The sequence below is a fragment of the Type-A symbiont of Plautia stali genome, assembly GCF_059731155.1.
In genome coordinates this window covers 2,406,509-2,464,179 of record NZ_AP035891.1, presented here as the reverse complement: position 1 = coordinate 2,464,179, position 57,671 = coordinate 2,406,509, and the positions used below count along the sequence as shown (strand labels likewise).

Genomic DNA, 57,671 nt, shown 5'->3' with positions numbered 1-57,671 from the left:
ACTCCTGACTGACCGATAGTGAACAAGTACCGTGAGGGAAAGGCGAAAAGAACCCCGGCGAGGGGAGTGAAACAGAACCTGAAACCGTGTACGTACAAGCAGTGGAAGCCTACTTGTTAGGTGACTGCGTACCTTTTGTATAATGGGTCAGCGACTTATATTCTGTAGCAAGGTTAACCGCATAGGGGAGCCGAAGGGAAACCGAGTCTTAATTGGGCGTTAAGTTGCAGGGTATAGACCCGAAACCCGGTGATCTAGCCATGGGCAGGTTGAAGGTTGGGTAACACTAACTGGAGGACCGAACCGACTAATGTTGAAAAATTAGCGGATGACTTGTGGCTGGGGGTGAAAGGCCAATCAAACCGGGAGATAGCTGGTTCTCCCCGAAAGCTATTTAGGTAGCGCCTCGTGAACTCATCTCCGGGGGTAGAGCACTGTTTCGGCTAGGGGGCCATCCCGGCTTACCAAGCCGATGCAAACTGCGAATACCGGAGAATGTTATCACGGGAGACACACGGCGGGTGCTAACGTCCGTCGTGAAGAGGGAAACAACCCAGACCGCCAGCTAAGGTCCCAAAGTCATGGTTAAGTGGGAAACGATGTGGGAAGGCAAAGACAGCCAGGATGTTGGCTTAGAAGCAGCCATCATTTAAAGAAAGCGTAATAGCTCACTGGTCGAGTCGGCCTGCGCGGAAGATGTAACGGGGCTAAACCATGCACCGAAGCTGCGGCAGCGACGCTTATGCGTTGTTGGGTAGGGGAGCGTTCTGTAAGCCGCTGAAGGTGTGCTGTGAGGCACGCTGGAGGTATCAGAAGTGCGAATGCTGACATAAGTAACGATAAAGCGGGTGAAAAGCCCGCTCGCCGGAAGACCAAGGGTTCCTGTCCAACGTTAATCGGGGCAGGGTGAGTCGACCCCTAAGGCGAGGCTGAAAAGCGTAGTTGATGGGAAACAGGTTAATATTCCTGTACTTGGTGTTACTGCGAAGGGGGGACGGAGAAGGCTAGGTTATCCGGGCGACGGTTGTCCCGGTTTAAGCGGGCAGGTGTGAAGACCAGGCAAATCCGGTCTTCTTTAACACTGAGGCGTGACGACAAGCCGCTACGGCGGTGAAGTAACTGATGCCCTGCTTCCAGGAAAAGCCTCTAAGCTCCAGGTAACACGAAATCGTACCCCAAACCGACACAGGTGGTCAGGTAGAGAATACCAAGGCGCTTGAGAGAACTCGGGTGAAGGAACTAGGCAAAATGGTGCCGTAACTTCGGGAGAAGGCACGCTGGCGCGTAGGTGAAGGGACTTGCTCCCGGAGCCGAGGCCAGTCGAAGATACCAGCTGGCTGCAACTGTTTATTAAAAACACAGCACTGTGCAAACACGAAAGTGGACGTATACGGTGTGACGCCTGCCCGGTGCCGGAAGGTTAATTGATGGGGTTATCCGCAAGGAGAAGCTCTTGATCGAAGCCCCGGTAAACGGCGGCCGTAACTATAACGGTCCTAAGGTAGCGAAATTCCTTGTCGGGTAAGTTCCGACCTGCACGAATGGCGTAATGATGGCCAGGCTGTCTCCACCCGAGACTCAGTGAAATTGAAATCGCTGTGAAGATGCAGTGTACCCGCGGCAAGACGGAAAGACCCCGTGAACCTTTACTATAGCTTGACACTGAACATTGAGCCTTGATGTGTAGGATAGGTGGGAGGCTTTGAAGCGCGGACGCCAGTCTGCGTGGAGCCAACCTTGAAATACCACCCTTTAATGTTTGATGTTCTAACGTAGGCCCGTAATCCGGGCTGCGGACAGTGTCTGGTGGGTAGTTTGACTGGGGCGGTCTCCTCCCAAAGCGTAACGGAGGAGCACGAAGGTTGGCTAATCCTGGTCGGACATCAGGAGGTTAGTGCAATGGCATAAGCCAGCTTGACTGCGAGAGTGACGGCTCGAGCAGGTGCGAAAGCAGGTCATAGTGATCCGGTGGTTCTGAATGGAAGGGCCATCGCTCAACGGATAAAAGGTACTCCGGGGATAACAGGCTGATACCGCCCAAGAGTTCATATCGACGGCGGTGTTTGGCACCTCGATGTCGGCTCATCACATCCTGGGGCTGAAGTAGGTCCCAAGGGTACGGCTGTTCGCCGTTTAAAGTGGTACGCGAGCTGGGTTTAGAACGTCGTGAGACAGTTCGGTCCCTATCTGCCGTGGGCGCTGGAGAATTGAGGGGGGTTGCTCCTAGTACGAGAGGACCGGAGTGAACGCACCGCTGGTGTTCGGGTTGTCATGCCAATGGCACTGCCCGGTAGCTAAGTGCGGAAGAGATAAGTGCTGAAAGCATCTAAGCACGAAACTTGCCCCGAGATGAGTTCTCCCTGACCCCTTGAGGGTCCTGAAGGGACGTTGAAGACGACGACGTTGATAGGCCGGGTGTGTAAGCGCAGCGATGCGTTGAGCTAACCGGTACTAATGACCCGTGAGGCTTAACCTTACAACGCCAGAGGCGTTTTAAGCTGAGAGACAGAAAGAATTTTCAGTTTGTGACGGATAAAATTAGCGGAAACGAAAGATTTTGCGCTGAGGCAACGCAGCATCAGTGAAAAATATTCGTTTCGAGCACCAGAATTTGCCTGGCGGCAACAGCGCGGTGGTCCCACCTGACCCCATGCCGAACTCAGAAGTGAAACGCCGTAGCGCCGATGGTAGTGTGGGGCCTCCCCATGCGAGAGTAGGGAACTGCCAGGCATCAAACAAGTAAAGAAGCCCCGAACCTTCGTTCGGGGCTTTTTTACGTCTGTACTTCAGCAAATTTCCCGCTAAAAACGCGAAAACTCCCCACTGTAAAACCGTGTAATCGGGTAAACTACGGCCAGATTAATCAGTAAAGGCCGTAACATGTCCAGCCCTCAGACTTCCCTGAAAGCGTTCAACACACTGGGTCTTGCAATCGCGGCTGAAAAGCTTGTTGTTGCGGATAGCGCAGAAGCCATTTCCTCAGCCTGGCACGCCAGCCAGCAAAATAATCAGCCGTTTATGGTGCTTGGCGAGGGCAGTAACGTCCTGTTCCTCGGGGATTTTGCCGGCTGCGTGGTGATTAACGCGATTACTTCATCCGTCGCAACGGCAATCACCCAGTCGTCCAGCAATTCATCAATTTCCCCCTTAACGCCGCGCCGCCATAGCACCATCTTGGGTACGGGTTCCTGTTTAAACCCCTCAACCAGCACCAGATGCAGCGTTGCAGCGTCCATACGACCTGCCAGCTCCGCTAAACTAAGCGGCTGTTGCGGTGTTTCGCACATTAACGCCCAGCGTTGCTCGCTGGCGACGACCACCTGATCGGCTCCCGCTTTGCGCAGCAGATAACTGTCTTTTCCCGGCGTATCGATATCCATCTGATGATGGGTATGCTTGATCAGCCCGGGGCGAATGCCCTGCGCTCTCAGTAGCGGAATCACCTGTTGTAACAGGGTGGTTTTGCCGGTGCCACTCCAGCCCACCACCGCCAGTAACGGCACACTCATCACGCACTTTCCTCGTTAACCAAATCGTCAGGCGTATTGATATTGCGGAAGGCGACTTCATCATCATCAAACAGTACGCCGTGTCCGCCATGCTCACGCATAAACTGCATCAGACGGCGTTCTCCGCGCAGCAGCCACGCTTCCAGATCATCTGCCAGCGCACGATGCACCAGTGCCAGCGCCGGATGATCACTCTGACCCGATGTCACCCACACGGCGGCGGCTGCACCACGCTGCTGCCACAGTCGTGCAACAAAATCCTGTGGTAGCCATGGCGTATCGCAGGCGCAAAACGCCACCCATTCGGTCTGGCTGTGCCGCAGACCACTGAGCATTCCTGCCAGCGGACCGGGATAATCAGGCAACGAATCACGAATCACCTGACAACCACTTGCCTGATAACGATCAATGTTACGGTTGGCGCTAATCAACACAATATTGACCTGCGGCTGTAATCGCTGCAGAACGTGCTGATAAAGCGGTTTGCCCTGTAATGGCAGCAAGCCCTTATCCTGACCTCCCATACGGCTGCCTTGCCCGCCTGCGAGGATCACACCGGTAAATGCGGTCATCTTCGTCTCCCTGTTTATTCTGGACGATACTTAACTCGCAGTAGCGAACCACCTGCGCAAAGGAATCAATGATGAAATATCACCGACTCAATGAACTGCTCGAATTGCTGCAGCCTGCCTGGCAGCAAGAACCCGATCTCAACCTGCTGGCATTTTTACAAAAACTAGCGCAGGAATCAGGTTTCAGTGGCCCATTAAGTGAATTAAGCGATGACGTATTGATTTAACATCTCAAAATGCGTGATGCCGGTAGCTAGGCTGTAATCCCGGGTCTGAAGAAAGATTATGAAGTGGACTTCAAAAGCGCGCTATTACGTGCGCGCGGTGTGATCAAGGATGATGAGTAGTGTTATCCTTGCGCGTTCAACGCACAGGTAACACACAGGCACAATGATGAGCGAAGCCGCTTTTAATTTTCAGACGCTGAATCCCGGCGTCATCCTCGATGCGCTCTGGGATGTCGGTCTGCGGGGCGAGTCCGGCTTAACCGCCCTGAACAGCTACGAAAACCGCGTCTATCAGTTCAGCGATGAGGATAAGCGACGCTATGTCGCTAAGTTCTATCGTCCGCAACGCTGGAGCGCCGCGCAGATCGCTGAAGAGCATCGGTTTGCTCAGGATCTGCTGGACGATGAAGTGCCGGTTGCCGCGCCGCTGGCGCTGCAGGGCAATACGCTCAATCAGCACGCTGGCTTTATGTTCGCGGTGTTCCCCAGCCTCGGTGGCCGGCAGTATGAAACCGACAATGAAGAGCAGATGGAGTGGGTGGGTCGTTTCCTTGGCCGTATTCATCAAACCGGACGCCACAGCCCGTTCCGCCAGCGGCCCACCTTGGGCCTGCAGGAGTATGTGGTTGAGCCACGTCTGCAGCTGGAACAGAGCGCGCTGGTGCCCGCTTCGCTGAAGGATGCGCTACTGAATGCGTTAGATAAACTCAGCGCCACGCTGCAGCAGAGCTGGCATAGCCAGTGGCAACCGCTTCGGCTGCACGGTGACTGCCATCCCGGCAATATTCTATGGCGCGATGGGCCGATGTTTGTCGATCTCGATGACGCGCGCACCGGTCCGGCAATGCAGGATTTGTGGATGCTGGTGAACGGCAGCCGTCAGGAGCAATTGATCCAGTGGGATATTTTGCTGGAAGCGTATAACGAATTTGGTGATTTCGATTTACACGAATTGACACTGATTGAGTCTTTACGCGCCATGCGCATGGTTTATTATCTGGCCTGGGTGGTACGCCGCTGGCAGGATCCCGCTTTTCCGCGCGCCTTCCCCTGGATGACCGATGAGGACTTCTGGCGCCGGCAGATTGCACTATTTATCGAGCAGGAAAGGCTGTTACACGAAACGCCGTTACAGCTTAGCACGCAATTTTAATGGAGTACTCAGGAGATGTTCTCACGATGAAAAAGATTTGGTTTGCGCTGGTAGGTTTGATGCTGGCATTTAGCGCCTCAGCGGCACAGTTCAACCACGGCAAACAGTACGTTACGCTGCCAAAAACGGTCGCCAGTGAGCCGCAGGTCATGGAGTTCTTCTCCTTCTTCTGCCCGCACTGCTACCAGTTTGAACGCATTTACCACGTCAGCGATGCGGTGAGAAAGAATCTGCCAGCGGATACCAAAGTGACCAAATATCACGTTGATTTCCTCGGCGGCGACTTCGGTCCGGTGGTCACGCATGCGTGGGCAGTGGCAATGGCGCTGGGTGTGGAAGATAAAGTGACTGCACCCATTTTCGACGGCATCCAGAAGACCCAGACCATTACCGACGCAGCCAACCTGAAAGAAACCTTCATTAAAGCAGTGGATATCACCTCTGAAGATTACGATGCAGCGTGGAACAGCTTCGCCGTGAAGGCGCTGGTTGCACAGCAGCAGAAAGCGGCTTCGGATGTTAATCTGCAGGGCGTACCGGCGATTTTCGTTAACGGCAAATACATGGTTAACAACGGCGGCCTGGACACCAGCTCAACGGATAACTTCGTGGCGGATTATGCCAACGTCGTGAAATTCCTGGTTGAGAAAAAGTAATTAAGCGCTGAGAACGCGATAGCTTATGCTGTAGCGGCGCGGTTATCACCCGCCGCTACAGTGAAACCAACCCACACCACATCCTTAATTCACTGAGCCGTTCATCCCTCACCGGCAGCGTTTTTTGATTACCCTTTCGCTTCATATCCACATAGACGATCGCCTTTTTAAAAAGGTGTTTCGTATTACGGCAAGATTATAAGTTACTGATTATAAGGGTATTTTAATCGTAAAATGATTGCAATTAACGTAAAAAACAATACGTTATGAATTTTACGCACAAAGTTATCCACAAGATGCTCCTTGCGATCCCCGCCGCGTAACCGCGAAAAAGATCCTCACTTTCTGCTGTTACTTCAACATTGTTCGCTGGTTGTGGCATCCTTATAACCCTGATTATCGCAACGAAGAAAATACAAACCTATGGCGCAAATTGCAGAAAATCCCCTGATTCTGGTAGATGGCTCTTCCTACCTCTACCGTGCATATCATGCCTTTCCGCCGCTGACCAACAGTGCGGGTGAGCCAACCGGCGCCATGTATGGTGTGCTCAACATGCTGAAAAGCCTGCTGATGCAGTATCAACCCAGCCATGTGGCTGTGGTCTTCGATGCCAAAGGCAAAACGTTCCGCGATGAGCTGTTTGAAAATTATAAATCGCATCGTCCACCGATGCCGGACGATTTACGCGCGCAAATCGCGCCGCTGCACGAGATGGTAAAAGCCATGGGGCTGCCGCTGCTGGCGGTGTCCGGCGTGGAAGCCGATGACGTGATTGGCACGCTGGCGCTGGAAGCGGAAAAGCAGGGGCGTGCGGTGCTGATCAGCACCGGCGATAAAGACATGGCGCAGCTGGTGACGCCGGGCATTACCCTGATCAATACCATGACCAACACCGTGCTCGGGCCGGAAGAAGTCGAACAGAAATACGGAGTGCCGCCTTCGCTGATTATCGATTTCCTCGCCATGATGGGCGACAGCTCGGACAACATCCCGGGCGTACCGGGCGTGGGCGAGAAAACCACACAGGCGCTGCTGCAGGGACTGGGCGGCATGCGATCCATCTACGACAACCTTGATAAAGTGGCCGATCTCTCCTTCCGTGGGGCAAAAACCATGGCGGCGAAGCTGGAGCAGAATCGCGATGTGGCGTTTCTCTCCTACCAGCTGGCGACCATCAAAACCGATGTGGAACTGGAGCTGGCCTGCGAGCAGCTGACGGTTAACGAGCCTGATGTTGAAGCATTGCAGACGCTGTTCAGCCGCTATGAATTCAAACGCTGGCTTGCCGATCTGCAGGAAGGAAAATGGCTGCAGGGTAAAAAGAGCAATAGCCAGGCGCAGAAATCGCTGCTTGATGAACCCGCCGTGGCCGCAGCGGAAACGGTCAGCGTGCTGTCATCCGACGGCTATGTCACCATCCTCGACGAGGCGACCTTTGCCGACTGGCTGAAAAAACTGCAAAGCGCCGACGTGTTTGCTTTTGATCTGGAAACCGATTCGCTGGATACCCTGAGCGCCAATATTGTCGGCATTGCCTTCGCCGTGGCACCGGGCAAGGCCGCTTACCTGCCGGTGGCGCATGACTATCTTGACGCACCACCGCAGCTGGATCGCGCCGCGGTGCTGAAGCAGCTGAAACCGCTGCTGGAGGACAGTAAAGCAGCGAAGGTCGGGCAGAATCTGAAGTACGATCGTGGCGTACTGAAAAATTACGATATTGAGCTGAACGGCATCAAATTCGACACGATGCTGGAGTCTTACTGCCTGAACAGCGTTGGCGGCAAGCATGATATGGACAGCCTAGCGGCTCGCTGGCTTAACCACAAAACCGTCACTTTCGAAGAAATCGCCGGTAAAGGTAAATATCAGCTCACCTTCAATCAGATCGCTCTTGAGCAGGCGGCGCACTATGCGGCAGAAGACGCTGACGTCACGCTGCAGCTGCATCTGCAGATGTGGCCAAAGCTGGAGCAGGAAGCCGGTCCGAAGCAGGTATTCGAGGCGATTGAGATGCCGCTGGTGACGGTCATTTCCCGCGTAGAGCGCAACGGTGTGCTGATCGATCAGAACATCCTCGCGAAACATTCGCAGGAGCTGACCACGCGTCTGGCCGAGCTGGAGCAGAAGGCGCACGAGCTGGCCGGCGAGCCTTTCAACCTCTCCTCCACCAAACAGCTGCAAACCATTCTGTTTGAGAAGCAGGAGATTAAGCCGACAAAGAAAACGCCGGGCGGCGCGCCATCGACCAGTGAAAAAGTGCTGGCTGAGCTGGCGCTCGACTATCCGCTGCCGAAAGTGATTCTTGCGCATCGCGGCCTGTCGAAGCTGAAATCCACTTACACCGATAAGCTGCCGCAGATGATCAATCCGATCACCGGCCGGGTACACACCTCTTATCACCAGGCGGTGACGGCCACCGGACGACTCTCCTCGAACGACCCGAACCTGCAAAACATTCCGGTGCGCAACGAAGAGGGACGGCGCATTCGTCAGGCGTTTATCGCGGGCGCGGATAAGCGCATCGTGGCCGCCGACTATTCGCAGATTGAGCTGCGAATCATGGCGCACCTGTCGCAGGACAAAGGCCTGCTGGATGCGTTTGCGCAGGGAGAGGATATCCACCGCGCCACGGCGTCTGAAGTGTTTGGTGTGGCGCTAAGCAAGGTTTCCGGTGAGCAGCGCCGCAGTGCGAAAGCAATCAACTTCGGACTGATTTATGGCATGAGCGCATTTGGTTTGTCGCGTCAGCTGAATATTGGTGCCGGCGAAGCGAAGAAGTACATGGATCTCTACTTTGAGCGCTATCCGGGCGTGCTGCGTTATATGGAAGCGACGCGCGCGCAAGCCGCGGATAAGGGGTACGTCGAGACGCTTGATGGTCGTCGTCTGTGGCTGCCGGACATCAACTCCAGCAATGCCATTCGCCGTAAAGCCGCCGAACGTGCGGCGATCAACGCACCGATGCAGGGCACCGCGGCGGACATCATCAAACGTGCCATGATCGCCGTTGACGGCTGGCTGCTGCAGCAGAACAGTGACGAGGTGAAAATGATCATGCAGGTACACGATGAACTGGTATTTGAGATCCACAAAGATGCCGTCGCAGGCGCCAGCCAGACGATCCGCGAACTGATGGAGAACAGCATGAAGCTGGATGTACCGCTGCAGGTTGAAGTGGGTACGGGCGATAACTGGGATCAGGCGCACTAAGGGCCCGCTGTCAGTCGCAGATGCAGGCGGCGGGCAGCGTCATAAGAAAAAAGTTTACTTAATCGGTTCAGCCGGTCATCAAAATTGCCGGTAAAATACAGGTTGAGTAACTGCTTATCGGCTAAGCATTTTTTTGTTAATTAAACTACATGCCCTACGCGAAAATGTGACGAAGCTGGTAAAAAAGATGTCGAATTCTGAAACTTAACAACAAAAAACCCTTTGTTGGTCAGAAAAAATCGGGTAAAGTTCATCGCGTAGGGTACAGAGGTAAGATGTTCTATCTTTCAGACCTGTTACTTCACGTAATCGGATTTGGCTGAATATTAGCCGCCCCAGTCATTTATGACTGGGGCGTTTTTTATTGGGCTTTTTCTGAAAAAAAGCGGACGCAAAGGTCCGCTCAGGCACTACTCTGACAGCGCTTCGCCGTCGCCTTCCTGCGCCGGGGTCAGCTCGCTAAACCAGGTATCGAGTTTCTGACGCAGCTTATCGACGCCCAGTTTTTTCAGCGATGAGAACATCTCGACCTGGACATCGCCCATAAATGCCAGCGATGCTTCACGCACCATGTTCAGCTGCGCTTTACGGGCACCGGAAGTCAGCTTGTCGGCTTTGGTTAGCAGAATCATGACCGGAATACCGCTCTGCCCTGCCCACTCAACCATTTGCTGATCGAGATCTTTAAGTGGATGGCGGATATCCATCAGCACCACCAGTCCTTTCAGAGCCTGACGTTTCTGCAAATATTCACCCAGCGCGCGCTGCCATTTACGCTTCATCTCTTCCGGGACTTCCGCATAACCGTAACCCGGTAAATCCACCAGGCGTTTGCCTTCCACCACTTCAAACAGGTTAATCAGCTGCGTGCGGCCTGGCGTTTTACTGGTACGCGCCAGGCTTTTCTGGTTGGTCAGGGTATTCAGCGCGCTGGATTTGCCTGCATTTGAGCGTCCAGCAAAGGCAACTTCAATGCCCGTATCCGCCGGTAGATGACGAATATCCGGCGCGCTGAGCATGAAATGGGTGACGTGATAGTTCAAAGCAGACAATGTAAAACTCCAGCAGAATGATCGGGCAATGGCGCTAATTATACCTGTTATGGCGCAAAAGTGCCCGACAGACGTCTTAACGCGCCATTTTGTAAGAGATCGCCGATAACTGCTACCAGTGATGACGGATTCATGCAACATTCATTTGCCATATTGTTTTTTATTTTCATAAGGTTAAGTTAAATATGAAAAAGACCGCTCTAAATTAGAGACAAGTCTCACTTGTTCAATTTACTGTTTGGTCTACATTTGTTGTCAGTGCACGGCAGCACCCATCAGGATGATGAGCTCAGGAGCGTCGGGGATGACCGCGAGCATGGCAGGAGAGCGATTCAGGCAGGAATCGGACAGGGACAGGGATTACTCGCAGGAGCAATGTGGCGATGGAGCAACCGGGACGTTGTGAGCCGTAAAGGATTTGACGCGTGTCTCCTTCGTATGAAGGTGCGAAATAAGGCGATAGCACAGGCTATCGCCTTATTTCTTTGTCATCTTTCTGCTAGATTTCGCCGCAATTCTATACTGAACTCACCAGGCATCGCCGAGACCGAACACATGAAGCAACCTGCACCAGCCCAGCGTGGCAAACCTGCTGCTAAAGCGAAACGCAAATCGCGTGAAGAACTGAACCAGGAAGCCCGCGATCGCAAGCGCGATAAAAAGCACAGCGGCCACAAATCCGGCAGCCGCGCCAACCCGGAAACGCAAAGCGCCGGTAAAGGGCACAGCAAAAAGAGCGCCGATCCGCGCGTGGGCAGCAAAAAGCCAATCGCGCTGGTGGCGGACGGAAAAACCCTGCCCGAGAAGAAAGTGGCGAAGCCAAAGCCTAAAGCCGAAAAAGTGCTTCTGACGCCGCAGGAAGAGCTGGCGAAGCTGGAGAACGATGAGCGTCTCGACACGCTGCTCGATCGCCTTGAGAGCGGCGAAACCCTGAGCGCAGAAGATCAGGCGTGGCTGGATGAGACGCTGGATCGCATCGACGAGCTGATGGAAACGCTGGGCATTGCGTTGGATGACGACGCCGAAGACGAGCAGGCTGAAGAGGATATGATGCGCCTGCTTAAGGGCCACTAACCGCCATTTTTGATCGGCATGCGGCTTTGCGCATGCCGCGCTAAACAAGTATTCACCTATGTTTTGGCCTAGATCAATTTTAGCGCTGCTGCTGACGTGTTATCTGCTGTGGTTATTGTTTAAACTACGCCGCCTGTCGCGGCTGAAATCGCGCTTACGGCGGCGTTCCGCCCAGCGCTTCGTCTCCTCTTCTGCCACGCGACCCGCCCTCAGACGACGTCACCGTAAGGAGTGAGCATGTCATCGCAGCAGATTGAGTGGGATCAGCGGCTCATCGAAAAATACAATTACGCCGGTCCGCGTTACACCTCCTATCCCACCGCGCTGGAATTCAGTGAAAGCTTTGACGCGAACGATTTTCAGCGCGCGGTTGAGCGCTATCCCGAGCGCGCGCTGTCGCTGTATGTGCATATCCCGTTCTGCCATCGTCTGTGTTACTTCTGCGGCTGCAATAAAATCGTGACGCGCCAGCTGCACAAGGCCGATCGCTATCTGGAGGTTCTGGCGCAGGAGATTCGTCAGCGCGCTCCGCTGTTTGCCGGCCGTCGCGTTACGCAGCTGCACTGGGGCGGCGGCACGCCCACCTTCCTTAATCAGCAGCAGGTCAGCCGGCTGGTGGCGCTGCTGCGCAGCCATTTCGACATCGCTGACGATGTGGAGATGTCGATCGAAGTCGATCCGCGTGAGATTGAGCTGGAGATGATCGATCACCTGCGGGCTGAGGGCTTCAATCGCCTGAGCATGGGCGTGCAGGATTTCAACAAGTCGGTGCAGGAGCGGGTCAACCGCGTTCAGGATGAAGAGACCATTTTCGCCCTGGTGCAACGTGCCCGCGCGCAGGGATTCCGCTCAGTCAGTCTGGATTTGATCTACGGCCTGCCGCTGCAGACGCCAGAGAGCTTTGCCTTTACGCTGCAGCGGGTGATTGCGCTCAATCCAAATCGCCTCAGCGTCTTCAACTATGCGCACATGCCTGCGCTGTTTGCCGCACAGCGCAAAATCAAAGATGAGGAGCTGCTGACGGCGGCGCAGAAGCTGCAAATCCTGCAGCAAACCATCGCGACGCTGACCGGTGCGGGTTACCAGTTTATTGGCATGGACCATTTTGCCAAACCGGATGATGAACTGGCGGTGGCGCAGCGCGCCGGCGTGCTGCATCGCAATTTCTAGGGTTATACCACGCAGGGCGAAACCGAACTGCTCGGGCTGGGCGTTTCGGCCATCAGCATGCTGGGCGACAGCTATGCGCAGAATCAGAAAGAGTTAAAAGCCTGGTATGCCAGCGTTGAGCAGCAGGGCCATGCGCTATGGCGCGGTTTAACCCTGAGCGAGGATGATTGTCTGCGGCGTGATGTGATTAAAGCGCTGCTCTGTAACTTTGCGCTGGATTTTGCCGACATCGAAGCCCGGTGGCCGGTGGTGTTTGAACGCTATTTTGCTGAGGACTTAGCGCTGCTGGCGCCGCTGGTGGCGGACGGCTTGCTTGAGATTGGTGAGCGCCGGCTGCAGGTCACCGGTTGCATGTGCTTTGACCGCTATCTGCGGCAGAAAGCGCGCATGCAGCAATTTTCGCGGGTAATTTAAGCATAAAGGGAGCCAGCGCTCCCTTTATGTTAACTGAACAGACTGACGCTGATGGCGCAGACCACGGCGGCCAGCGCAGTTTGCGGTGAGTGAGTCACAGCATTACCGATTGCCGCCACGTTATGCGCTATCAGCTGGATGACAGATTGCACCATGTTAGCCTCTCCCGATTGCCGCCCGTATGATACTGAACGGCACCGGTCTGTACAGATGTCACGCGCAGAACACGCGCAGAAAGTGTGCAATAAATAACCCTTTTACACTTTTCCGCGTTATTCCATGCCCAGTTCTTTCAGTTTACGCGTGAGCGTATTGCGGCCCCAGCCCAGTAAACGTGCCGCTTCCTGCTTGTGGCCCTGCGTATGACGCAGTGCAGTGGTCAGCAGCGTACGCTCCATCTCCGGCTGTGCTTCTGACAGCAGGTTTTGATGACCGGAACGCAGCGCGCGGTCTGCCCACTGCGCCAGCAGCGTTGCCCAGCTGTCCGGCAGCAACTGCACCGGATTTTCCGGCGTACTCGACTCAAACAGCTCCGGCGGCAGATCCTGAATCAGCACTTCCTGGCCTGCGGCCATGACCGTCAGCCAGCGGCAGGTGTTCTCCAGCTGGCGCACGTTACCCGACCAGTGCAGTCGCGTCAGCGCGGCTTCGGTCTCCGGGTGCAGAATTTTCGCTTCCACGCCCAGCTCACGCGCTGCGACCTGCAGGAAGTACCGCGCCAGACGCGGGATATCCTCGCGACGTTCACGCAGCGGCGGCAGATGCACGCGAATCACGTTGAGGCGATGGAACAGGTCCTCACGGAATTTGCCTTCCTGCACGCGCAGCTCCAGATTCTGGTGGGTAGCGGCGATGATGCGCACATCCACTTTGACCGGCGCATAGCCGCCAACACGATAGAACTGGCCATCGGCCAGCACGCGCAGCAGGCGCGTCTGCACATCAAGCGGCATATCGCCGATTTCGTCGAGAAACAGCGTGCCGCCATCGGCCTGCTCAAAGCGGCCCTGACGAATCTGGTTCGCGCCGGTAAAAGCGCCTTTCTCGTGGCCAAACAGCTCCGATTCGATCAAATCCTTCGGGATCGCCGCCATATTTAGCGCGATAAACGGGGATTTGGCGCGCGGGCTGTGGCGATGCAGCGCATGCGCTACCAGCTCTTTACCGGTACCGGACTCGCCGTTGATCAGCACGCTGATCGACGAACGCGACAGACGGCCGATGATGCGGAAGACATCCTGCATCGCCGGCGCTTCGCCGATGATGTCGGTGGTCGGGCCGCTTACCGGCTGATTGCGCGGCTGCTGCTGCTCCTGATAGTGACTGATGGCGCGCTCTACCAGCGCGACCGCTTCATCAATATCAAACGGCTTAGGCAGGTAATCAAACGCGCCCTGCTGATAAGCGCTGACCGCCGCGTCGAGGTCCGAATGCGCGGTCATAATGATGACCGGCAGCATCGGATGACGCTGTTTGATCTGCTTCAGCAGCGCCAGACCATCCATGCCTGGCATACGAATATCCGACAATAATGCGTCCGGGGTTTTGGTCGAGAGCGCATCCAGCACCTCGTTGCCGCTGTCAAAGGTGGCGCAGCTTAAACCGGCTCCAGTGAGCGCACGTTCAAGCACCCAGCGGATGGAGCTATCGTCATCGACGATCCAGACTATCCCTCGTTGCATAGAAACCTCACTGGCGAATAGGCAGGTAAACCGAGAATTCGGTGTGGCCTGGCCAACTGTTAAATTCAATTTTTCCCGAATGCTGATCGATCAGGCTGCGGACGATAGAGAGACCTAAACCGGTGCCGCCTTCGCGTCCGCTGACCATCGGATAGAACAGCGTATCCTGCAGCTGGGCCGGAATGCCCGGGCCATCATCTTCAATGTCGATACGCGCCACCAGCCGGTAACGCGTGCCGTGTAACGTCAGCTGAAACGCGGTACGGGTAAGGATGACAATGGTGCCGCCCGCTTCGCCCAGCGCCTGCAGTGCGTTACGTACCACGTTAAGCAGCACCTGCTCAATCTGGTCCGGGTCGTGCGGCAGCTCCGGCAGGCTGGGGTCATAATCACGCACCAGTGAGACGTTTTCCGGCAGCTCCATCGACACCAGGTTAACCACACGTTCAGCCACCTGATGGATGCTCTGGGTCACGTGCAGTCCGGGCTGCTGCGGACCCAGCAGGCGGTCGACCAAGTTACGCAGCCGGTCGGCCTGCTCAATAATTACTTTGGTATATTCATTCAGCGCCGGATCGGGCAGGGCGCGCGATAACAGCTGCGCCGCGCCGCGCAATCCGCCGAGCGGGTTTTTAATTTCGTGCGCCAGGCCGCGTACCAGATCGCGCGCGGCAACCTGCTGAGCGTGCTGAATCTGCTCTTGGCTGAGACGACGCTGATTATCCATCGGCGCCATTTCCAGCAGAATAAATCCGTCGGGTAGACGCTGTGCCGTGAGCGACATAATGTGCGCGCGGCCATCAACCACTAACGTTACTTCGCTATCGGTAAAGCCCTGGCCTGCCCCTAAACTCTCGCTCATTACCTCAATGTTCAGCGAAAAATAGCCGGTAAGTTCCGGTAAGCGCGTGCCGAACAATTTTCGTGAGCTTTGCGCCAGTAATTGCTGGGCCGCCGGGTTGGCGTAGTGGATAACCAGATCGTTATCGACCAGCAAAATACTGTTGATCAGGGAGTTGAGAATCTGCCCCGCGTCGGGCAGCGTGCCAGTTGCCATACAGCGTTCCTCAGCACTAAATTAGTGCATTATAGCCTTTGGGGACGCAAATCTATCCGTCAAACGATGAATTCGCGGTGAAAAAAGCCCATCCGGAGATGGGCTAAAGTTTCCACGGCAACAAAAAATCTTCAGCGCTAGGATTAGCACCGTCGCGGCGTTGGCGGCTACGGTGCATCTGCGCGAATCTTTTAAGGATTAAACGCTGTAGTACAGTTCGAACTCAACCGGGTGCGGCGTCATGCGTACGCGGTCGTTGTCAGCTTTACGCAGTTCGATATAAGCATCGATAGCGTCGTCGGTGAACACGCCGCCACGGGTCAGGAACTCGCGGTCTTCGTTCAGTGCATTCAGTGCTTCTTCCAGTGAACCGGCCACTTTTGGAATCTCAGCTTCTTCTTCTGGTGGCAGGTCGTACAGGTTTTTGTCCATCGCATCGCCAGGGTGGATCTTGTTGATCACGCCGTCGAGGCCGGCCATCAGCAGTGCGGTGAACGCCAGGTATGGGTTAGCCGCTGGATCCGGGAAACGCGCTTCGATACGACGTGCTTTCGGGCTGGCCACAACCGGGATACGGATAGACGCAGAACGGTTACGTGCTGAGTAAGCCAGCATTACCGGCGCTTCGTAGCCTGGGACCAGACGCTTGTACGAGTTGGTGGTCGGGTTTGCTAGGGCGTTGATGGCTTTTGCGTGCTTGATGATACCGCCGATGTAGAACAGGGCAGTTTCAGACAGGCCGCCGTATTTGTCGCCAGAGAACAGGTTTACGCCGCCTTTAGACAGTGATATGTGGCAGTGCATACCGGAACCGTTGTCGCCAAACATCGGCTTCGGCATAAAGGTAGCCGTTTTGCCGTAGGCGTGCGCGACGTTGTGCACAACATATTTGTAGATCTGAATTTCGTCAGCTTTCTTGGTCATGGTGTTGAAGCGGGTAGCCACTTCGTTCTGACCAGCGGTTGCCACTTCGTGGTGATGCGCTTCAACCACCAGACCCATCTGCTCCATGGTCAGACACATGGCAGAACGGATGTCCTGTGATGAGTCAACCGGTGGTACCGGGAAGTAGCCGCCTTTCAGACCTGGACGGTGACCTTTGTTACCGCCTTCGTACTCTTTACCGGTGTTCCAGGCTGCTTCTATGTCGTCGATAGCCACGTGTGAGCCGGAAGTCGAAGAGCCGAAACGGATGTCGTCAAACAGGAAGAACTCTGGCTCAGGTCCGAACAGTACGGTGTCGGCGATGCCGGAAGAACGCAGGAACTCTTCTGCGCGCTTGGCAATGGAGCGCGGGTCGCGATCGTAGCCCTGCAGCGTGCCTGGCTCGAGAATGTCACAGCGGATGATGAGCGTCGGATCTTCGAAGAACGGATCCATCACGGCAGTTGTTGCATCCGGCATCAGCACCATGTCTGATTCGTTAATGCCTTTCCAGCCGCCGATGGAAGAGCCATCGAACATTTTGCCTTCTTCGAAGAAGTCAGCGTTAACCTGGTGAGCAGGGATAGTAACGTGCTGTTCTTTACCTTTGGTATCGGTAAAACGCAGGTCAACAAACTTAACTTTGTGCTCGTTCATCATCGAGAGAACGTGTTCAGCGGACATACTCAACTCTCCTGGAAATGGTCATTTTGTCGTCGTGGTGAGAAAACTTCTGTTGCCGGGAATGTGTCACGACTACTGACCACCCCTGACCAAGATCTCGGCAAGCTCTTCAACCGTTGTGCAACTGTAGTTTTCGCTTAAAAGATATAAAGCGAATTCTGTGCCAACTTTATTACAATGGTGAAAATGGCGCTGTGATGCGCCCTGCGGTGAGACGACGGCTGCACCAGCGTGGACGGAGTGCACCAGAATTGTGCCGTCAGTTTAGGGTAAGCACTTGAATGGTGCAAGGCGCCATCAAAGTGCAGCTTAATGCACCGTTATTGATACTAAAAACGCGCACTGCGAGAATCTTTCGGCGAAAACTGTGATCATGTTCAGTCTTTCGCTTAATCCGTGTACAATACCGCGTTATTTCTATAATGCCTGAGGCAAAGCTGTGATCGAAAATTTGCGTAACATCGCCATCATCGCGCACGTTGACCATGGTAAGACCACCCTGGTTGACAAACTGCTGCAACAGTCCGGTACTTTTGATGCCCGTACCGAAGCGACTGAGTGCGTGATGGACTCCAACGATTTGGAGAAAGAGCGTGGGATTACCATCCTAGCGAAAAACACCGCCATCAAATGGAACGACTACCGTATCAACATCGTTGATACCCCGGGACACGCCGACTTCGGTGGTGAAGTTGAGCGCGTCATGTCCATGTTGGATTCGGTGCTGCTGGTTGTAGACGCGATGGATGGCCCTATGCCGCAAACCCGCTTCGTAACCAAGAAAGCCTTTGCCCACGGTTTGAAGCCAATTGTAGTCATCAACAAAGTTGACCGTCCTGGCGCGCGTCCGGACTGGGTTGTTGACCAGGTATTTGACCTGTTCGTCAACCTCGACGCGACTGACGAGCAGCTCGATTTCCCGATCATTTATGCGTCTGCGCTAAATGGTATCGCCGGTCTGGATCACACCGACATGGCTGACGACATGACCCCGCTGTATCAGGCAATCGTCGACCACGTTTCTCCACCGCAGGTTGAAGTTGAAGCCCCACTGCAGATGCAGATCTCGCAGCTGGACTACAACAACTACCTCGGCGTAATCGGTATCGGCCGCATCAAGCGCGGTAAAGTTAAGCCAAACCAGCAGGTTACTGTGATCGACAGCGAAGGGAAAACCCGTAACGCGAAAGTCGGTAAAGTGCTGGGCCATCTGGGTCTGGAGCGTATTGAATCCGACTTGGCTGAAGCGGGCGACATCATCGCTATCACTGGTCTGGGCGAGCTGAACATCTCCGACACCATCTGCGACACGCAGAATGTGGAAGCGCTGCCGGCGCTGAGCGTGGATGAGCCAACCGTAACCATGTTCTTCAACGTCAACACCTCACCGTTCTGTGGTAAAGAAGGTAAGTTTGTGACGTCGCGTCAGATCCTTGAGCGTCTGAACAAAGAGCTGGTGCACAACGTAGCGCTGCGCGTAGAAGAAACCGAAGATGCCGATGCATTCCGCGTATCCGGTCGTGGTGAGCTGCACCTGTCAGTTCTGATCGAGAACATGCGTCGTGAAGGCTACGAGCTGGCGGTATCCCGTCCGAAAGTTATCTTCCGTGAATTCGAAGGCCGCAAGCAGGAGCCATTCGAAAACGTTACCCTCGACATCGAAGAAACCCACCAGGGTTCGGTGATGCAGGCGATGGGTGAGCGTAAAGGCGACCTGAAAAACATGGATCCGGATGGTAAAGGCCGCGTACGTCTCGACTACGTGATCCCAAGCCGTGGTCTGATCGGCTTCCGTAACGAATTCATGACCATGACTTCCGGTACTGGTCTGCTCTACTCCACCTTCAGCCACTACGACGACGTGCGTCCGGGCGAAGTGGGCCAGCGTCAGAACGGCGTGCTGATCTCCAACGGTCAGGGTAAAGCGGTTGCCTTCGCCCTGTTCGGCCTGCAGGATCGCGGTAAGCTGTTCCTCGGTCACGGTGCGGAAGTGTATGAAGGCCAGATCATCGGTATTCACAGCCGTTCTAACGACCTGACCGTTAACTGCCTGACCGGTAAGAAACTGACCAACATGCGTGCGTCAGGTACTGACGAAGCTACCACCCTGGTACCACCGCAGAAAATGACGCTGGAGCAGGCTATCGAGTTCATCGATGACGACGAACTGGTAGAAGTGACGCCACAGTCAGTGCGTATTCGTAAACGCCATCTGACCGAGAACGATCGCAAACGCGCGTCTCGCGGCAGCAAAGAGTAAGCGAAATCGTCTGATAATGAGCCCTGCACCCACGGGGCTTTTTTTTGCCTGCCGGCTGAGGCAGCGCGACCCGCACGAAATCAGACCCCGCTTCCGGAATGCGGATTTCCCCTAAGCGTACCTGTTCAGGCTTGCCTTTTACCGCTAGAGTGAATGTTCCAGGGAACGTAGAGGAGAGGTGTCATGCTGTACATCTTTGATTTAGGCAATGTGATTGTTGATATCGATTTCAATCGGGTACTCGGCGTCTGGAGCGATCTGGGACGCGTGCCGCTTGCCACGCTGCAGAGCCGTTTTCGCATGGACGAGACCTTCGAGCAGCACGAGCGGGGCGAAATCAGCGACCCGGAGTTTGCCGCGCGGCTGTGTGACCAGCTCGATATTGCCCTGAGCTATCCGCAGTTCACCGCTGGCTGGCAGGCGGTGTTTGTCGGCGTGCGTCCGGAAACGCTGGCGATCATGAACCAGCTGCGCGCCAGCGGCGAGCGCGTGGTGATTCTGTCTAACACCAACCAGCTGCATTTCGAGTTCTGGCCAACGCAGTATCCGGAAGTGCAGTAGGCTGCCGACCACATCTATATGTCGCAGGATATCGGCATGCGCAAACCGTAAGCGCGCATCTGGCACTACGTACTGGAGCATGAAGGCTTCACCGCCGATCAGGCCGTATTCTTTGATGACAACCAGGCCAATGTTGATGCGGCGCGCGCGCTGGGCATTGAGAGCGTGCTGGTCGAAGATGCGAAAACCGTGCCTGACTGGTTTGCGAGCCGTCGCTGAGTGACCATGCGAACTCATCTGCGCCACTCGGCGCATGCGTTTTTCCTGTGGATCAAACTGCTGTGGCGCCGCATCGATGAAGACAACATGACCACGCAGGCCGGTAACCTGGCCTACGTGTCACTGTTGGCGCTGGTGCCGCTGATTGCCGTGGTATTCGCGCTGTTTGCCGCGTTCCCGGTGTTCTCCGACATCAGCGTACAGCTGAAGAACTTCATCTTCACTAACTTTATGCCGGCCGCCGGGGATGTGATTCAGCGCTATCTCGATCAGTTTGTCGCCAACGTCAACAAAATGACGGCGGTCGGGGCGGTCGGGCTGATTGTCACTGCGCTGCTGCTGATGCACTCGGTCGACAGCGCGCTCAACGCCATCTGGCGCAGCGACAAGCCGCGCCCGATGGTCTACTCCTTTGCGGTGTACTGGATGATCCTGACGCTGGGACCGCTGCTGGCCGGTGCCAGTCTGGCCATCAGCTCCTATCTGCTGTCGCTGCGCTGGGTGAACGTTACCGGCGTCACCAGCCTGATCGATCAGGCGCTGCGCATCTTCCCGCTGGTACTCTCCATTCTTGCCTTCTGGCTGCTGTACAGCATTGTGCCGACGCGGCGCGTGCCGGGACACGATGCGTTGATAGGTGCGGTGGTCGCGGGTTTGCTGTTCGAGCTGGGCAAAAAAGGCTTCGCGCTCTATGTTACGATGTTTCCTTCGTATCAGTTAATTTACGGCGTGCTGGCGGTGATCCCAATCCTGTTTCTGTGGGTTTACTGGACCTGGTGTATTGTGTTGTTAGGCGCAGAAGTGACCGTCACGCTGGATGACTATCGCCAGTTAAAACAGCAGGAACGCGATAAAGAACGAGAGGAAACATGATTGCTTTGATTCAGTGTGTGACGCGCGCCAGCGTCAGCGTGGATAACGCCACGGTAGGCGAAATTGGCGCCGGTCTGCTGGTGCTGCTGGGGGTGGAAAAGGGCGATGACGAGCAGAAATCACAGCGCCTGGCAGAGAAAGTGCTGGGCTACCGCATCTTTGGCGATGAGAACGACAAAATGAACCTCAGCGTACAGCAGACAGGCGGTAGCGTGCTGGTGGTTTCGCAATTCACCCTAGCGGCCGACACGCAAAAAGGCATGCGTCCCTCTTTTTCCGGCGGCGCGCATCCGGCGGAAGCCGAGCGCCTCTATCACGACTTCAGCGATCGCTGCCGGGCGCTGGGCGTCACCACCGCCAACGAGCGCTTCGCCGCCAATATGCAGGTTTCGCTGATTAACGATGGTCCGGTGACCTTCTGGTTACAGGTGTGAAATTTTTAGCCGAGCGGCAAGGGATCAGCCACGCAAGCTCCGAACGAGAGAATCACTTTATGTATCATCTTCGCGTACTGCAAACGGCGGAAGAACTGGATATGTATTACCAGTTCCGCTGGGAAATGTTACGGAAGCCGCTGCGCCAGCCGCAGGGCTCAGAACGTGATGCCTGGGATGCGCTGGCGCATCACCAGATGGTGGTGGATGAGCACGGCAAACCGGTAGCGGTGGGCCGGCTGTATATCAATGCGGAAAATGAAGCGGCGATCCGCTTTCTGGCGGTGCATCCGTCGGTGCAGGGCAAAGGGCTGGGCACGCTGGTGGCGATGACGCTGGAGTCGGTGGCGCGCCAGGAAGGGGCCAAACGCGTCACCTGTAGCGCGCGCGAGGATGCGGTGGAGTTCTTTGCCAAGCTGGGCTTTGTCAATCAGGGCGAAATTACCGCACCGCAAACCACGCCGGTGCGTCACTTCCTGATGATTAAACCGGTGGTGACGCTGGATGATATTCTGCATCGCGCCGACTGGTGTGGACAGCTGCAGCAGGCGTGGTACGAACACATCCCGCTGAGCGAAAAGATGGGCGTGCGCATTCTGCAGTATACCGGGCAGAAGTTTGTTACCACCATGCCAGAAGCCGGCAACCAGAACCCGCACCATACGCTGTTTGCCGGCAGCCTGTTTTCACTCGCCACGCTCACCGGCTGGGGGTTGATCTGGCTGCTGCTGCGCGAACGCCATCTCGGCGGCACCATTATTCTGGCCGATGCGCATATTCGCTACAGCAAACCCATCAGCGGATGGCCCGGCGCCATCGCCGATCTCGGCTCGCTGAGCGGCGATCTCGACCGACTGGCGCGCGGACGAAAAGCACGCGTGCAGATGGAGGTGGAGCTGTTTGGGGATGATGAGCTGGGCGCGGTGTTTGAAGGCGTCTATATCGTGTTACCCGCCGATCCCGACGGACCGCTGGAAGAGGGCGGTTCAGGCGCGCGCATTAATTAACGACCACAGCGCGCAGCCAAAAAATTGATCCGATTACCTCGGTGCGCATGAATGCGCACCCTGGAAAAACTGTGCATTGATTTTGTAGGGGCGCCATTAATGGCGACCAAAAAAGCGTAACTGAACCGCATCGCGCTTTTCATCGCGATCGGTCATGCAATCATCACTGCACCTGCCCGCCACGCATCATCTGCTGCAGCGACTGCGTATCCGTCGTCACCGACAAAGTGCCTTCTGCGCTGGCACGCAGCGGGGCGCCAGCGCTGAGCGAGCCCTTCAGCTGCAGCTGCAAATTACTGCTGCCACCCAGCGGCAGCGCAGGCCAGCCCCAGTTTTGCAGCACGTTTGCCGGCACCGCCTGGCCTTTCAGGTTCAGCGTAAACGGACGCTGTGCTTCCTGTCCTGCGGTTGCCGTTTCCAGTAATCCGCTGCCGTTAAAGGCGCTCATCTCGCTGACCTCAATCTGCCGATCGCTGGCGTTCAGGCTAATCGACGGATGGCGCAAATCGGTGCGGTTAAAGGTGGCTTCCGCCGCGTTAAAGCTGGCTTTGCCCGCCCAGATACCCCATTGATGCTGGCGTGCCAGCAGCAGATTCTCTGCATTACCGTCGAGCGCGGTCATCTGGAACGGGAAGGCCGGATTGATATCAATCACCAGGTTACGGTTAGCGGTCGCACGCTTCACCAGCACGCTATTCAGCCAGCCCGGCAGCGTCTGCTGCCAGCGATCCCGCCAGTTTTGCGGCAGCGTGTATTCCAGGCCGGCAATGGCTAAATCGTCAAGCGTCAGGCGCTTATCGCTGCGCGTCCAGCTGCCGCTGGCACGAATCACGCCGTTGACCCAGCGTGAGCTGAACTGCGTCAGCTGAATGCCCTGCGGTGAGAATTCGGCATTGACGATCGGATCGTTGAGTTCAAAGCTGCCGTTAATAAAGTTGCCGGCGTTCATGGCCAGCGAACCGTCGTCACTCTGCCAGTCATCGCCGCGCAGCGTAATGTTCTTCAGGGGCAGATCGAGATCGGTCACGGCCCAGTCCGGGCCCTGCAGGCGCGCATCGGTCATATCCAGCCGGTTGATGCTCACCGAAGGCACGTCACGCAGCGGACTGAGGAACTCGCTCAGGCTCTGCTGGGTTTGCAGGCGAATATCGTTAAGACGCAGCTGGTTGATTTGCCAGTTACCCTGCGCGTCGCGCTCGGCACGTTCGGTCATTGAGTCGTGCGCCAGATCGGCGCCGATATTGCTCAGCACCAGCCGGCGTTTGGCGATATAGCAGGACGTTGTTACCGGCGACGCCGTCCAGCGTCATGGCACGTGCGCTCATCTGGAACTGTGCATCGCTGCCCAGCATATCGTCAGGCGTGGGCTTCCACGGCACAATGCCGCCGTTTACCCGCTGCGCCGCCAGCGGCAGGGCGCTGTGCGGGCTTTCGATCTGCACGTTATTGAGCTGCAGCCGGTTGGCCTGAATCAGCAGCGTGGTTTGTGGTGACTGGTTAGCGAGGTTGATGTCGCCGTCGCGCACTTCAATGCTGTCGAAATGCAGCGGATCGCTGAACTGCACCAGTGCCAGACCGAGATCGACGCGCTTCGCCACCAGCACCGCCGGCTGGCCGTCGTGGCCGAAGCTGAAGTCATCCAGGATGATGTGTGAAGGCGAGGAGAAGTTGTGCTCAATCTTACTCAGCGACAGATGCCAGGCGGTTTTATCGCTTACCCAATGGCTAAACCAGCCTGCGCCCCACTGGGTTTGCAGCAGCACATAGAGAACCACCAGCGCCAGCAGAATCAGCAGTAACAAGGTAAGGAAAAACTTGCCTAAAAATTTCATCGCATCCATCCATCCCGATATTTATCCGGTGAGTGGTTGTTATGCCTGAATTACCGTTACAGCTCAACAGTCTGGATGAAAAAGCGGATAAATAACAGGCAGGCCGTAGCCTGCCAGCAGCATTACTTTTCCTGCGGAAAGACGAGGTTAAGCACGATAGCGGTGATACCCCCGGCGGCGATGCCGGATGACAGCAGGGTTTTCAGCCAGTCCGGGGCAAATTGCAGAATCAGCGGCTGTTGCGATACGCCGAGGCCCACCGCCAGCGACAGCGCGATGATCATAATGGCGCGGCGATTGAGCGATTCGCGCGATACGATGCGCACGCCGGAAGCGGCAATGGTACCAAACATCACGATGGTGGCACCGCCCAGTACCGGTTCCGGAATATGCTGCACAAAGCAGCTCACCGCCGGGAACAGGCCGAGTACGATCAGCATCAGCGCCACCACAAAGCCCACGTAACGGCTGTCCACGCCAGTCAGCTGAATCACCCCGTTGTTCTGACCAAAGCAGGAGTTAGGGAAGGTGTTGAACAGCGCCGACACAAACGAGTAGAGACCATTGGCCAGCACGCCGCCTTTCAGGCGCTTCATATACAGCGGACCGCTGACCGGCTGTTCGGAGACATCGGAGGTGGCGGTAATATCGCCGATGGTTTCCAGCGAGGTCACCATAAACACCAGCATCAGCGGAATCAGCAGATTCCAGTCAAAACCCAGGCCATAGTAGAGCGGCGACGGCACGGCCAGCAGCGCCTGGTTGGTAGGTGCAGAGGTAGCGGGCGGGCAGCATATCCAGCGCCCAGGCCAGCGCATAACCCACCGCCATGGCGATCACCAGCGACGCGACGCGCAGATAAGGGTTGCGCTGGCAGTTAAGCAGGATGATGACCAGCAGCACGGAACCGGCCAGCAGCAGATTTTTCGGCGCACCAAAGCTGTGATCGTTCATGGCGGCGAAGCCACCCACAATCGAGGTCAGTCCTACCTGAATCAGCGACAGACAGATAATCATCACCACAATGCCGGACACCAGCGGCGTGATGATGCGCCGTGCGAGGTGCAGCACGCGTGACAGCAACATCTCGGTACAGGAGGCCACCATTAGAGTACCAAACAGCGCCGCCATCATGGTCGGCACATCGGCGCCGCCGTTTTTCAGCGCCATACCGCCCATGATCAGCGGCGTGACAAAGTTAAAGCTGGTGGCCTGAATCGATAGCAGGCCAGAACCCACCGGTCCCCAGGTTTTGATTTGCAGAATGGACGCCACGCCCGAAGCAAACAGCGACATGCTGATGATGTGCTGCGTGTCCTGCGCCGGTAAGCCGAGCGCCTGGCAGATCAGCAGTGCCGGGGTAATCACCGCCACAAACATCGCCAGCAGATGCTGGCAGGCAGCAAACAGCGTTTGCGGCAGCGGCGGACGATCTTCAAGACGGTAAATCAGTTCACTTTTGCTCTCGCCTGGCGCAGTGGCACGCTGGTGGGATTCAGCAGTATTGACGGACATGGTGGCTTCTCAATAACAACAAAGGGGCGATTTTAAACGGTTGCGTTGTGAAAGCAATCGTTTGCAATGCCCCTTTTAGTTGTGATTGATCTAGGCTGTGTCCCTTAATTACATAACCTTTTGTAAAACAGCCGGATGCATCCCAGTTTCACCATCGCCAGATAATTCCTCGCCGTTTTGTCGTAACGTGTGGCAATGCGGCGGTATTCTTTTGTCCGGAGTAGGCTTTGTCAGCCAGCACTGCATGGCCACGACGCTTCATGCTGCCGTTCCGGCGCTGAACACCAATACCGTCCAGAAGACGTTGTGCAAACTGGCTTTCGTGAGCCTGACCGGGACTCAGTACGATATTTAACGGCAGACCGCTTCCGTCTGTCGCCAGATGGATTTTGGTGCCAAAACCACCGCGAGAGCGACCCAGCTCATTATCTCCGGCGGTATCGGAATGTTTTTTTGCGCCCCGGCGGCGCACCTGAGTGCCCGGATATTGCTGCCATCCAGCGCAGTTGCGGACCAGTCAGCGAGACCATGAGCATCAAGAGAAGAAAGTAACCTGTTGAAAATAATGTTAATCACTCCCGATTTAGACCATCGATTAAAACGGTTATAAACGGTCTTCCATGGGCCATATCGCTCAGGCAAATAGCGCCATGGTGCGCCTGAACACAGCACCCAGAACATGCCGTTGATGATCATACGATGTTCAGCCCATGGACGTCCGGCCCGTGGTGTTGCTGGTTCAGCAGGTAATAAGGGCTGGATGATGTCCATGCTTCATCGGGAAGGTCGTAGCGAGCCATAGTTCAGTGTGTTGTGGAAACAGGTAGTTACTATATCTCAGGTGATTAAGGGACACAGCCTAGGCATTGATGGTGGCATTGAAGTGACGGCAAGTCATAATCCGATGAACTATAACGGCATGAAGCTGGTGCGTGAAGGTTCCCGTCCTATCAGTGGCGATACAGGCTTACGTGATGTTCAGCGTCTGGCTGAGGCTAACGATTTTGCTCCGGTCGATGCAGCTAAGCGTGGCAGCTATAAACAGATCTCGGTATTGGATGCCTATGTGGATCACCTGATGGGCTACATTGATCTGGCAAATTTCACCAAACCAATGACGCTGGTCATCAACTCGGGTAATGGCGCTGCAGGTCACATCATTGATGAAATCGAAAAGCGCTTCCAGCAGGCAAATGCACCGGTTACCTTCGTTAAAGTACATCATGAAGCAAATGGTCATTTCCCGAACGGTATTCCTAATCCCTTACTGCCAGAGTGCCGGAAAGATACCTCCGACGCGGTGAAAGCGAACAAAGCCGACATGGGCATCGCATTTGATGGCGACTTTGATCGCTGCTTCCTGTTTGACGAGAACGCAGAGTTCATCGAAGGTTATTACATTGTCGGCCTGCTGGCCGAAGCGTTCCTCAAGAAAGAGCCTGGCGCGAAGATCATTCACGATCCACGTTTGACCTGGAACACCATCGACGTCGTCACCAAAGCGGGTGGCATACCTGTTATGTCGAAAACCGGGCACGCCTTTATTAAAGAGCGCATGCGTGAAGAAGATGCGGTGTACGGCGGCGAAATGAGCGCACACCATTACTTCCGTGATTTTGCTTATTGTGATAGCGGAATGATTCCGTGGTTATTATCGGCTGAATTGCTAGCTGTAAAGGGAACTACACTATCGGACATGATAAAAGAAAGATTGACCAAATACCCTTGTAGCGGTAAAGTTAATTTCAATATTGAAAATAAGAGCGCAGCGATAGCCGCAATAAAAGATTTATTTTCTGTAAAATGCCTTGAAATTAATCATACCGATGGGCTTAGCATAGATCATGAAAATTGGCGAATTAACGTTAGAACTTCTAATACAGAACCATTACTACGTGTGAATATAGAAGGGAAATCAAATCCCGGAATGGTTGAAGAAAAACTTACGGAAGTAAAAAAATCATAAGAGGCTTGATTTAATGCTCAAAATATTAATAGCTGCTTCAGCTTACAAAGGTTTTATAATTAACAGTATTAAAAGAGAGTTTAAGAGCAGATACCATACCAGCTTGTTGGGGACTGCATGGCTCATACTTCAGCCCCTTGCAATGATTGTAGTATACACTGTCATTTTTTCGGAAGTTATGAAAGCAAGGATGCCGGATAGCACTATTCCCTTTGCATATAGTATATATCTGTGTGCAGGCTTGCTAACATGGGGTTTTTTCTCAGAGCTTTTGAGTAGATTAATAAATATTTTTGTAGATAGTGTAATTATTTAAAAAAATAAACTTTCCGAGAATATGCCTGCCTATTATTGCGATTGGAGTATCGTTTGTTAATTTTTTTTATGATATTTTCATTGTATGTTATTTTTTTGATAGTAACAGGAAATTTTCCTGGGATGGCCTTCCTTTGCATCATACCATTACTAATAATACAGGTTTTATTCGCAACAGGTATGGGTATTACATTAGGGGTCATGAATGTATTTTTTAGAGATGTTGGCCAGTTTATGCCTATACTTTTGCAATTTTTGTTCTGGTTCACACCTGTCATATATTTAATAAATATTATTCCAGAATGGGCACGCAGCTGGTTAATGTGGAATCTAATGACTGCAGTGATCATGGGTTACCAAAGAGTGTTTGTGTATCACCAGGCACCCATTTGGTCTGATTTAACACTAGGCTGTGTCCCTTAATCACCTGAGATATAGTAACTACCTGTTTCCACAACACACTGAACTATGGCTCGCTACGACCTTCCCGATGAAGCATGGACATCATCCAGCCCTTATTACCTGCTGAACCAGCAACACCACGGGCCGGACGTCCATGGGCTGAACATCGTATGATCATCAACGGCATGTTCTGGGTGCTGTGTTCAGGCGCACCATGGCGCTATTTGCCTGAGCGATATGGCCCATGGAAGACCGTTTATAACCGTTTTAATCGATGGTCTAAATCGGGAGTGATTAACATTATTTTCAACAGGTTACTTTCTTCTCTTGATGCTCATGGTCTCGCTGACTGGTCCGCAACTGCGCTGGATGGCAGCAATATCCGGGCACTCAGGTGCGCCGCCGGGGCGCAAAAAAACATTCCGATACCGCCGGAGATAATGGGCTGGGTCGCTCTCGCGGTGGTTTTGGCACCAAAATCCATCTGGCGACAGACGGAAGCGGTCTGCCGTTAAATATCGTACTGAGTCCCGGTCAGGCTCACGAAAGCCAGTTTGCACAACGTCTTCTGGACGGTATTGGTGTTCAGCGCCGGAACGGCAGCATGAAGCGTCGTGGCCATGCAGTGCTGGCTGACAAAGCCTACTCCGGACAAAAGAATACCGCCGCATTGCCACACGTTACGACAAAACGGCGAGGAATTATCTGGCGATGGTGAAACTGGGATGCATCCGGCTGTTTTACAAAAGGTTATGTAATTAAGGGACACAGCCTAAGATTTGCCTGTTTGATACCCTAAAAGGTATGGCAGTGAGGCGAAGCAGGCGGCGCGGTCTTTTGTTAGGGAACTGGCAAAGGTACCGTGTCGTTAAAGAGCACCTTTAGGTGAGCTGCCCTGACAGGGCAGTTGAGAAGGCCACCCACGGGTAAAACAAGCAAATCGTTAGCGGTTGAATCGTTCTCTGGCGCTTTCCGTTACAGGCGTAAAAAATGATACAAGCGTGCCTTCAGGATCGCGTAGCTTTAGCGTTCTGTTGCCCCACGGCATGTCTTTGGGTTCGTGAACGAATTCAACGTCATATTTTTTTAATCTAACGAATTCGCTATCAACGTCTTTTACAAGAAATTCGATGATCGCTGTCTGGTTCGCGGCTGCTATAGCACAACCCTCCTTAAAAAACGCCACTGTCTCTTCGCCAGCAAGGGCTATCACCCCGCCTGAAGTGACTATTTCAGCGAAGGCAGGCGCCAGCCATTCAGCACGAGAATTAATGATTAATTCATAAAACTCTACAACTTTAACGATATCATTTTACAATGAGTCTCACAGACGTTAATTTCATAATAAATCTCCGGATTATGGTATTGGTAGCAACTCAAAGCATCATGGCTTATGCCTGCTGACACCGTTGTGGCAACAAGGAAAAAATGAGACGTGCAGACAGACTTTTTCAGTTAATTCAGATCCTTCGCAGGAAAAATCTTCCTGTCACCGCTGCACAGTTAGCTGAAGAGCTTGAGGTGTCTAAACGCACCATATACTGGGATGTGGCCGACTTGGCTGGTCAACGGGTACCTGTGGAGGGTGAAGCTGGCACAGGCTACAGGCTAAGTCCGGATTACGATATGCCCCTTTTGATGTTCACAGCGGAAGAACTTGAAGCCATTTTTTTAGGCATTGAACTGGTTAAGCAACTGCCAGATGCTACTCTTGCAAACAACGCATATGATGTCTTATCAAAGATATCTTCGGTGATTCCGAAAAAATTGATGTGTTTGCTGAGTGATTCAGCGGTTGCTGTCAAACCAAATGATGCTGAAATCATAAAACCAGATACCCGCGAAATCAGAATAGCCATACGGGAAAACCGTAAAATTCTGCTTGAATATCGAGCCGTCGATAATGTTGTTTCGAGACGCGTTGTATGGCCAATCATTCTGGGTTACGACTTAACGAATTGCCTTCTGATAGCTTAGTGTGAGGAAAAGAAAGATTTCCGCCATTTCAGAGTGGACAGGATATTAAAAATGACAGTACTTAGTGAAAAGGCTGGAACCGATAAAATACGCCTCAGGAATAAGTGGGAAGAGTGGCGTGCCGAAAAGTATCCTAATCAGCCTTAAAATATTATTTAATTTTTATTATTGACATGAATTTCCTGGAAAAAAATCACTTTATTCAAACAAGGCGTCATCCGGCCTGATAATAAAAGCTTCGCCCTGATGGAGCAGGCTGAAAACCATTAAGAGATTAAGTACATTTATGCGTCACCCTTCCTGTGAAACAAGAAAGAATTAACGCACAAGAATTCCAGCCTACACAGAATTACCCTGACCGTGCGTGAATAAATTTTTTGTTATCATTTCCAATCCACATTCGTACATATAATCTTTATCTGTTATGAAGAAAGGACTTTTTTATTTAACTGAGGCAGCGAGCTTTCCTGCTGTTCTTCAAGGACAAAACCGACGGTAAATTTTGACGCAGTCATTAAGGCGAGCGTCGCATCCTGCTCAGCAATGCCCAGGCGCATCAGAACGCCCAATTTTTTCTCGAGTCTACCAGTGTCGTCACCAGGTACATGATAAGCATGCAGACGTGCACCGTCACGATAACAAAGCAGGGCCTTACGAAATGATTTCATATTGTTTATAAACCATTTTTTAAGATTTTCTCCTTCATCAGACAACGGAAAATCCCTGTGTGACTGCATAGCTTCAACGGCCATAGCCTGTAGCAACATCTCCTTATTTTTGAAATGCCAGTACAAAGCCGGTTGCTCTACACCCAGTCTCCTGGCAATTTTTCTCGTACTGATGCCTTCTATCCCAGCCTCATCCAGTAACTTCAAGCCCTCAGTAACGATAACAGTAGCGCTTAGATTTTTTTTCATAGACCTCTCAGCTTATCAGTGATAAGTTGCAATTTATCACTGATAAGTTATTCGTTAAGTGGTTAGGCCAAAATTGAAACCAGGGGGATTTTATGTCAGTTGAATGGGTTAATGATACAGTAGTTTTGATCGTGGGAGGAGGTATCGTGGGGCTCTCTGCAGCCTTGTTTCTGCACCAAAACGATGTCCCATTTATCCTGATAGAAAAAGGCTTATCCCTGTCAGGGCTTCCGCGAACAAGAGGGTTTTCTGCAAGGACGATGGAGTTGTTTCGTAGTGTGGGCCTTCAGGATGCAATAGAAAAAGTGTCAGTATCCGCGTGGAAGCAGGGCAAAATTTGGCGGAGCCAGGCGCGGAGTTTCAATGCTTGAATCAACCTCGCTTGTCGAAGCGGATGTTAAACGATTACATTCGGAAGCAGATCCGTCCCCCTGTAAATTGACGGCATGCCCACAAACGCTGATTGAACCGATATTATATGAAGCTTTATTGGCCCGGCAGCAAAATCTCCATTTTGGCTGGGAACTGATAGAAATAACAGAAAATCAGAATAACGTTACTGCCATAGCCAAAGATTCTCATGGTGTATCGCATGTCATCTCTGCCAGCTGGCTTTTCGCTGCGGATGGAGCCAGAAGCAATGTCAGAAGAGCTTTGGGTATAGAACGGAGAGGGATTGAGGCTAACAGATATTACCTGAATATTTTTTTGAAGCGGACCTTACCGATGATGTTAAAGAAAAAACCTTCAGCCAGTATGAAGTGAGCAATGACAAGGTCGAAGGTCTTTTTCTCTCAATGAACAATACGACACTATGGTCCTTTCATTTATCATATGATCCTGTAAAAGATAATCCTGAAAACTGGGATGATAATAAACTTTCTACGCTTCTTTGCTGTGCTATCGGTAAAAATACGGATGTCAAAATATTAGCAAGATCAGTCTGGAATACACGTGTTAAAGTTGCCAGTTCTTATCAGAACTGGACGTGTTTTTCTTATGGGAGACGCAGCGCATGTGATGCCACCTGGGGAGGATTTAACGCCAATACCGGGATTGCTGATGCCCATAATCTGAGCTGAAAGGTGGCTCACGTTTTGTCAGGCAAGCATGACCACTCCTTACTGAATACGTATGAATCAGAAAGGCTACCTGTGGCTGTCAGAAACGGCAAGCAAGCCTGGCTGAGAACAGATTTTGACGCACGGTTCCAGCTCAAAACGGAGAGCAACGCCAAGTATTTCAGTGAAATAATTGACTACAATGAACTTCACATGCGATATGAATATATACATAATGGCACAGTTAATAAATTACGCTGTCAATCTGGCACCCGATCCCCGCATTTATGGGTTATTAATCGCGACAGGCTCCTTTCAACACTCGATTTATTTGGCACAGAGTACGTTCGGCTGGGTGGTCCGAAATCTTTTGCGGTCGGTCAGGAGATATTTTATAGATTTGATACAGATTTACAGATACATGATGACAAAACAACATGGCATTCATTGACAGGATTAGCTGATAACGAAACGCTTTTAATCAGACCCAATGGTTTTATCGTGTAATTACATGGCAACAGGTTGGCTTTCATACAGCAACCCGCTTACGTTGAGCCGGTTGCTGTTGAAAATAGTAGTGCCAGCTATTAAACCATCATTTAGTTACTGATAGATTCAGCGACTAACTTAGCCGCGCTCGCGAGGACATCTTTGCGTGCACTCGCGTCTTTTACTCGTTGTGTAAAGTATGTTGTCAGTACTATAGGGGCATGGTCTTTAGGCCAGATGACGGCGATATCATTAGTCGTGCCGTAATCACCACTTCCGGTTTTATCCCCGACTGCCCAGTCTGAAGGCAGGCCTGCTCTGATACTGTTTAAGCCTGTGGTATTACCTTTCATCCATTCCGTGAGTTTCGCACGCTGCGTTTCAGCAAGTACCGAACCAAGGACGAGTTTATTCAGGCTTTCAGCCATCGCATCTGGAGTCGTTGTATCGCGATTATCTCCTGGTATTGCAGTATTTAAACTAGGTTCATTTCTGTCCAGCCGGTATTTGTTATCCCCAATCTCACGTGCAAATAACGTTGCATGGCGTAGGCCTCCAATGAGTTCGAGCAGCTTATTCATTGCGGCGTTATCGCTGAATTGTAAAGCAGCAACACTCAGTTCGCCTACAGTCATGGTGGAGTTAATATGTTTTTGAGTGACAGGATTATAGTTAACCATGTCAGACTTTTTCAGGAAAACCTTATGATCAAGTAACTGTTTATCTTTTTCACTTTTCTGTAATACGGATGCAACAACCATGACTTTGCTGGTGCTGCACATTGGAAATCTCTCATTACCGCGCCATGAGAATCTTGCACCATCTGACGTATCAATCACACTAATACCCAGTCGGCCACCGGAATGATTTTCCAGACTCTTAAGTCTGGCATTTAATGCATGCCTGTCAATAGCTGCATGTGTAAACACGGAAAATCCGGCGAGGAAAATCAGGGGAGTATTAACAAGAATCTTCTTTAATTTTTTTCGCATGAAAGCATACCTGGTTGAATGATATTGAGTAGTTTAAATGACTTTTACCGTTTATTTATCCTTCTGATAAGATCGTAAATCACTTTCAAATGGAGGTGTAATGATATATATTTATGCTAGCCATAAGTTATTCTGGGGTTAGAATGAAAAACGATATTCCACTTCATGCACTGCGTGCATTTGAAAGTTCTGCACGTCATCTTAATTTTACTAAAGCTGGCCTCGAACTTTACTTTTCCCATGCCGCATTAAGCCAGCAGGTGAGGCTTCTGGAAAAAAACTTGGCATAATTCTTTTTAAAAGGCTCCCAAGAGGAGCTTGAAATGACAGACGAAGCCAGGATGCTTTTTGCGAGTATTACGGATGAATTTCAAAAAATTGAAAAAGCATATCGTCGTTTTGAAGGGGGTTCAGTTAAAGAATCTTTAACTTTATCATGTGTAGTCACATTTGCCCTAGGATGGCTTTTGCCAAAAATTGAAAAATTCCGAAACCTTCATCCTTCTGTCGAAATTAATATTCAGACGAATAATAATGTTGTAAATGTGGCAGGTGAGGGTATTGATTTTGCGATAAGATACGGTTCTGGAAACTGGATTCAAACACACAATCAGTTGCTGATAAACACCCCTTTGACGGTTTTATGCAGACCAGACACAGCTAAAAGGTTGCGTAATCCCAGTGATATACCAGGTTAGCTCATCTTGCTTTGAAATTTAATCACTTTTCCTCACGCAGGGACTCTGGCATAACTAAGGTCATGTTAAATATTTTCGACAATATAACCACTGCTGAATTTGCAAACCTGTAAACGTTTTGAGAACTCTGGCAAAGGAGAGAACAGCGTCAGGTTGCAAGCAGAAATCAGGATGCCCGCTCGCGATGAAAAATGATTTTACCTTTAGTATAAAAGCACGCGCTTTGATGAGAATTACAATCCTTCCAAAGATACGCGCATTACCACCAATTTTGCCAACCTGGCGCGCGGCAGCAATCGTGAAGAGAATCTGCGCAACGCGCTGATCATGATGAACAACCGTTTCAATTCGCTGGCGAACTGGGACAACCCGAAAGGCGATCGCTATGCGGTTGAACTCGATATCATTTCCGTAGAAATTAATCTGGGTGCAGGCGGCGAGGGCAAAAGCTTTCCGGCGATTGAGGTCCTGAAGACCAACATTTTTGATAAAAAAACCAGTGAGCGCATTGAAGGGATCACCGGCAGCAATTTCTCTTCGTACGTGCGTGATTATGATTTCAGCGTTCTGCTGTCCGAGCATAATAAAGATCGTTCCGGTTTCAGTATTCCGGACGACTTCGGCGTGCTGCACGGCAATATTTTCCGTCATTTTGTCAACTCAGAGACGTATAAGGCTAACTTCCGCAAAGCGCCAGTAATTTGCCTCAGCGTCTCCAGCAAAAATATTTACCTTCGTACCGGTAACCAGCATCCGATGCTGGGCATTGAATACCAGCAAAATGAATCTTCATTGACCGACCTCTATTTTGCCAAAATGGGGCTCAAAGCGCGCTATTTCATGCCGACCAACAGCGTGGCGCCGTTCGCCTTCTACTTCGCGGGTGATTTGCTCAGTGATTACAGTAACCTGGAGCTGATCAGCACCATCAGTACCATGGAAACCTTCCAGAAGATTTACCGCCCGGAGATTTACAATGCGAACTCGCCGGCGGGCATTGAATATCAGCCAGACCTGTATCATCAGGATCACTCGCTGACCAAAATTGTTTACGATCGCGAAGAGCGTACCCACCTGGCGATTGAGCAGGGCAAATTTACCGAAGAGCAGTTTATTAAGCCTTACCACAGCATTCTGAAACAGTGGTCTGATCATTTCGCTCTTTGATTAACGAATAAATAAGGTTATTGATTAATGAAAACATTATTACCGACGTCAACGACTGGCAGCTTACCGAAACCTTCCTGGCTAGCGCAGCCAGAGACATTATGGTCGCCGTGGAAATTGCAGGGCGATGAGCTGATTCAGGGCAAACAGGATGCGCTGCGTTTATGTCTGGACGACCAGCAGCAGGACGGTATTGATATCGTCAGCGACGGCGAGCAAACGCGCCAGCACTTCGTCACCACCTTTATGGAACACCTTAACGGCGTTGACTTTGAAAATCGCAAAACGGTCCGCATTCGTAATCGCTATGATGCCAGCGTACCCGGCGTCGTGGGCGAAGTGAGCCAGCAGAGACCGGTCTTTGTCGATGATGCCAAATACCTGCGTCAACTGACGCAGCGTCCAATTAAATGGGCGCTGCCTGGCCCGATGACCATGATCGACACACTGTATGACGATCACTATAAAAGCCGTGAAAAGCTGACCTGGGAATTCGCTAAAATTCTCAACCAGGAAGCGCGCGAATTAGAAGCCGCTGGCGTTGATATTATTCAGTTTGACGAACCCGCCTTTAACGTCTTTTTCGACGAGGTGAATGACTGGGGCATTGCCGCCTTAGAACGCGCCATCGAAGGACTTAAATGTGAGACCGCGGTGCATATTTGCTACGGCTACGGCATCAAAGCCAACACCGACTGGAAAAAAACGCTCGGCACTGAATGGCGCCAGTATGAGGAGATCTTTCCTAAACTGCAGAGTTCCGGCATCGATATCGTTTCGCTGGAGTGTCAGAACTCCCGCGTACCGATGGATCTGATTGAACTGATTCGCGGTAAAAAAGTGATGGTTGGCGCGATTGATGTCGCCACTAACACCATCGAAACGCCGGAAGAAGTGACTGCCACGCTGCGTAAAGCGCTGCAGTTTGTGGATGCCGATAAACTCTATCCAAGCACCAACTGTGGCATGACGCCACTGTCGCGTCATGTGGCTTACGGCAAGCTGCAGGCATTAAGTGCCGGCGCGGAGATTGTGCGTAAAGAATTGCAGGGCTAACACGTAACGCCTTATTTAACTCTTACTCAGTCCGCAGGGTTTAAATACCCTGCGGACTGAGCGTCGGTAATTAACATCCTTGTCGTGCCGCCTCAAAGGCCGCCAATATGTCGCCTTTGTCGCCGACGGTAACACCATCCTGAAGGATCAGGTGGGCGATCTGGTGGTAATTTACGCACTGCCGGAATAATACAGCGCAATCAGCAAACAGAGTGGGGCCACAGCGCTCTACTTTTTTATGCGCGCAATAAAAACGGCGGCCATTGGCCGCCAAAACCTCAACAGGTGGTTGCCGTTGAGGAAGCAGTGGTACTGATGAATCTTTAACCTTTTACACCGCCCGCCGTCAGCCCGCTCACCAGCCAGCGCTGCGCCAGTAAAAACACCAGCGTGATGGGAATGGCGGACAGCACGGCCGCAGCAGCGAAATCGCCCAACAGTATAGTTCTGCGGATTAAGATACTGCTGCATCCCGACCGCGAGGGTATAGCTGTTGACATCGCGCAGCAGCAGCGAGGCGACCGGTACTTCGGTGACCGCGGCGATAAACGCCAGGATAAACACCACCGCGAGGATTGGCACCTAAAGCGGCAGCAACACCAGACGAAACGCCTGACACGGCGTGGCACTATCCAGCGCCGCCGCTTCCTCCAGCGAACCATCAATGGTTTCGAAATAGCCTTTAATGGTCCAGACGTGCAGCGCGATGCCGCCCAGATAGGCAAAGATCACGCCGCCGTGGGTATTGAGGCCGAAAAACGGCAGATATTGCCCCAGCCGGTCAAACAGCGCATAGAGCGCCACCAGCGATAGCACCGCCGGGAACATCTGAAAAATCAGCATGCCCTTTAGCAAACTGGCGCGACCGGCGAAGCGCATGCGGGCAAACGCGTAGGCGCAGGTGGTCGACAGCGCCACGATCTCCAGGGCGCTGATGGCGGCGATCTTCACTGAATTCCACAGCCACAGCAGCACCGGGAAGGGCGTCGGCGTCACGCGACCATCGGCATGGGTGACGCTGAACCCAAGCGCCAGCCGCCAGTGTTCCCATGAAATCTGTTCCGGGATCAGACTGCCGGTAGCGAAATTGCCGCTGCGCAGCGAGATGGCAATCACCATCAGTAGCGGGAACAGGATTGCCGCGATAAACAGCAGCAGCAGGTGCGTCAGCAGCAGACGCAGCTTCTGCGATTTCGGTTGTACCATGGCCATAACGCCTCCTTAATCAAACTTCATGCGTAGCGCTTTCAAGTTAATCACCGCCAGCGCACCTACCAGCAGATCAGCGTGGCGATGGCTGCAGCCAGGCCGAAGTCCTGACCGCCGCCGCCCTCAAAGGCGATGCGCTAGGTGTAGTTGAACCAGCAGATCGGTGTAGCCCGCCGGCGTGGTGGTGCCGAGTCGATCGGGGCCACCATTAGTCAGCAGCTGCACCAGCACGAAGTTATTGAAGTTAAAAGCAAAGCTGGCGATCATCAGCGGCATCAGGGGTTTCAGCAGCAGCGGCAGCGTAATCAAACAGAAATTCTGTAGCGGCCCGGCGCCATCTATCGCGGAAGTCTAGTAAAGATCGTCCGGGATCGCCTTGAGTAAGCCCATGCTCAGGATCATCATGTAGGGATAACCAAGCTAGGTATTGACGATCACCAGCATGGCGCGCGCCAGCGTCGGATCGCTGAACCACGCCGGCTTGAAGCCAAACAGCGCGTTGAGCATGACGTTGATTTCGCCAAAACTCTGGTTAAACAGCCCCTTGAAAATCAGTATCGAAATGAATGCCGGCACCGCGTAGGGAAGAATCAGCATCACACGGTAGATGGCCTTGCCCCGCAGCGCTTCCCACTGTACCAGACACGCCAGCACCATGCTCACCGCTACCGTCAGCAGCACGGTCAATAGCGAAAACAGCAGCGTCCAGCCAAATATCGCCAGGAATGGTTTCTGAATGCCCTCATCGGTGAACACGCGGGCAAAGTTTTTCCAGCACGCGCCAACGGTAAAGCCGGGGCTGAGCTGTTCGCTGGCCCAGCTGTCATCTGCATTGATCTGCTGATAGAACCCCGTGTCCCGGTTAGCCTGATAGCGGGCGCCGTTTTGCTGATTTCTCAGCTGTCCCGGTGCGTCCAGCACATACAGCGGTCGCGTGCCGGAAAACTGGCGCAGCGAACTCATCACCAGCTCGCGATCGTCCGGCAGCCGGGCAGTTAACTGACTCAGCGCCTGACGGTTTTGGGTGATGGGATGAGAAGTGGGGCTACAGCAAAGACGCCTCTGGCGATATCACTTCGCTGGCCGCGGCGGACAGCAGCGGCAACGGTCTGTTCACCAACAGCCGTGGCGACAACGATGAGTGGACCTTCGGCGCACAGATCGAAATCTGGTGGTAAGACGCTACGCAGGTTAAGCAAACACCCGCCGTGCGCCAGACGCACGGCGTTTTCGGACAGCGGCGGCCATTGCCTGGCCCACGCCGCTGCCTGACAGCTTGTTGGGATATCACAATGAAAAAAAATCTTATCGCCTTCTGCCTGAGCAGCGCGCTGCTGACCGGCGTGATTGCGCCAGTACAGGCTGAGATCAATCTGGTGCCGCAGGATCTTTCCGCGGCACCCTCCATTCCCACCGCGCGGCTGCAGCAGCTAAGCTGGCAGCCGGTAGATGCTTCGCGTGCACAAACCACCACGCTGACACAAAGCGCGGCGCCGCTTGATGTGCATGGCGTCAGCGGTGCCATCGCGGCTTACAGCCAGCCTGCCAATCAGGGCGAGCTGACGGTTACGCTGAGCAGCGAGGTGGTACAAAATCAGGTCTTCGCTCCTAATGTGCTGGTACTGGACGAAAACCTGCAGCCGGCCGCGTGGTTTCCGAGCCACTTCTTTAGCTATCAGCAGCCTGGCGTGATGAACGCCGACCGGCTGGAAGGGGTGATGAAGCTGACGCCGGTGCCGGGCCAGCAGAAGATCTATTTGCTGGTGTTCACCACCGACCAAGATTTAACCCAGACCACGACGCTGCTGGATCCGGCCAAAGCCTATGCCAAAGGCACCGGCCATGCGGTACCGGATATTCCCGACCCGGTGGCGCGTCACAGTCGCGACGGCAGAATCAAACTGAAAGTGGCAACCAGTTCCGGCTCGTCCATTTTGGTCGGCCCGCTGTTTGGCTCTGCCGCGCCTGCCGCTGTCACCGTCGACAGCACCCAACCGGCAATAGCCGCCGCAGCGGAGCGCGCGCCAGCGCCTAAACCGGCACCGCTGGTGAATGAGACGGAAAGCTATTTCAATCAGAGCATTCGTCAGGCGGTGCAACAGGGCAATATCGATAAAGTGCTGAAGCTGCTGGATGAAGCGGAGCGTCTGGGGTCGACATCGGCGCGGCAAACCTTTATCAGCAGTGTTAAAGGCAAGGGGTGAAACTGCCCCGACAGTGCTGAGTTGCCCCACCTGGTGCGCTTCGGCGCACCTTTTTTATGGCACAACGACCTGCCTGCAGCAGGTCGGTTTCGCGCTACTTACGTTAATGCTGGCGTGCTTGTACCGCCGTGAGCAATGCATCGATTCTGTAATCCTCCGCCATCGCTTCCAGCGTTACGCTGAGCTTGCGTCGCCAGTTGGGATACTGATTGACCGTGCCCGGTACGTTGACCGGCAGTGCCATATCCAGCCACTCCTCCGGCTGTAAACCGAGCAGCGCACACTCGCTGCGGGCCAGCGTACGCAGCAACGCCTGTTTGGCTAGGCGCCGCTCGCGATACAGGCCGGCGAGAACCGCCCGATCGGGGTAAAGTCCCAGCTCGCTGCCCAGCCGTAAATCGTCACTTTGCCACCAGCCGCGCAGCGTCGGCATATCATGGGTGGTGGTGACCGCCATCGCCTGTCGCGGCCACGCCGCTGGTGCGCGGAAGCGGCGCTGCGATTCCTGCTCAAAGTAGAGGACTTTGTAGGAGTACACACCGGCGTCGCGCAGTTTATCGACGATGGCTTCCGGCACGGTGCCCAGATCCTCGCCAATCACCATGCAACGATGACGCTGGCTCTCCAGCGCCAGAATCGCCAGCAAATCATCCACCGGATAGTGCACATAGGCGCCGTGCGCCGCGCTTTCGTCCTTCGGTATCCACCATAAACGCAGCAGCGCCATCACATGGTCAATGCGCAGCGCACCGCAGTCGCGCATGCTGGCGCGCAGCAGGGCGATCCACGGTTCGTAGCCGCGCGCGGCCATCACCTGCGGGTCCATCGGCGGCAATCCCCAGTTCTGACCGAGCGGACCGAGGATATCCGGCGGCGCGCCTACGCTGGCGTCCAGACAGTAAAGCTGCCGATCGCGCCAGGTCTCCGCGCCATCCGCCGCCACGCCCACCGCTAGGTCGCGATACAGCCCGATCGCCATCTGCTGCTGCTGACACAGCTGCCAGCAGGCGGCGAATTGCTCTGCCGCCAGCCACTGCAGCCACATGTAGAAACGCACCTCGTCGCTGTGCTCAATACGGAACGCCAGCACTGCCGCACTGTTGGCCTGCTGCCATTCGGCCGGCCAGTGTTGCCAGCCATAACCCGAGCCATCCTGTGCTCTTCTCGCCGCGTGCAGCGCATCAAACAGCCCCTGATGCAGCAGGCTGTCGCCCCCGACAAAATGCTGGCGAAACAGACCGTACTGGTAGTTCAGGCCATAGCCGATTGCAGGCTGGCCGGTGGTGGCCATCGCATCGAGAAAACAGGCGGGCAGCCGTCCCAGACCGCCGTTGCCCAGCGCCGGATCGGTTTCACGCTCCAGCACGTTACTCAGCGCCACGCCTGCTGCGGCCAGCGTTGCTTTTACACCGTCGTACCAGCCGAGATTTAGCAGATTGTTGCCGGTCAGCCTGCCCAGCAGAAACTCCATCGACAGATAATTAACGTGGCGCTGTCCGCCAGCGGCCGGCTGCGCCGGGGTATATCCGCCAGCAGTTCGGCCAGCGCGCCACTCAGCGCGTGCCACCACTGGTCGGCGCTCATGGCCTGCGCATCCGGCAGTCCAAAACGTTGCCACTGGCGCACCAGCGCGGCAGAAAAACGGTCAGAGTCAAACGTGGGCAGTGCCATAGGGAAACTCCAGTCGAATAAATAGGGTTACAGGCAGTGTGACGGTGCCGCCAGGCGGCTACCTCCTCCTGCAGAAAATTCCACGGGGAGGACAGGGAGGGTGGAGAGGCTGAGGTAAATCTGAAAGCGTGGCAGGAGTGTGATAACACTCGCTATTGTAAAGCATAACTGATCAGTTCGCTTGCATTCAGTAACCGAATCTCCGAATGTGTATGACTATTAATTACGAAGCGTAAAAAAATTATGCGCTGAACGTTAACGGAGAAGCGTGCGCCCATGTTGATACCCTCAAAACTGAGTCGTCCCGTTCGTCTTGAAAGCACGGTTACCCGAAATCGTCTGCTGCAAAAGCTTAGCGCAGCGGCGAATTACCGGCTGGTGCTGATTGCCAGTCCGGCGGGCTACGGCAAAACCACGCTGGTATCGCAGTGGGCGGCTGATAAAAGCGAGCTGGGCTGGTATTCATTAGATGAGGGCGACAATCAGCCTGAGCGCTTCGCCGATTACCTGATCGCTGCCCTGCAGCAGGCTACCCGCGGCGCATGCAGCCGCAGCGAGACGCTGGCGCAAAAGCGTCAGTACGTGAACCTCAATGCGCTGTTTGCCCAGCTGTTTAATGAGCTGGCCGCGTGGCAGCAGCCGCTGTGGCTGATCATCGATGATTATCATCACATCACTAATCCCGCCGTGCATGAAGCTATGCGCTTTTTCCTGCGCCATCAGCCGGATAACCTGACGCTGGTGGTGCTGTCCCGCAATCTGCCGCAGTTGGGTATTGCTAATCTGCGCGTGCGTGAACAACTGCTTGAACTGGGCAGCCAGCAGCTGGCCTTTACCCATCAGGAGGCGAAACAGTTCTTCGACTGCCGCCTGAGTGCGCCGCTCGCGCCGGATGAGAGCAGCCGTCTGTGTGATGATGTAGCAGGCTGGGCGACCGCGTTACAGCTGATCGCACTGTCCACCCGCCAAGGCGCAGCGTCAGCGCAGGACTCCGCACGCCGGCTCTCCGGCATCAATGCCAGCCACCTTTCCGATTATCTGGTCGAGGAAGTGCTGGATAACGTCGATGCCGCCACGCGCCATTTTTTGTTGAAAAGCGCGTTATTGCAGTTGATGAATGATGCACTGGTCGCCTGCGTTACCGGTGAAGACAATGGGCGCATGCGGCTGGAAGAAATTGAACGTCAGGGGCTGTTTATTCAGCGCATGGATGATTCAGGGCAGTGGTTCAGCTATCACCCGCTGTTCGGCAGCTTTTTGCGTCAGCGCTGCGAATGGGAGCTGGCCAGCGAGCTACCGGCCATTCACCGCGCGGCCGCGCAAAGCTGGATGGCGCAGGGTTTTCCCGGCGAGGCGATTCATCATGCGCTGGCGTCCGGCGATACCGATATGCTGCGCGAAGTGCTGCTGCAGCATGCGTGGACGCTGTTCAACCGCAGCGAACTGGCGCTGCTTGAGCAGTCGCTGAATGCGCTGCCGTGGCGCACGCTGCTGGCCAGCCCGAAACTGGTACTGCTGCAGGCCTAGCTGATGCAGAGCCAGCATCGCTTTTCTGAAGTTAACCGGCTGCTGGCACGCTTTGAGGAAGGCTGCAACTGTGAAATCGACGCTGCGCTGCAGGGTGAATTCAATGCGGTGCGCGCACAGGTGGCCATCAATCACGGCAACGCCGATGAAGCAGAGCAGCTGGCGCGGCTGGCACTGGAAACACTGCCGGAAACGCGTCGCTATAGCCGCATTGTGGCCACCTCAGTGCACGGCGAAGTGATGCATTGCAAAGGCGACCTGACCAACTCGCTGGCGCTGATGCGGCAAACCGAACAGATGGCGCGCCGCGATGAAGCCTGGCATTACGCGCTGTGGAGCCTGATTCAGCAGAGTGAAATCCTGTTCGCGCAGGGCTTTTTACAGTCTGCGTGGGAGATTCAGGAAAAAGCGTTTGTGCTGGTGAGCGAACAGCATCTGGCGAACTTCCCGCTGCACGAGTTTTTACTGCGCATCCGTGCGCAGCTGATGTGGGCGTGGGGCCGGCTGGATGAGGCCGAACACGCCGCGCGCGCAGGCATCAAAGTCCTGAAAAGGGTATCCGCCCCAGCAGCAAATCCAGTGCCTTGGGCTATTGATTCAGTGCTCGCTGGCACGCGGCAATCTGGATAATGCGCGCAGCTATCTCAGCCGGCTGGAAAACCTGATGAATAACGGCGTGCTGCACAGCGACTGGATTGCCAACGCCGACAAAGTGCGGCTGATCTACTGGCAGATGACGGGCGATGCGCAGAGCGCCAGCCACTGGATGCGCCACACCGATAAACCCGCCTTTGCCAACAATCATTTTTTGCAGGGCCAGTGGCGCAATGTGGCGCGGGCGCAGATCCTGCTGGGCAATCTCAGCCAGGCCGAAGTGATCCTCGATGAGCTGAATGAGAATGCGCATGCGCTGCGACTGATGAGTGATTTAAACCGTAACCTGCTGCTTCTGAATCAAATCTACTGGCAAACCGCGCGCAAAGCGGAGGCGCAGCAGGCGCTGATCGAAGCGGTGAAGCTGGCACGCAGCACGGGCTTCGTCAGCCACTTCGTGATTGAGGGCGAAATGATGGCGCAGCAACTGCGCCAGTTAATCCAGCTCAATACGCTGAGCGAACTCGATCAGCATCGGGCCCGGCGCATTCTCAGTGAGATCAACAAGTATCACCGGCATAAGTTTGCCCATTTCGATGAGAGCTTCGTTAGCCGGCTGTTGAACCACCCGGATGTGCCGGAGCTGATTCGCACCAGCCCGCTGACGCAACGAGAATGGCAGGTGCTGGGGCTGATCTACTCCGGCTACAGCAACGATCTGATCGCCGGCGAGCTGGACGTCGCGGCGACCACCATCAAAACCCATATCCGTAATCTGTACCAGAAGCTGGGCGTCACCCATCGCGCCGAAGCGATGCACCAGGCGCAGTCAATGCTGAAACTGATGGGCTACGTTTAGGGCAGAAGTCGTGTTGCGGTGAATCTCATTACCTCGCAGAGCGCGTATAACGCTGGGCATTACTTGATATATGCATGAGGGAGTGAAATACTTGTAACGACATTTGTATCTACAAGAGGTGTAGGACATGGGCAGCATCAACCTGCGTATTGATGATGAACTCAAAGCACGTTCTTACGCTGCGCTTGAGAAAATGGGGGTGACTCCCTCTGAAGCGCTTCGTCTCATGCTTGAATATATCGCCGAAAATGAACGTTTACCGTTCAAACAGACACTGCTGAGCGACGACGATGCTGAGCTGGTCGAAATAGTGAAAGAGCGACTTCGCAAGCCTAAGCCAGTTCGTGTGACGTTGGATGACCTTTGATGGCCTATTTTCTGGATTTTGACGAGCGGGCACTAAAGGAATGGCGAAAGCTGGGCTCGACGGTACGTGAACAATTAAAAAAAAAGCTGGCTGAAGTACTTGAGGCACCCCGTATTGAAGCGAACAAGCTTCGCGGTATGCCTGACTGTTACAAAATAAAGCTCGGGTCTTCAGGTTATCGCCTTGTCTATCAGGTGATAGACGAGAAGGTGGTGGTTTTCGTGATTTCCGTTGGTAAAAGAGAACGCGCGGAAGTTTATAGCGAGGCCGTGAAGCGCATTATCTAAAACAATGCAGGGTATTTCTGTTTCACCGTGAAAGTGTCATTTTGCTCAACGCTAACAGATTATCGCATTGCCACTGACCGTACACCGGGCGCTCCCCGGCGTACACTGAACCTCACCTCAGCTTTGTGCCGCGAGCTGGCGCGTCAGCCACGCATCCAGCTCGCTTTCCGGCAGCGGGCGCGCATAGAAGTAACCCTGCGCCTGATCGCAGCCGTACTCCGCCAGCGCGGCAACGGTGTCGACATTCTCTACGCCTTCATAATGATGCTGCGCGCGATCAAGCTTGATTACATCAAGCGGCATCCGTCGCAGATAGCCGATATTGCTGTAGCCGGTGCCAAAGTCATCCAGCGAGATGCCAAACCCACGCAGCTTGAGCATCTCCAGCCCCTGTAACGCAGCGGGGCTGTCAATAATCTGCTCGGTCTCCAGGCATTCAATGCCCAGCAGCGATGTCGGCAGGCGGGCCTGCAGCATCTTCGTTTCCAGCGCATCGGCAAAGCCGGGATCAGAGAAGTCGCGACTGCTGATATTGATGGTCACCGGCAGCTGGAGGGGGCTGTGCTGCAGGCGTTTTAGCCTGGCGATCGCCTTGTCGGTCAACCAGCTGGTTAAGGCACTGAGCAGCTCGGTCTGTTCCGCCAGCGGGATAAACAGATCGGGAGCGAGTTCGCCGCGCTGCGGATGCCGCCAGCGCACCAGTGCCTCCAGTCCGACGGGCCGACCACTGTTCAGGCAAATCTTCGGCTGGAACGCCAGCCACAGGCCCTGATCCTGTTGCAGTGCCGCAGCCAGATCGTTCATCAGTAGAAAGTCCTGAGTGCGGCGCTGATCGGCCACCAGGCTGAAGCTCATGGCGGGCACCCGGTTGCCAATCGCCTCATGCAGCGCACTCACCGCCCGGCGCAGCACTTCCTGCGCGCGAAGTTCTGCTGGCGTGAAAATGACCTTGCCGGTAAAGCAGGTCAGGGCGACAGAGATGCCCGCGCCCAAATCCGCGCTGATCCCTGCCAGGTTTTCCGCCACCGATGCGGCGGTCAGCGGGCTGTTGTCCATTGTGAGAATCGCAAAACGCCCGGTGGCGACGGTATAAATGATGTCGTCCGCACCGGGCTGCAGGCGCAAAGGCAGTAACGTGGTGACGTGCTTCAGCAGGCTTTCCACCGGCCCCATCCCCATGGAGCGCGCCAGCTCGTAGGCGCGCGGCATATCAATGCAGTCGATCAGGATCAGCCGCTGCGGCGTTCGATCCCCGATGGAGGCCAGCCGCTGCAGGTCGCGAATCAGGCGCTGCCGGTTGGGCAGTGCCGTGACCGGATCGGTGAAGCCGGCACAGTGCCACGCTTCCAGGAATGACATCACCAGATCGGCCAGCAGCTGTAATACCTTCACCTGATCAGCGCTGAACGAGTGTGGCGCGACGTCCGTGACGCACAGCGTGCCCAGCACATAGCCATCGCGATGCCTCAGCGGCACACCGGCGTAAAAGCGGATAAAAGGGGCACCGATGATCAGCGGATGGTGGGCAAAACGCGCATCCAGCAGGGTGTCGGAGATGACTACCGCGCCGTCACTGTCCACGGCGTGGCGGCACAGCGAGTCGTCACGGGACGAGTGCTTCAGCGCAAAATTATGGGCGGCGCAGATATACTGATGTTCATCATCAAGCACGGACACAAAGCTACCTGGAATACCCAGTGCCTGACTGGTCAGCCGGACAAAGTTTTGTAATACGTCGTCACGGCTTTCGTCGCGACTACGCAGCGCCTTCAATGCCCGTGCGCGGCGATCGTCGTCACCGTTGAAATTCATCAGCATAATTTCCTCCGCGCCGGCCTGGGTCCGGTGCGAAATTTAACAGCAAAAAGTACAGTATGCGGCCTGCAACCCCCTGCCGCTGGCGTGGTTAATAAGCGTAAATATTATATATGATCTCTCTCATGGTAGGCTTAACCCCGGCATCTGTCATTTTTATTTTCTTTAACGAAATTTTTAAGCAGCGACGATTCTGATAATTTATCGTATTATTTTTATCAGTCTGGCGATAACAGATTACGCGTCCTTGCTGCTAACTCTAATTAAGTAGAACGTGCAGGCATTACACACTGAGAATGAAGGCGTTATTAATTTCTGGCAGGGTCGAGTCGGGTAATAATGCTGGTTTTTAGTGATTGATGAGCAAAATAATAGTATCGCTGCGTATTATTATCCTGATAAAAAAACGCACCCGCCGTTATATTTATCATACCGGCTAACGTTGTATAAACTCATGTTAAACCCGCTCTGTCACAGCAGACGTCAGATTTCCCTCTCAAATTATTCCCCGTTAATCAAACTCAGCAGGTGTAACACCGTTTTGGCCGGATGATTGCGACGCTAGGCAAAGGCAATGTCGGTGAACAGCGTATTATTTTCAATGTTACGAAATACCAGCTGTGGATTATTGACGCAGCACAGCGAAGCCGGCACGCAGACAGGTGCTGACAATTAATTCATACAGGCTGGGCGCCACTTCACGCGGAAAGATGATCAGTGACTCGTCTGCCAGCTGCGCCAGCGAGACTTTCTGCAGGTCGCTAAGCGGATGGCTGGCTGGCAGCGCCACTTTCATCTCCTCCGTGGCAATCACTTTCAGGTTAAACGCCTTACTGCTCTCACACGGCAGACGAATGAACGCCGCATCCAGCAAACCTTCCCCTAAGTCCTGCATCAGCAGCGCCATGTTCTCTTCCCGTGTGATGAGCTCCATCGCCGGGTAGCGCGTTTTGAAGGCGCGAATCAGATCAAACACCAGCGCGCCAAACGCGACCGAGCTGGCAAAACCCAGTGACATCTGGCCGCTCATGCCCCGCGCCACGCCGCGCGCCTTTTCCAGCGCCATATTGGCCAGCTGCACAATCGCTATCGCATCGGGCAGAAACGCCCGGCCCGCATCGGTCAGTTCAACGCCGCGCGTCAGGCGCTTCAGCAACGGCGTGCCGATCTCGTACTCCAGCCGCTGGATTTGCTGGCTAAGCGGTGGCTGCGACATGCCCAGCAACTCGGCGGCGCGGGTAAAGTGCTGCGTTTCAGCAACGGCAACGAAATAACGCAGGTGGCGAAGTTCCATATCAAAAACGTCTCGAAGTTGGCAGTTTTCACTATTGGATTCTGTGAGCTATGTAGCCCACAATGATATTAACACGGCTTAACTATCTGATTGTGAGGCAGCAAATGTGTAACTTTGTATCTGATTGTTCATGCGAAGATCAGCTAAAGGAATCCGTCACTCAACTTGGACAGCAATCACCAGAAAAGGTTATCTATCAGACCCCCCTGATGAGTGCGCTGCTCAACGGCGTCTATGACGGTTCAACCACCGTCGCGCAGCTGTTGCAGAAGGGCGATTTTGGCCTCGGCACGTTCAATCAGCTGGATGGTGAACTGGTGGCATTTGACCGGCAGGTTTATCAGCTGCGCGCCGATGGCAGCGCCAGCCCGGCACGGCCTGAACAACAAACCCCGTTCGCCGTGATGACCTTCTTCAAACCGGAACATCAGCACCGCTTTGCACACACCGCCAAACGCGATGACGTCCATCAGGTGATTGATCGCATCATCACCTCCGATAACCATTTCTGCGCGCTGCGCCTGAGCGGTCGATTTGCCTCCGTGCAGACGCGCACTGTGCCCTGCCAGTGCCGCCCGTATCGCTCTATACCGGAAGTGCTAGGCAATCAGCCCACCTTCGATTTTCGCCAGCGCGACGGTGAGCTGATTGGATTCCGCACACCGCAATATATGCAGGGTATTAACGTCGCCGGCTATCACGAGCACTTCATCACCGACGATCGTCAGGGCGGCGGGCATATCCTGGAGCAGGGCACGCTGACGTTTGGTGCCATCAGCAAGCTGGTGGTCGACCTGCCGCAGGATCGCGAGTTTTTACAGGCCGATCTCAATCCTCAGGATCTGGATGCCGCGATCCGTTCCGTCGAAAGTTAATCGCAGAGGTGATCATGAAACAGCTTAAAACCCAGACGCTGTGGAACAGTGGCGCAGACCTGGTCGTCGCCCAGCTGGAAGCGCAGGGCGTTAACCATATTTTTGGCATTCCCGGCGCCAAAATCGACAAGGTGTTTGATTCGCTGGTTGATTCCTCCATTCAGCTGATTCCGGTGCGTCATGAGGCTAACGCGGCGTTTATGGCCGCGGCAATTGGCCGCCTGACCGGCCACGCCGGCGTAGCGCTGGTGACCTCCGGGCCCGGCTGCTCAAACCTAGTGACCGGCATGGCCACCACCACCAGCGAAGGCGATCCGGTGGTGGCGATCGGCGGGGCGGTTAAGCGCTCTGACAGTGCCAAACAGGTGCATCAAAGCATGGACACGGTGGCGATGTTTCGCCCGGTGACCAAATTTGCCGTAGAAGTCACTGATGCGTCGGCGCTCGCTGAGTGCGTATCGAACGCGTTTCGCCATGCCGAAAACGGGCGCGGCGGCGCATCGTTCCTCAGTCTGCCGCAGGACATTGTTGACCAGCCGGTGTCAGGCAGCCTGTTACAGCGTACAGGACACATCACGCTGGGCGCTGCGCCCGACGCGCTGGTGGATGCCGTAAGCCGCTAGATGGCGCGGGCGAAAAATCCGGTGATTCTGCTGGGCCTGATGGCCAGCCAGCCGGAGAACAGCGCGGCGATTCATGAACTGCTGAGCAAAAGCCGTATTCCGGTGACCAGCACCTATCAAGCGGCGGGCGCGGTGCGGCAGGAGCACTTCTCACGCTTTGCCGGGCGGGTTGGCCTGTTTAACAATCAGGCAGGTGACCGCTTGCTCCAGCAGGCGGATTTGATTATCACCATTGGTTTACAGCCCGGTCGAGTATGAACCGGCAATGTGGAACAGCAGCAACGCCTTGCTGGTTCATATCGACGTGCTGCCCGCCGAGACCGATAACCACTATCAACCCGACGCCGAGCTGGTGGGTGATATCGCCGGGACGGTGCGCAAAATTGCCGAGCAAATCACGTCGCCGCTGCAGCTCAGCGACGCTGCCGCCACCATTCTGCAGGATCGCCAGCAACAGCGTCAGCTGCTGGCGATGCAGGGTGCCAGCCTCGATCAGTTCGCCTTGCATCCGCTGTGTATCGTCCGGGCGATGCAGGACATCATTAACAGTGACGTCAGCCTGACAGTAGACATGGGCAGTTTTCATATCTGGATTGCCCGTTACCTCTACAGCTTCCGGGCACGGCAAATCATGATTTCCAACGGGCAGCAAACCATGGGCGTGGCGCTGCCATGGGCGATTGGCGCCTGACTGGTCGATCCGTCTCGTAAAGTGGTCTCGGTATCGGGCGACGGCGGCTTTCTGCAATCCAGCATGGAGCTGGAAACCGCCGTCAGGTTAAAGGCCAATATTCTGCACATCATCTGGGTCGACAATGGCTATAACATGGTGGCGATTCAGGAAGAGAAGAAATACCAGCGCGTGTCCGGCGTGAACTTCGGGCCGGTCGATTTCAAAGCTTACGCGCAGGCGTTTGGTGCCGCTGGTTTTTCGGTGAATAGCGCAGTTGAACTGGAACCCACGTTGCGACGGGCGATGGAGGTAGAAGGACAGGCCGTGGTGGCGATTCCGGTAGATTACAGCGATAATCCGCTGTTGATGGGGCAGCTGCACCTCAGCCAGCTGCTTTGATCGGCTGTCACCTAAGCCAATCCGGACCGGCCGTCAACGTCACGCCGGTCCGGAATAATGCGCTATTTAGCGCCTGGCTGGCCGTATTGGGTTAAAAGCTCTGCCAGTCCGCGTCCATGCCGTGCCCGGCGGCCACAGGTACAGCAGCTGGACGTTTCACCGCAGAGACCGTTTTCGGGCGCTCAACAGGTCGCGCGGACGCGGCCAATGAAAACTGATTCACCAGGCCGGACAGGGTTTGCGCCTGATCCTGCAATGACGCGGATGCGGCGGAGGCTTCCTCCACCAGCGCCGCATTCTGCTGCGTTACATAATCCATCTGATTAATCGCCAAGTGCACCTGCGAGATGCCGGTGTTCTGCTCTTCGGCTGCAGCAGCGATTTCACTTACCAGGTCATTCACCTGACGGAACGCGGTTTTCAGTCCTGCCATGTTCTCTTCCACCGCTTCGGCCTGTACCGCACCCGATTCCACCAAGCTGTAGGAGGTATCAATAAGCTGTTTGATCTCCTTGGCCGCCTAGGTCGAACGCTGCGAGAGGTTGCGCACTTCACCCGCGACCACCGCAAAGCCCTTTCCATGTTCGCCAGCGCGCGCCGCTTCGACGGCAGCGTTAAGCGCCAGGATATTGGTCTGGAAGGCAATGCCTTCGATCAGCGTGACAATTTCGGTGATTTTTTTCGAGCTGGAGCGGATCTCCGCCATGGTGTTGAGCATATTGCCCAGCGACACCGCGCTGGCGTCTGAAAGTTCTGTCGCGTTACCGGCCAGACGGTTGGCCTGCTGGGTATTTATCTTCGTCGCCGGAGATATCATTGGCTAAATAATATTCTGCCAGCGTTTTAATGTCGGCCATGCGCTGGGCGATCTCTTTCTCGACCGGCGGCATGCGCTCATTGTCAGTCTGACTCTGATGTTTATACAAGGAGAACGACATTTTATTGTTGCGATCGATCAGTTCGGACAGGTCGCGAATAGAGGGAATCGCATTGACCTGAACATATTCAAAGCGCTCCTGAAAACCCCCTAACAGTCGCACAGAAATAATGCCCGTCACCACCAGTGAAGCTGAGAGTAAAATGAAAGCCAGGGTAAGTCTTTGAGTGATATTCATCATATTGTTACCTGGTAAAAAAGTTAAAAGGAATAAAGGGACAACCCACCGTACATCGGCATGACCTCACAAAAGGTTATTTCAAAAATCATGAATAAATTAACTTTTCAGGATCATTAATTTTGAAGTAATTAAATAACTTTCAAAATGAGTGGCGTATTATTTTGCGCTAATTACCTGCGCCTTACGGTGTGCTATCCACTCACGATACTGGGCTGGCGTCATCGCCATCACCTGATGGAAGGCTTTACGAAAGGCGGTGTCTTCGGTGTAGCCACACTGCAAGGCGGTCTGACGCACGCTGACGTCGGTGCTGGCCAGAATGGTACAGGCCAGTTCAATGCGGATGCGGGTAATAAACTCTTTTGGCGTCTCCTGCGACAGGGCTTTCATTCTGCGCTGCAGGGTGCGCCCGGTAACGTTCAGCGCGGCTGCCAGCTGCGCGGCATTGATGGCGGGATTTTCCAAGCGGATAATCTCCTGCGCCCGCACCAGAAACGGTGTGCTGCTTTTCCCCGTACCCGGCGAGCCTGGAAGGTGGGTGTGCAGCACAGGGTTATCGGCCAGCGACATCTCCCAGGTGAGATTCGCCACCGCCTTACCGGCGCTTTTTTCAATGATATACAGGGCCAGTGATATCCACGAAAAACAGCCACCGCTGGTAATGACGCGATCGTCTTCCTCCAACGTTTTGCCTTTCGCCGGTCGCGCCTGCGGATAGCGCGCTTGCAGCATATGGCTGACCCACCAGGTGGTGGTATAGGAACGGTCATTCAGCAAACCCGCCTCGCCAAGGATCACGCCACCGGTGCCCGCAGCAGCAACCCAGACACCCTGCTGATAGAGTTTGTTAAACCAGCTGGCGGATACTGTCGAGGTTGATCGGTTGCAGGTCGGGCCCCAGCAACATGCCGGGCGCAATCACCACATCAACCGCACCGGCCCCCTGAAACGAGCTGTCGATGTGAATCAGGCGGCCTTCCGTATCCCACACCGGGTCACCGTTGGCGCTGACAATCAGCGTTTCAAAAGCTTTATCGGGAAAGCGTGCGGCGTGCACGGGGGAAGAGGCAATCGCTTTATTGGTTATCCAGAACAGGTCGGTCATTCCGGCAACGGCGGACAGTACGCTGCCTTCCAGGGCGAGTATGGCGATACGCATAAGGGTTTTCCTGTGTTCAGATTGTCGTGATTTGCATGAAAAATGTGACATTTTCCGCCGCTGAAACTTTATGGCCTCAATAGCGGACTCTTATTTTATCTGGCCCTAGCGGTTGTCATCGGAAAAGAAACCGGCAATACGCTGATATCAGACCTGCCAGGAAACGAAAAGGGCGCGTGGATGAGGCGATGGGATCGGGCAAAGGAGCGGTGTGTGGCAGGCAACAGGGCGCGTATCCAGCGCCACTTCCTTCGTGGCGCTGGCCCTGACGTTAGCTGAATCTTTCCGGGCGGAAGGTTGCCAGCATCGGGTGTCTGACGCCGGTGAGCATCTCCTGCGTCAGTATCTCACCGAGGATCAACGCCAGCGTGGCGCCGGAATGGGTGAAGACAACAAAACAGCCGGGAACCTTCTGCAGCTCACCGACCACCGGTTCGCCATCGCTAGGAATCGGCTTGACACCAATTTTCCAGCTGCTGGCTTTCAGCGGCGCGCCGTCACCGATCAGGTTACCCGCTTCCGCCATCAGCTGGTTAATGACTGAGGTATCAATGTTGTACTGTCCGTCGGCCTGCGCGGCGATGTGTTCTTCATACCAGTCATGATCGACGGCGATGGTGTTGCCGGGATTAGGCCGGACCGCCGCGCGCGGCGTATTCATTACCACCTGCAGCCTGTGATCGCAGGGCTGGCTGGTCACCAGCATAGAGACCGGAGAACCGTTGGGGATGTGCACGCCGAGCGGGGCAACCACTTCCGGCGTCCACGGGCCACACGCCACCAGTACCGATGCGTCATCACAGTACCTCCGACAGAAAACGCTGCAGGCGCGCGGATTGCGGGCGATCAAAGATTTGTTCCGGCGTGCCGGCTTCCACGATTTCGCCTTCATCCATAAACACCACCTGGTCGGTCACGCGCCGGGCGAAGCCCATCTCATGGGTCACGACCACCATGGTCATGCCGCGCTGGCACAAATCAGCCATTAGCGTCAGAACGCCTTTCACCAGCTCAGGATCGAGTGCCGAGGTGGCTTCATCGAACAGCATCACTTCCGGCTCCATCGCCAGCGCGCGCGCTATCGCTACCCGCTGCTGCTGGCCACCGGAGAGATCGCGCGGACGGTGATCGGCTCGCTGAGCAAGACCCACTTCGGCCAGCCGCTGACGGGCAATCTCCAGCGCTTCGGCTTTCGGGCGGCCTTTCACTTTCCACGGTGCCAGCGCCACGTTTTCCAGCGCGCTGTGATCGGGAAACAGGTTGAAATGCTGAAACACCATGCCAATTCTCAGCCGCAGCGCATCGGGCTTGTCCTTTAGGACAGAGCGCCCGGCCAGTAATACATCACCGTTCTTCGGCTCATGCAGGCGATTGATACCGCGCAGTAAGGTGGATTTTCCCGATCCCGAGGGACCGATGATGCAGGTGGTGGTGCCCGGTTCGATGCTCAGCGACACATTGCGCAGCACCTCAATCGGGCCGTACGCCAAGGTCAGATTGCGCAGCTCGAGGCTGGCGCCGTGAAATGCAGATGGCATGGCCATATTAGTGTCCTTGCTCGCTGGTAAGGGAGACCGCCGGAACCACGTTGCGCTTTTGCTGCACTTCATCGAGCTCCTTCAGGCCGCTTTGTGGCGCGGTGGCGCGGCGACGTCCGGTACGGTAGCGGACGTTGATATAGTTCACGGCGTGGGTGAGCGGCACGGTGATCACCAGATAGAACAGCCCGGCCAGCATCAGTGGTGACAGGTTGCCGCTCAGCACGTCGGCATCCTGACCGACGCGGAACAGCTCACGCTGACCGGTCATCAGGCCCAGCAGATAAACCAGCGACGAGTCTTTGATGATGGCGATGAACTGATTGACTATCGCAGGCAACACGCGGCGGATGCCTTGCGGAATGATCACCAGGCGCATCGCCCGGCCATAGCTCATACCCAGCGCCCGGCAGGCTTCCATCTGCCCCTGTTCCACGCTCTGAATACCGGAGCGGAAAATCTCGCCCATGTAAGCACTGGCAATCAGGCTCAGGGCAAAAATGCCCAGCGGAGGATAAGGGGTAGGGCCAAACAGCTGATAGCTGAAACGCGCCAGGCCCTGACCAATCAACAGAATGGTGAGGATGGAAGGCAAGCCGCGAAACAGATCGGTATACAGCCGCGCGGGTACGCGCAGCCAGCGCGAGGGCGAAATGCCCATCAGCGCCAGTATCAGGCCAAACAGCGTGCCCAGCACGGTGGTCGCCACGGAGATAATGATGATGTTCACCAGTCCGGTTGCCAGCAGCTGTGGCAGGACGTCCATCATCGATGGAATATCAAAAAACGTACGGGAAAGAATAGTGATCAGATCCATAGCCGATTCTCGGTTGCGGGTGACGGACATGCGCCGTCACCGGATGCAGTCTCACGCATAACGATGCGCAGGGTTATTGGCCGCCGGGCAGATACTGTTGCGGCATTGGCGAACCCGGGAACCATTTCTGGTACAGCTGTTTCCAGGTCCCATCCTGCATCGCCGCTTTGATGGCTTTATCCAGCGCCGATTTGAACTCGGGCTTGCCTTTGGCGATGGCGACACCCGCAGGCGCGTCGAATGAAGGGATGTTCGCCGCCGTGACCAGCTTGAAGCGGGTGGCATAATCTTTGGCTGCTTCGTAGTCGAGGAACATGGCATCGAGCGTGCCGTTATTCAGTGCGGACACCGCTGCGTTGTTATCGGGGAAACGCACCAGATCGGTCTGTTTGTGCAGATGCGGGTGAATCAGGCTGCTGAAGCGCTGGGATACCGACCGAACGAGCTGGCGCGCAGCATGAACACCGGTCGCTCCAATACCATTGGGGTGATTGTCGGCGACATTGAAAACCCGCACTTTGGCCTCGCGCTGCGCGGCATGGCCGATGTCGCGCGACAGGCGGGCTTTCACCTGCTGCTGAGTAACAGCGATGAAACGCTGGATGAAGAGCGGGAAGCCGTGCGCGTGATGCTGGGTAAACGCGTCGATGGCATCATCGTCGCGCCGTGCAGCTCATTGTTTGAGGATAACGAACATCTTCGCCAGGTGCTGGCAGAAGGGCGTTCATTAATGATGTTCGACCGGGCAGTGCAGGGGATGGAGGTGGAGACCATCCAAGCGAACTTTGTCGCGGTGGCCAAACAGGCGACGGAGCTGTTGCTGGCGGCTGGGCATCAGCGTATTGCTTATCTCTCCAGCATGCGCAGCGCTGCACCATATTCGCCGGCAATCACACTGGGCCCCACGCCGGTGGCGCAACGTGTTAGCGGAATGATTGACGCCTACCGGGCCGCGGGTAAGGAACTGGACCCGGCGCTGATTCGGCTTAATGCACTCAGCGAAGCCATCAATGTGTGAAAATTTATCTCAGTGGTGCGATGCTATTCTAAATGATTATGACTTTCTCACAGGTCATTCGTGATGCATCAATGGCAGACCACTCACGGAAAAATTAAGCAGAACCAGCGATTAGTGCCTGTTATTCCTTTTTTTTGGGTGGTGAGTTTTCAGTTAAGAATTTGCGTGCTCAGCAATCTGTAACAGCAATGCGAGCAAGGGGAAGTATTGCAATTCAGATTAGAGATGTGCCAGATGGTGGAACTATAAAACTAAATGTTGATGACTGAGAAATGCTTAGGTGCTGCTGAATGAATTCTGTGTAGTGAAAAGAAGAATTTTCCTTAGCGATGCCGTTTTTTTATTCAATGCCGGAAGGGATAGATACAAACATTGTTGAATAGATGACAGCAACGCGCAGTGTCAGTATAAATTATAACGCCGTGGAGACAAACGGACCAGTGGGATAAGTTTTCACATAGTGAAGTCGTGGTGGAATGAGTTGTGTGCCTGGTAA

At 54.4% G+C, this 57,671-nt stretch carries 41 protein-coding genes, 2 rRNA genes and 19 pseudogenes (1 of these 62 cut by a window edge); 35 read left to right on the top strand and 27 right to left on the bottom strand.

From position 1 onward, the window contains the following. The 3 genes and pseudogenes from AC6I8M_RS13140 to AC6I8M_RS13130 form a co-directional block, all read left to right on the top strand. Positions 1 to 2,476: ribosomal RNA gene (locus AC6I8M_RS13140) — 23S ribosomal RNA — on the top strand (it extends 430 nt beyond the left edge of the window). A gap of 138 nt (positions 2,477 to 2,614) precedes the next feature. Continuing rightward, positions 2,615 to 2,730: ribosomal RNA gene (gene rrf / locus AC6I8M_RS13135) — 5S ribosomal RNA — on the top strand. A gap of 150 nt (positions 2,731 to 2,880) precedes the next feature. After that, positions 2,881 to 3,090, top strand: a pseudogene (locus AC6I8M_RS13130) (UDP-N-acetylmuramate dehydrogenase); the annotation flags it as partial. Here the strand turns inward: AC6I8M_RS13130 and mobB are convergent. Both mobB and mobA read right to left on the bottom strand, forming a co-directional pair. Continuing rightward, entirely contained in the window at positions 3,009 to 3,509 is a 501-nt protein-coding gene (gene mobB, locus AC6I8M_RS13125) for a molybdopterin-guanine dinucleotide biosynthesis protein MobB (protein ID WP_498013414.1), read from the bottom strand. The pseudogene AC6I8M_RS13130 and the gene mobB overlap by 82 nt on opposite strands. Beyond that, positions 3,509 to 4,081, bottom strand: coding sequence for a molybdenum cofactor guanylyltransferase MobA (mobA, locus tag AC6I8M_RS13120; protein WP_010616797.1), 573 nt, complete (start codon positions 4,079 to 4,081; stop codon positions 3,509 to 3,511). The genes mobB and mobA overlap by 1 nt, the downstream gene beginning before the upstream one ends. A 71-nt stretch (positions 4,082 to 4,152) precedes the next feature. Here mobA and AC6I8M_RS13115 point away from each other — a divergent pair. The 5 genes and pseudogenes from AC6I8M_RS13115 to spfP all read left to right on the top strand — a co-directional run bounded on the left by AC6I8M_RS13115 (position 4,153) and on the right by spfP (position 9,653). After that, positions 4,153 to 4,428: pseudogene (locus AC6I8M_RS13115) on the top strand (YihD family protein). A 46-nt stretch (positions 4,429 to 4,474) separates the two neighbouring features. Next, a complete protein-coding gene (locus AC6I8M_RS13110; RefSeq protein ID WP_498013817.1) occupies positions 4,475 to 5,461 on the top strand; it encodes a serine/threonine protein kinase in 987 nt (328 codons plus the stop codon). 26 nt (positions 5,462 to 5,487) lie between these two features. After that, positions 5,488 to 6,117, top strand: a complete 630-nt coding sequence (gene dsbA / locus AC6I8M_RS13105) for a thiol:disulfide interchange protein DsbA (RefSeq protein ID WP_010616800.1) — start codon at positions 5,488 to 5,490, stop codon at positions 6,115 to 6,117. 423 nt (positions 6,118 to 6,540) lie between these two features. Further along, entirely contained in the window at positions 6,541 to 9,330 is a 2,790-nt protein-coding gene (gene polA, locus AC6I8M_RS13100; protein WP_498013413.1) for a DNA polymerase I, read from the top strand. A 275-nt stretch (positions 9,331 to 9,605) separates the two neighbouring features. Then, positions 9,606 to 9,653 (top strand): small protein SpfP, encoded by a 48-nt coding sequence (gene spfP / locus AC6I8M_RS13095; protein ID WP_071892919.1) that lies wholly within the window; start codon positions 9,606 to 9,608, stop codon positions 9,651 to 9,653. Positions 9,654 to 9,740: 87 nt separating this feature from the next. Here the strand turns inward: spfP and yihA are convergent, their stop codons facing one another. Next, on the bottom strand, positions 9,741 to 10,382 hold the full coding sequence (yihA, locus tag AC6I8M_RS13090) for a ribosome biogenesis GTP-binding protein YihA/YsxC (protein WP_010616802.1): 642 nt from the start codon (positions 10,380 to 10,382) through the stop codon (positions 9,741 to 9,743). A gap of 555 nt (positions 10,383 to 10,937) precedes the next feature. Here yihA and yihI point away from each other — a divergent pair. Beyond that, positions 10,938 to 11,456 (top strand): Der GTPase-activating protein YihI, encoded by a 519-nt coding sequence (gene yihI / locus AC6I8M_RS13085; RefSeq protein ID WP_058948902.1) that lies wholly within the window; start codon positions 10,938 to 10,940, stop codon positions 11,454 to 11,456. A gap of 237 nt (positions 11,457 to 11,693) precedes the next feature. Further along, positions 11,694 to 13,040 (top strand): annotated as a pseudogene (gene hemN / locus AC6I8M_RS13080) (oxygen-independent coproporphyrinogen III oxidase). Between the two features lie 29 nt (positions 13,041 to 13,069). On the opposite strand, the gene AC6I8M_RS13075 reads toward hemN, so the two are convergent. From AC6I8M_RS13075 to glnA, 4 genes are all read right to left on the bottom strand, one after another. Beyond that, positions 13,070 to 13,195, bottom strand: a complete 126-nt coding sequence (locus AC6I8M_RS13075; RefSeq protein ID WP_010616805.1) for a YshB family small membrane protein — start codon at positions 13,193 to 13,195, stop codon at positions 13,070 to 13,072. Between the two features lie 117 nt (positions 13,196 to 13,312). Next, positions 13,313 to 14,722: a nitrogen regulation protein NR(I) gene (gene glnG, locus AC6I8M_RS13070; protein ID WP_010616806.1), complete on the bottom strand. Its 1,410-nt coding sequence runs from the start codon at positions 14,720 to 14,722 to the stop codon at positions 13,313 to 13,315. A 7-nt stretch (positions 14,723 to 14,729) separates the two neighbouring features. Next, a complete protein-coding gene (gene glnL / locus AC6I8M_RS13065; protein ID WP_010616807.1) occupies positions 14,730 to 15,779 on the bottom strand; it encodes a nitrogen regulation protein NR(II) in 1,050 nt (349 codons plus the stop codon). Positions 15,780 to 15,977: 198 nt separating this feature from the next. After that, entirely contained in the window at positions 15,978 to 17,387 is a 1,410-nt protein-coding gene (glnA, locus tag AC6I8M_RS13060) for a glutamate--ammonia ligase (protein ID WP_058948901.1), read from the bottom strand. Positions 17,388 to 17,826: 439 nt separating this feature from the next. Between glnA and typA the strand changes: the two genes are divergently transcribed. The 5 genes and pseudogenes from typA to fabY all read left to right on the top strand — a co-directional run bounded on the left by typA (position 17,827) and on the right by fabY (position 22,741). Further along, positions 17,827 to 19,647 (top strand): ribosome-dependent GTPase TypA, encoded by a 1,821-nt coding sequence (gene typA / locus AC6I8M_RS13055; protein ID WP_010616808.1) that lies wholly within the window; start codon positions 17,827 to 17,829, stop codon positions 19,645 to 19,647. Positions 19,648 to 19,830: 183 nt separating this feature from the next. Beyond that, positions 19,831 to 20,427: pseudogene (yihX, locus tag AC6I8M_RS13050) on the top strand (glucose-1-phosphatase). 6 nt (positions 20,428 to 20,433) lie between these two features. After that, a complete protein-coding gene (locus tag AC6I8M_RS13045; RefSeq protein ID WP_498013412.1) occupies positions 20,434 to 21,300 on the top strand; it encodes a virulence factor BrkB family protein in 867 nt (288 codons plus the stop codon). Then, a complete protein-coding gene (gene dtd, locus AC6I8M_RS13040; protein ID WP_058948900.1) occupies positions 21,297 to 21,734 on the top strand; it encodes a D-aminoacyl-tRNA deacylase in 438 nt (145 codons plus the stop codon). Before AC6I8M_RS13045 ends, dtd begins: the two co-directional genes overlap by 4 nt. A 59-nt stretch (positions 21,735 to 21,793) precedes the next feature. Further along, positions 21,794 to 22,741, top strand: coding sequence for a fatty acid biosynthesis protein FabY (fabY, locus tag AC6I8M_RS13035; protein WP_010616812.1), 948 nt, complete (start codon positions 21,794 to 21,796; stop codon positions 22,739 to 22,741). Between the two features lie 163 nt (positions 22,742 to 22,904). Here fabY and AC6I8M_RS13030 read toward each other — a convergent pair. The 3 pseudogenes from AC6I8M_RS13030 to AC6I8M_RS13020 form a co-directional block, all read right to left on the bottom strand. Then, a pseudogene (locus tag AC6I8M_RS13030) lies at positions 22,905 to 24,573 on the bottom strand (AsmA family protein). 122 nt (positions 24,574 to 24,695) lie between these two features. Beyond that, a pseudogene (locus AC6I8M_RS13025) lies at positions 24,696 to 26,088 on the bottom strand (nucleobase:cation symporter-2 family protein). A gap of 104 nt (positions 26,089 to 26,192) precedes the next feature. Then, positions 26,193 to 26,888 (bottom strand): annotated as a pseudogene (locus tag AC6I8M_RS13020) (IS5 family transposase). 8 nt (positions 26,889 to 26,896) lie between these two features. On the opposite strand from AC6I8M_RS13020, the gene AC6I8M_RS13015 reads away from it, so the two are divergent. From AC6I8M_RS13015 to AC6I8M_RS13005, 3 genes and pseudogenes are all read left to right on the top strand, one after another. Then, positions 26,897 to 28,054, top strand: coding sequence for a phosphohexomutase domain-containing protein (locus AC6I8M_RS13015; RefSeq protein WP_022547098.1), 1,158 nt, complete (start codon positions 26,897 to 26,899; stop codon positions 28,052 to 28,054). 384 nt (positions 28,055 to 28,438) lie between these two features. Next, on the top strand, positions 28,439 to 28,792 hold the full coding sequence (locus AC6I8M_RS13010; RefSeq protein WP_498013816.1) for an ABC transporter permease: 354 nt from the start codon (positions 28,439 to 28,441) through the stop codon (positions 28,790 to 28,792). A gap of 45 nt (positions 28,793 to 28,837) precedes the next feature. After that, positions 28,838 to 29,533, top strand: a pseudogene (locus tag AC6I8M_RS13005) (IS5 family transposase). A 181-nt stretch (positions 29,534 to 29,714) separates the two neighbouring features. Here the strand turns inward: AC6I8M_RS13005 and AC6I8M_RS13000 are convergent. Continuing rightward, positions 29,715 to 30,023 (bottom strand): VOC family protein, encoded by a 309-nt coding sequence (locus AC6I8M_RS13000; protein ID WP_498013815.1) that lies wholly within the window; start codon positions 30,021 to 30,023, stop codon positions 29,715 to 29,717. 176 nt (positions 30,024 to 30,199) lie between these two features. Between AC6I8M_RS13000 and AC6I8M_RS12995 the strand changes: the two genes are divergently transcribed. Beyond that, positions 30,200 to 30,748: a helix-turn-helix transcriptional regulator gene (locus tag AC6I8M_RS12995; protein ID WP_010617170.1), complete on the top strand. Its 549-nt coding sequence runs from the start codon at positions 30,200 to 30,202 to the stop codon at positions 30,746 to 30,748. A gap of 422 nt (positions 30,749 to 31,170) precedes the next feature. Here AC6I8M_RS12995 and AC6I8M_RS12990 read toward each other — a convergent pair whose 3' ends face one another. Further along, a complete protein-coding gene (locus AC6I8M_RS12990; protein ID WP_498013411.1) occupies positions 31,171 to 31,665 on the bottom strand; it encodes a TetR family transcriptional regulator in 495 nt (164 codons plus the stop codon). 92 nt (positions 31,666 to 31,757) lie between these two features. On the opposite strand from AC6I8M_RS12990, the gene AC6I8M_RS12985 reads away from it, so the two are divergent. The 4 genes from AC6I8M_RS12985 to AC6I8M_RS12970 all read left to right on the top strand — a co-directional run bounded on the left by AC6I8M_RS12985 (position 31,758) and on the right by AC6I8M_RS12970 (position 33,233). After that, positions 31,758 to 32,036: an FAD-dependent oxidoreductase gene (locus tag AC6I8M_RS12985; RefSeq protein WP_498013410.1), complete on the top strand. Its 279-nt coding sequence runs from the start codon at positions 31,758 to 31,760 to the stop codon at positions 32,034 to 32,036. Next, positions 32,029 to 32,430, top strand: a complete 402-nt coding sequence (locus AC6I8M_RS12980) for an FAD-dependent monooxygenase (protein ID WP_498013409.1) — start codon at positions 32,029 to 32,031, stop codon at positions 32,428 to 32,430. The genes AC6I8M_RS12985 and AC6I8M_RS12980 overlap by 8 nt, the downstream gene beginning before the upstream one ends. After that, entirely contained in the window at positions 32,427 to 32,747 is a 321-nt protein-coding gene (locus AC6I8M_RS12975) for a hypothetical protein (protein ID WP_318285211.1), read from the top strand. Before AC6I8M_RS12980 ends, AC6I8M_RS12975 begins: the two co-directional genes overlap by 4 nt. Before the next feature lie 72 nt (positions 32,748 to 32,819). After that, positions 32,820 to 33,233, top strand: coding sequence for a hypothetical protein (locus AC6I8M_RS12970; protein ID WP_498013408.1), 414 nt, complete (start codon positions 32,820 to 32,822; stop codon positions 33,231 to 33,233). A 92-nt stretch (positions 33,234 to 33,325) separates the two neighbouring features. Here AC6I8M_RS12970 and bla read toward each other — a convergent pair whose 3' ends face one another. After that, complete coding sequence (bla, locus tag AC6I8M_RS12965; protein ID WP_498013407.1) at positions 33,326 to 34,207, bottom strand: class A beta-lactamase; 882 nt, start codon at positions 34,205 to 34,207, stop codon at positions 33,326 to 33,328. Positions 34,208 to 34,350: 143 nt separating this feature from the next. Between bla and AC6I8M_RS12960 the strand changes: the two genes are divergently transcribed. From AC6I8M_RS12960 to AC6I8M_RS12945, 4 genes and pseudogenes are all read left to right on the top strand, one after another. After that, on the top strand, positions 34,351 to 34,497 hold the full coding sequence (locus AC6I8M_RS12960) for a LysR family transcriptional regulator (protein WP_498013406.1): 147 nt from the start codon (positions 34,351 to 34,353) through the stop codon (positions 34,495 to 34,497). A gap of 33 nt (positions 34,498 to 34,530) precedes the next feature. Beyond that, positions 34,531 to 34,905, top strand: a complete 375-nt coding sequence (locus AC6I8M_RS12955; protein ID WP_022547107.1) for a LysR substrate-binding domain-containing protein — start codon at positions 34,531 to 34,533, stop codon at positions 34,903 to 34,905. A 184-nt stretch (positions 34,906 to 35,089) separates the two neighbouring features. After that, a pseudogene (locus tag AC6I8M_RS12950) lies at positions 35,090 to 36,072 on the top strand (DUF1852 domain-containing protein). 27 nt (positions 36,073 to 36,099) lie between these two features. Continuing rightward, entirely contained in the window at positions 36,100 to 37,128 is a 1,029-nt protein-coding gene (locus AC6I8M_RS12945) for a methionine synthase (protein ID WP_010617161.1), read from the top strand. 323 nt (positions 37,129 to 37,451) lie between these two features. Here AC6I8M_RS12945 and malG read toward each other — a convergent pair. Together malG and malF are read right to left on the bottom strand one after the other, a co-directional pair. Further along, positions 37,452 to 38,340, bottom strand: a pseudogene (gene malG, locus AC6I8M_RS12940) (maltose ABC transporter permease MalG). A gap of 9 nt (positions 38,341 to 38,349) precedes the next feature. Then, positions 38,350 to 39,366: pseudogene (gene malF, locus AC6I8M_RS12935) on the bottom strand (maltose ABC transporter permease MalF); the annotation flags it as partial. Between malF and lamB the strand changes: the two are divergent. Both lamB and malM read left to right on the top strand, forming a co-directional pair. Beyond that, positions 39,366 to 39,515, top strand: a pseudogene (gene lamB / locus AC6I8M_RS12930) (maltoporin LamB); the annotation flags it as partial. The pseudogenes malF and lamB sit on opposite strands and share 1 nt — an antisense overlap. Before the next feature lie 114 nt (positions 39,516 to 39,629). Then, positions 39,630 to 40,541: a maltose operon protein MalM gene (malM, locus tag AC6I8M_RS12925; RefSeq protein WP_010617157.1), complete on the top strand. Its 912-nt coding sequence runs from the start codon at positions 39,630 to 39,632 to the stop codon at positions 40,539 to 40,541. Positions 40,542 to 40,644: 103 nt separating this feature from the next. On the opposite strand, the gene malQ is transcribed toward malM, so the two are convergent. Further along, complete coding sequence (gene malQ / locus AC6I8M_RS12920; RefSeq protein ID WP_010617156.1) at positions 40,645 to 42,012, bottom strand: 4-alpha-glucanotransferase; 1,368 nt, start codon at positions 42,010 to 42,012, stop codon at positions 40,645 to 40,647. Continuing rightward, positions 41,988 to 42,212: a hypothetical protein gene (locus AC6I8M_RS12915; protein WP_010617155.1), complete on the bottom strand. Its 225-nt coding sequence runs from the start codon at positions 42,210 to 42,212 to the stop codon at positions 41,988 to 41,990. The genes malQ and AC6I8M_RS12915 overlap by 25 nt, the downstream gene beginning before the upstream one ends. Before the next feature lie 276 nt (positions 42,213 to 42,488). Between AC6I8M_RS12915 and malT the strand changes: the two are divergent. The 3 genes and pseudogenes from malT to AC6I8M_RS12900 all read left to right on the top strand — a co-directional run bounded on the left by malT (position 42,489) and on the right by AC6I8M_RS12900 (position 45,846). Further along, positions 42,489 to 45,192, top strand: a pseudogene (gene malT, locus AC6I8M_RS12910) (HTH-type transcriptional regulator MalT). Positions 45,193 to 45,319: 127 nt separating this feature from the next. Next, positions 45,320 to 45,559, top strand: coding sequence for a type II toxin-antitoxin system antitoxin RelB (gene relB, locus AC6I8M_RS12905; RefSeq protein WP_010617154.1), 240 nt, complete (start codon positions 45,320 to 45,322; stop codon positions 45,557 to 45,559). Continuing rightward, entirely contained in the window at positions 45,559 to 45,846 is a 288-nt protein-coding gene (locus AC6I8M_RS12900; protein ID WP_058948895.1) for a type II toxin-antitoxin system RelE family toxin, read from the top strand. The genes relB and AC6I8M_RS12900 overlap by 1 nt, the downstream gene beginning before the upstream one ends. A 117-nt stretch (positions 45,847 to 45,963) precedes the next feature. Here the strand turns inward: AC6I8M_RS12900 and AC6I8M_RS12895 are convergent, their stop codons facing one another. Continuing rightward, the gene (locus AC6I8M_RS12895; RefSeq protein ID WP_010617152.1) at positions 45,964 to 47,664 is read right to left on the bottom strand and encodes an EAL domain-containing protein; all 1,701 of its coding nucleotides are present in this window, start codon (positions 47,662 to 47,664) and stop codon (positions 45,964 to 45,966) included. Between the two features lie 558 nt (positions 47,665 to 48,222). Continuing rightward, positions 48,223 to 48,955 (bottom strand): annotated as a pseudogene (locus tag AC6I8M_RS12890) (LysR family transcriptional regulator). Between the two features lie 104 nt (positions 48,956 to 49,059). Between AC6I8M_RS12890 and budA the strand changes: the two are divergent. Both budA and alsS read left to right on the top strand, forming a co-directional pair. Continuing rightward, on the top strand, positions 49,060 to 49,830 hold the full coding sequence (gene budA, locus AC6I8M_RS12885) for an acetolactate decarboxylase (protein ID WP_010617149.1): 771 nt from the start codon (positions 49,060 to 49,062) through the stop codon (positions 49,828 to 49,830). A gap of 14 nt (positions 49,831 to 49,844) precedes the next feature. After that, positions 49,845 to 51,525: pseudogene (gene alsS / locus AC6I8M_RS12880) on the top strand (acetolactate synthase AlsS). A 91-nt stretch (positions 51,526 to 51,616) separates the two neighbouring features. Here the strand turns inward: alsS and AC6I8M_RS12875 are convergent. From AC6I8M_RS12875 to AC6I8M_RS12840, 8 genes and pseudogenes are all read right to left on the bottom strand, one after another. Next, positions 51,617 to 52,318, bottom strand: a pseudogene (locus tag AC6I8M_RS12875) (methyl-accepting chemotaxis protein); the annotation flags it as partial. Further along, on the bottom strand, positions 52,287 to 52,640 hold the full coding sequence (locus tag AC6I8M_RS12870; RefSeq protein ID WP_498013814.1) for an MCP four helix bundle domain-containing protein: 354 nt from the start codon (positions 52,638 to 52,640) through the stop codon (positions 52,287 to 52,289). The gene AC6I8M_RS12870 and the pseudogene AC6I8M_RS12875, both read right to left, overlap by 32 nt. A gap of 159 nt (positions 52,641 to 52,799) precedes the next feature. Next, positions 52,800 to 53,441: a helix-turn-helix domain-containing protein gene (locus AC6I8M_RS12865; protein WP_022547120.1), complete on the bottom strand. Its 642-nt coding sequence runs from the start codon at positions 53,439 to 53,441 to the stop codon at positions 52,800 to 52,802. Positions 53,442 to 53,490: 49 nt separating this feature from the next. Continuing rightward, positions 53,491 to 53,802 (bottom strand): type 1 glutamine amidotransferase family protein, encoded by a 312-nt coding sequence (locus AC6I8M_RS12860; protein ID WP_318285207.1) that lies wholly within the window; start codon positions 53,800 to 53,802, stop codon positions 53,491 to 53,493. 271 nt (positions 53,803 to 54,073) lie between these two features. Further along, positions 54,074 to 54,592, bottom strand: a pseudogene (locus AC6I8M_RS12855) (NAD(P)/FAD-dependent oxidoreductase); the annotation flags it as partial. A gap of 7 nt (positions 54,593 to 54,599) precedes the next feature. Beyond that, complete coding sequence (locus tag AC6I8M_RS12850; RefSeq protein WP_010617146.1) at positions 54,600 to 55,346, bottom strand: amino acid ABC transporter ATP-binding protein; 747 nt, start codon at positions 55,344 to 55,346, stop codon at positions 54,600 to 54,602. A 1-nt stretch (position 55,347) separates the two neighbouring features. Continuing rightward, positions 55,348 to 56,157 (bottom strand): amino acid ABC transporter permease, encoded by an 810-nt coding sequence (locus AC6I8M_RS12845; RefSeq protein WP_010617145.1) that lies wholly within the window; start codon positions 56,155 to 56,157, stop codon positions 55,348 to 55,350. 73 nt (positions 56,158 to 56,230) lie between these two features. After that, positions 56,231 to 56,545: pseudogene (locus AC6I8M_RS12840) on the bottom strand (transporter substrate-binding domain-containing protein); the annotation flags it as partial. A 9-nt stretch (positions 56,546 to 56,554) separates the two neighbouring features. Here AC6I8M_RS12840 and AC6I8M_RS12835 point away from each other — a divergent pair. Continuing rightward, positions 56,555 to 57,160, top strand: a pseudogene (locus tag AC6I8M_RS12835) (LacI family DNA-binding transcriptional regulator); the annotation flags it as partial. Between the last annotated feature and the right edge of the window lie 511 nt (positions 57,161 to 57,671).

Coding starts and splice junctions, on each gene's coding strand:
- malM (WP_010617157.1), top strand. CDS start 39,630: ATGAAAAAAAATCTTATCGCCTTCTGCCTGAGCAGCGCGCTGCTGACC.
- AC6I8M_RS12850 (WP_010617146.1), bottom strand. CDS start 55,346: ATGGCCATGCCATCTGCATTTCACGGCGCCAGCCTCGAGCTGCGCAAT.
- AC6I8M_RS12900 (WP_058948895.1), top strand. CDS start 45,559: ATGGCCTATTTTCTGGATTTTGACGAGCGGGCACTAAAGGAATGGCGA.
- yihI (WP_058948902.1), top strand. CDS start 10,938: ATGAAGCAACCTGCACCAGCCCAGCGTGGCAAACCTGCTGCTAAAGCG.
- AC6I8M_RS13010 (WP_498013816.1), top strand. CDS start 28,439: ATGATATTTTCATTGTATGTTATTTTTTTGATAGTAACAGGAAATTTT.
- AC6I8M_RS13075 (WP_010616805.1), bottom strand. CDS start 13,195: ATGGTGCAATCTGTCATCCAGCTGATAGCGCATAACGTGGCGGCAATC.
- AC6I8M_RS12995 (WP_010617170.1), top strand. CDS start 30,200: ATGAGACGTGCAGACAGACTTTTTCAGTTAATTCAGATCCTTCGCAGG.
- glnA (WP_058948901.1), bottom strand. CDS start 17,387: ATGTCCGCTGAACACGTTCTCTCGATGATGAACGAGCACAAAGTTAAG.
- mobA (WP_010616797.1), bottom strand. CDS start 4,081: ATGACCGCATTTACCGGTGTGATCCTCGCAGGCGGGCAAGGCAGCCGT.
- AC6I8M_RS12990 (WP_498013411.1), bottom strand. CDS start 31,665: ATGAAAAAAAATCTAAGCGCTACTGTTATCGTTACTGAGGGCTTGAAG.
- AC6I8M_RS13045 (WP_498013412.1), top strand. CDS start 20,434: ATGCGAACTCATCTGCGCCACTCGGCGCATGCGTTTTTCCTGTGGATC.
- glnL (WP_010616807.1), bottom strand. CDS start 15,779: ATGGCAACTGGCACGCTGCCCGACGCGGGGCAGATTCTCAACTCCCTG.
- malQ (WP_010617156.1), bottom strand. CDS start 42,012: ATGGAGTTTCTGCTGGGCAGGCTGACCGGCAACAATCTGCTAAATCTC.
- AC6I8M_RS12945 (WP_010617161.1), top strand. CDS start 36,100: ATGAAAACATTATTACCGACGTCAACGACTGGCAGCTTACCGAAACCT.
- AC6I8M_RS12845 (WP_010617145.1), bottom strand. CDS start 56,157: ATGGATCTGATCACTATTCTTTCCCGTACGTTTTTTGATATTCCATCG.
- budA (WP_010617149.1), top strand. CDS start 49,060: ATGTGTAACTTTGTATCTGATTGTTCATGCGAAGATCAGCTAAAGGAA.
- bla (WP_498013407.1), bottom strand. CDS start 34,207: ATGCGAAAAAAATTAAAGAAGATTCTTGTTAATACTCCCCTGATTTTC.
- relB (WP_010617154.1), top strand. CDS start 45,320: ATGGGCAGCATCAACCTGCGTATTGATGATGAACTCAAAGCACGTTCT.
- AC6I8M_RS12955 (WP_022547107.1), top strand. CDS start 34,531: ATGACAGACGAAGCCAGGATGCTTTTTGCGAGTATTACGGATGAATTT.
- AC6I8M_RS12895 (WP_010617152.1), bottom strand. CDS start 47,664: ATGCTGATGAATTTCAACGGTGACGACGATCGCCGCGCACGGGCATTG.
- AC6I8M_RS12870 (WP_498013814.1), bottom strand. CDS start 52,640: ATGAATATCACTCAAAGACTTACCCTGGCTTTCATTTTACTCTCAGCT.
- AC6I8M_RS12960 (WP_498013406.1), top strand. CDS start 34,351: ATGAAAAACGATATTCCACTTCATGCACTGCGTGCATTTGAAAGTTCT.
- mobB (WP_498013414.1), bottom strand. CDS start 3,509: ATGAGTGTGCCGTTACTGGCGGTGGTGGGCTGGAGTGGCACCGGCAAA.
- fabY (WP_010616812.1), top strand. CDS start 21,794: ATGTATCATCTTCGCGTACTGCAAACGGCGGAAGAACTGGATATGTAT.
- AC6I8M_RS12860 (WP_318285207.1), bottom strand. CDS start 53,802: ATGCGTATCGCCATACTCGCCCTGGAAGGCAGCGTACTGTCCGCCGTT.
- AC6I8M_RS13110 (WP_498013817.1), top strand. CDS start 4,475: ATGAGCGAAGCCGCTTTTAATTTTCAGACGCTGAATCCCGGCGTCATC.
- AC6I8M_RS12980 (WP_498013409.1), top strand. CDS start 32,029: ATGCTTGAATCAACCTCGCTTGTCGAAGCGGATGTTAAACGATTACAT.
- AC6I8M_RS12985 (WP_498013410.1), top strand. CDS start 31,758: ATGTCAGTTGAATGGGTTAATGATACAGTAGTTTTGATCGTGGGAGGA.
- glnG (WP_010616806.1), bottom strand. CDS start 14,722: ATGCAACGAGGGATAGTCTGGATCGTCGATGACGATAGCTCCATCCGC.
- dsbA (WP_010616800.1), top strand. CDS start 5,488: ATGAAAAAGATTTGGTTTGCGCTGGTAGGTTTGATGCTGGCATTTAGC.
- dtd (WP_058948900.1), top strand. CDS start 21,297: ATGATTGCTTTGATTCAGTGTGTGACGCGCGCCAGCGTCAGCGTGGAT.
- polA (WP_498013413.1), top strand. CDS start 6,541: ATGGCGCAAATTGCAGAAAATCCCCTGATTCTGGTAGATGGCTCTTCC.
- AC6I8M_RS12915 (WP_010617155.1), bottom strand. CDS start 42,212: ATGGCACTGCCCACGTTTGACTCTGACCGTTTTTCTGCCGCGCTGGTG.